We start from the raw sequence: 57,671 nt of genomic DNA, 5'->3' as shown, positions 1-57,671 counted from the left end.
CGCTCTGACGGATGGCTTTGACATGGGGGTGGGCGCGCTTCTGCCCTTCGTGGCCAAAACGGATCTGGAGCGGCGGGTGGTGATCAACACCGTTGGTCCGGTCTGGGAGGGAAACCAAGTCTGGTTTATTCTTGGGGGCGGTGCCATCTTTGCAGCATGGCCGCCGCTCTACGCGGTCAGCTTCTCAGGCTTTTATCTCGCCATGTTTGTGGTGCTGGCGGCCTTTATTGTGCGGCCGGTGGCCTTTAAATATCGATCAAAGCGTGAGGAGACACGCTGGCGCAGCAGCTGGGATTGGGCGCTTTTTGCGGGCGGCGCGGTGCCTGCGCTGCTCTTTGGGGTGGCGGTGGGCAATGTCCTGCTGGGCGTGCCGTTCTACTTCAATGACATGCTCATGCCGTTTTATGAGGGCAGCTTTGTCACCAAATTCATCGGCCTGTTGCGCCCCTTTGCCTTGGTGGCTGGCGTGGTGTCCTTTGGCATGCTCCTGATGCATGGGGCCGCGTGGCTCTGTGTGAAAACCGAAGGGGTGATTGCCGAGCGCGCGCGCCGCATCGGCACCTATGCGGGCCTGACCGCCATGGGCGCCTATGCGCTCGCTGGCCTATGGCTGGCCTATGGCATCGATGGCTATGCCTTTGTGGGTGAGGTGGTCACGGATGGGCCGTCCAATCCGCTGTATTCCGAAGTCAGTCGCAGTGCGTCATGGCTGACGGCTTATGCGGAGCGTCCATGGATTGCCGTGGCCCCCGTGATGGGATTTCTTGGCATGGGGTTGGCCATTCGTGGCCTCAACCGGGGTGGCGAAGTTTCTGCGCTGCTGTTCTCCAAATTGGGCATCACCGGCGTGGTCTCCTCGGTGGGGCTCACCATGTTCCCCTTCATTTTGCCGTCCACCGTGGATCCCAACAGCTCGCTCACCGTCTGGGACAGTTCGTCCTCGCATATGACTCTCTTCATCATGCTCATCTGTACGGTGATCTTCATGCCCCTCATCCTCGCCTATACGGCCTGGGTCTACAAAGTCCTCTGGGGCAAGGTGACCGAGGAAGAGGTGCGCGCCAATTCTCACAGCGTCTACTAAGGAGAAACGGATATGTGGTATTTTGCTTGGATTCTTGGCCTTCCACTGGCCGCCATCTTTGCTGTGATGAACGCCATGTGGCTGGAAATGCAGCGTGACAGGGCTCTCACAGAGGACGGCGATGAGGATATGTCTTCCGCAGGCTGACCCCCCCTGCAGAGGCCTGAGCGGCACGTTTTTTGTGTCGCTCAGGCATCGGCGCATGCTTCCTATCGCTGGAAAAAGACCGGGCCATGGTGGGCGCGTGTCTCCCTATGGGGCAATCTGGCGCATCTGCGGCAAAGCGCTGTAAACGCCCCGGCGTCCCCGGTTATGATTGTAGGCGCGCGGAGCCTTTCCTCCGGACTATTGCAGGACACACCCCATGGAAGAGAAGTGGATCACACAGTTCAAAGGTTTGAGCCGATTGCCAGAAGAGATCCGCATTGCCTTGGAAAAGGGCAGCGAAATTGTCTCTGTTCCGGCGGGAACGCAGATTTTTGCGCCGGGTCAGACCGCTGACAAACTCTGGCTCTTGCTCGACGGCACGGTAAAGGTACAGCAACGCTCCGAGACGGGCCGGGATGTCTTTCTTTACCGGGTGCACGCAGGGGAAAGCTGCGTATTGACCACGGCCAATATGCTGGCCTTTGAGGAGCACACAGCCGAGGGTCTTGCCGAAACCGACGTGCGCGCGGTGGCCATTCCCCGCCAGACGTTTGATGACCTTGTCGCCAAATCGCCCGTGTTCCGCGAGTTTGTGTTCACTGCATATTCCAAGCGGATCACAGATCTTTTTGTGTTGATAGACGACATCCTGTTTCAGCGCATGGATGTGCGTCTGGCCGCCCGCCTTCTGGAACTGGCGGGAGAGGCCAATGTGGTGCAGGCCACCCATGCGGTTCTGGGCACGGAATTGGGCACCGCACGAGAGGTCATCTCACGCACCCTTGCCGAATTTCACCGCCGGGGTTGGATTGATCAGTCCCGTGGTGAGGTCTGCCTCACCAACCGCGACGGGCTGGCGCAATTGGTGAAATCTGCCGGGTTTCACGCTTAGGCTCTGGACCATCTGGGGTGACAAACCTGCGAGTTTGGTGACCATATCACCAAACTCTCCTCAACATGCATGCAATTGTACGCATGTGTTGATTCTTGAGGAGATCAGACATGATCAAGAACATGGGAACGCTGGACCGTGGTGGGCGCATCGTGATTGCGGCCGTTCTGGCATATTTGGCGCTCGGAGCAGGCATCTTGTCGGGCATCGCATTCTGGGTGGCTTTGGCCGTGGCGGCCATTTTTACGCTCACCGCTTTTGTCGGCATGTGCCCACTGTATCGCATCATCGGGCTCAAAACCTGCCGCGACTGCTAGGTCGACGATCACAGGCGACCCTCTCAGCAAAAATTTAAAAGATCAGGTCAGTCAACGGCCTGATCAATGGGGCGCGGAGCCATCCGCGCCTCAAGTCGTATGGGCGTATCCGCCCGGATCATTGGAAGTGAGGCCATTTGAAGGGAGGACACCAAATGGACATCAAGAAGATTTCTGAGAAATTTTCGGTCAGTGCGCAGATCACCGCAGAGGATCTGCCTGCGCTCGCCGAACAGGGCTTTCGCGCGATCATCTGCAACCGTCCAGACGGGGAGGGGGCCGATCAACCTTCCTTTGAAGAGATTGAACAAGCTGCCGGAGAGGCCGGGCTTGAAACCCGCTACGTGCCTGTGAAATCGGGCATGGTGCATGATGCCGATGTTGCGGCTTTTGGGGAGGCGTTAAAAGAGGTGCAGCGCCCGCTTCTGGCTTATTGCCGCACTGGCACAAGGTCGGCGACCCTATGGTCTTTCCATGAAAGCAAAAAACGGCCCATGCCGGAGATTCTCGCCGCCACCAAAGCGGCAGGTTACGATATGACCGGCGTCGCCCGCCGGATTGCCAATGGGGGCAAAACTCCGACAGACACTGGCGATGCTGCCTTTGATGTGGTGATTGTCGGCGCCGGTGCCGGGGGCATCTCTGTGGCGGCCAGCCTGAAGGCGCGTCAGCCAGATCTGGACATCGCAGTGATCGATCCTGCCGACATCCACTATTATCAGCCGGGCTGGACTATGGTGGGCGGCGGCGTGTTTGAGGCGCAGACCACCGCAAAAATCATGGCGGCGCTAATCCCTAAGGGTGTGCATTGGCTTAAATCAGCGGTCGCCGCCTTTGAGCCGGAAAACAATGCGGTCATTCTGGATGGTTGTCGGGTGGTGAAATACGGCCGTCTTGTGGTCTGCCCTGGTCTGAAACTGGATTGGGAGGCCGTCGAGGGGCTGGAGGACACATTGGGGCGCAACGGGGTGACCTCCAATTACCGCTACGATCTTGCGCCCTACACCTGGGAACTGGTGCAGGGGCTCACCGAAGGCCGGGCACTGTTCACACAACCGCCCATGCCCATCAAATGCGCTGGTGCACCACAGAAAGCCATGTATCTTTCCGGGGATGCTTGGCACCGCAACGGGCGTCTCAAAGACATCGATATTCAGTTCATGAATGCGGGAGGCGTGTTGTTTGGGGTGAAAGACTATGTCCCAGCGCTGGAGGCCTATGTCGCTAAATATGACGCCACGCTGAACTTCTTCCACAACCTGATCGCTGTGGACGGACAGGCCAAAACCGCCACATTCCAGATTGCCAGGCCCGATGCCGCGCCCGATAGGGTAACGGTGGATTTTGACATGATGCATGTCTGCCCGCCACAGGTCGCTCCGGATTTTATCCGCGTGTCACCGCTGGCAGATTCGGCGGGGTGGGTGGATGTGGATCAGGTCACCCTGCGCCACAAAACCTATGACAATATCTGGTCTTTGGGGGATGTGATGAACGCGCCCAACGCCAAAACCGCTGCTGCGGCGCGCAAGCAGGCGCCCACGGTGGCGGACAACATCGTTGCCGATATCGCGGGTCGCTCCCCGGTCGCCGCTTATGACGGCTATGGATCCTGCCCGCTGACGGTGGAGCGGGGCAAGATCGTGCTGGCGGAATTTGGCTATGGCGGCGTGCTGAAGCCAAGTTTCCCGGCCTTTCTGCTTGATGGTACGAAGCCGAGTCGCGCCGCTTGGTTCCTGAAAGAAACCATGTTGCCGCCGATTTACTGGAAGGCCATGTTGAAAGGCAAAGAGTGGTTGGCCAAGCCGGAAAAAATCACAATCGCACGCGACTGAGGCCTCTGCTGCCGTGAAAGGCCCGACGCAATATCCGAGCGCTCCTTTGGGGGCGCTCGGATTTTTATGGCGGTCCGCAATATCGGCAGGTCTCATGCGTTTCGCCTGACTATTCTGTCTCAACAATGAGGCGCTACGTTCCAGGAGACGAATCAGCTGCCTACCTCTCTGTTGGTTTGGCGCAGGGCACCGCGTCACGGCCGGGTTTTTGTCGCTCCCTATGCTCCTTGGTGGCGCGATGGCTGCCCGTGGCGCTGGCCTGCGGTGTCATTCAGTGCGCTCCAAAGTTGCGACAAGCGGTCTACAAGGCGTGCAACATGCTGAAACAGCGTCCCTTTGGGGGGCGCGGCCCGCCCCGATAGGGGGGAAATCGACCGGTTCTCGATGAATTTCATGTGGCAAGCGCGACACAGGGACGCGACACTGCAAGACAAGCGAATGTTCGCTGGACGGTTTGCAACACCTTCGTTAAATACCGGGCTGATGACGGCTGCTTTGTGCGGCCTATTTATACATTGGCCGGTTCGCCGGCAGCTTAATGGAGGAACCTCGTGTCACACGCAGAAGATCACGAAGGCACCCGGAGAGATTTTCTCTACTACGCCACAGCCGGCGCAGGTGCTGTCGCCACCGGCGCCGCAGTTTGGCCGCTGGTCAATCAGATGAACCCATCCGCCGATGTGCGGGCGCTCTCTTCGATCCGCGTCGACATCTCTGGCATCGAGCCAGGGACACAGTTGACGGTCAAATGGCTGGGCAAGCCGGTCTTTATCCGCCGCCGTACCCAGGCAGAGATCGACGATGCCCGCGCGGTGTCGCTGGACGATCTGACCATCGACCAAGGCAGCCAAAACGCCAACAAGCCTGGCTCGGACGCTGCGGATGAAAACCGCGCGATGGACGAGGCCGGTGAATGGCTGGTGATGATGGGTGTTTGTACCCACCTGGGTTGTGTGCCTTTGGGCGATGGTGCTGGTGAGTTCGGTGGCTGGTTCTGCCCCTGCCACGGCTCCCACTACGACACCTCTGGCCGTATCCGCAAAGGTCCGGCGCCTGAAAACCTCCACGTTCCGATCGCCCGCTTTGAGGGCACCGAACTGGTACTAGGATAAGGAACGCGCTCATGTCGGGAATCCCGCACGATCATTACGAACCCAATTCTAAAGCCACCAAATGGGTCGAGAGCCGCCTGCCTGTGATTGGCCTGCTCTATGACACCCTGATGATTCCCACCCCCAAGAACCTGAACTGGTGGTGGATCTGGGGCATTGTTCTGGCTTTCTGTCTCGCGCTGCAGATCGTCACCGGTATTGTTCTGGTGATGCACTACACGCCCCATGTGGATCTGGCCTTTGCCTCCATCGAACACATCATGCGTGATGTGAACGGCGGGCACATGCTGCGCTACATGCACATGAACGGCGCCTCGCTGTTCTTCTTTGCCGTCTACATCCACATCTTCCGTGGTCTTTACTATGGCTCCTACAAGGCGCCACGTGAAATCACATGGATCGTGGGCATGATCATCTACCTCCTGATGATGGCCACCGGCTTCATGGGCTACGTTCTGCCTTGGGGTCAGATGTCCTTCTGGGGCGCAACCGTGATCACCGGCCTGTTTGGCGCGATTCCTTTTGTGGGTGACACGCTGCAGACCTTCCTGCTCGGCGGCCCTGCTGTGGACAACGCCACGCTGAACCGCTTCTTCTCGCTGCACTACCTGCTGCCGTTTGTGATTGCCGCTCTGGTGATCGTCCACATCTGGGCGTTCCACACCACAGGCAACAACAACCCAACCGGTGTGGATGTGCGTCGCGGCTCCAAAGAAGAAGCCAAGAAAGACACCCTGCCATTCTGGCCCTACTTCGTGATCAAGGATCTCGTGGGTCTGGCGATTGTTGTCACCATCTTCTTTGCGGTTGTTGGCTTCATGCCAAACTACCTGGGTCACCCAGACAACTACATCGAAGCCAACCCGCTGGCGACACCGGCGCACATCGTTCCTGAATGGTACTTCCTGCCGTTCTACGCGATCCTGCGTGCCTTCACTGCCGACGTTTGGGTTGTGATGCTGGTCAACTGGATCACCGGTGGCATCGTCGATGCGAAGTTCTTCGGTGTTCTGGCCATGTTTGGCGCGATCGTCGTTATGGCGCTGGTGCCATGGCTTGACACTTCCCGCGTGCGCTCCGGTCGTTTCCGTCCGATGTTCCGCGTCTGGTATCTGGTGCTTGTGATCGACTTCCTCGTTCTGATGTGGGTTGGCGCACAAGAAGCGAAGTTCCCCTATGACTGGATCTCGCTGATCGCCTCCGCCTATTGGTTCGCATACTTCCTGGTGATCCTGCCGATCCTTGGTGTGGTTGAAAAACCAACGACGCCACCGGCCACCATCGAAGATGACTTCAATGCCCATTACGGCAAATCTGCCGAACCCGCTGAATAAGAAGGACAACAGCCATGCTTAAGAAGCTTAGCATTATTGCCGCTACGGCACTGTCCCTGTCAGCAGGCGGTGCATTGGCCGCAGGTGGCGCAGGTCACATTGAAGATGTGGACTTCTCCTTTGAGGGTCCCTTCGGCAAGTTTGACCAGAACCAGCTGCAACGCGGTCTTCAGGTTTACACCGAAGTCTGCTCGGCCTGTCACGGGATGCGCTACGTGCCTCTGCGCACGCTGGCGGATGAAGGTGGCCCACACCTGCCCGAAGATCAGGTGCGCGCCTATGCAGCCCAGTTTGAGATCTATGATCCAGAACTGGACGAGGATCGCCCACGCAAAGTGACCGACCACTTCCCTGAAAGCGGTCTGGAAAGCGCGCCGGATCTCAGCCTGATGGCCAAAGCCCGCGCCGGTTTCCACGGCCCTTACGGCACCGGCATCAACCAGCTGGTCAAAGGCATGGGTGGCCCGGAATATATCGCCTCCATCCTAACCGGTTACACCGGTGAGGAAAAAGAAGAAGCGGGCACCACCTTCTATGAGAACACCGCCTTCCCGGGTGGCTGGATCTCCATGGCGCCTCCGCTTTACGGTGAGGATGTGGAATATGCTGACGGCCACTCCAACTCCCTGCACCACGAAGCCGAAGACGTCTCCGCCTTCCTGATGTGGGCTGCGGAACCCAAGATGATGGCCCGCAAGCAGGCCGGTCTGACCGGGGTGCTCTTCCTGGTGGTTCTGAGCACATTGCTCTACCTGACCAACAAGAAGCTTTGGGCGCCGATCAAAGGCAAAAAGCTGGATCTCTGATCCGCCGCTGATTGAGTTAAAAAGAACGCCGTCAACGAAAGTTGGCGGCGTTTTTCTTGGGGGCTTATGGCGCAGCTGATTTCCGCACACGCATCATCCGCACCAACGGCTCAGTCGGGCTATTGCGCGGGGTGCCAGAAACAACAATGATGCACCCATGTCAGTAGAGGCCGCGTTTTCTTTCTCAACCCTTCCTGCGCCGGCGCGGCGGCACATTCGACTGTTTCAGATCCACCAGTTTCTGGACCGCTTTGCGATGGGGCTGACGGTTGCCGTTGTGGCTCTGGCCCTGACGGATCGGGGCATGGACCTCGTGCAAATTTCGCTGCTCTTTGGCGTGTATTCGGTGACAACCCTCGCACTGGAGCTGCCCTTTGGCGGACTCGCAGACAGCATTGGGCGCAAACCCGTCTTCCTGACGGCTGTTGTGGCCAGTTTGATGTCGCTCACGCTCTTTCTCTTCACCAGCGACTTTTATGTTTTAGGGCTCTCATTTGCCTGCATTGGCTTTGGCCGCGCGTTGCGATCCGGCACACTTGATGCGTGGTTTGTCGAAACCTTCAGGGCTATCGTGCCCGATGTGGATGTCCAGCCCGCGCTGGCCAAGGCGCAATGGGCCAATGCCATTGGTCTGGCCATCGGTGCGATACTTGGCGGCGTTCTGCCAGATGTATTGGGCCCGCAGGCGCAGGCGCTGGGCTTCAGCAGCTATGATGTGTCTTATGCGGCCAGCTTTTTGGTGATGCTGGGGGTGTTTGGTTTTACGAGTCTGGCCATTGTCGAAACGCCTCGCCCTTCGCACCCCGGCGCGCTCAGAAAAGGGTTTGCCAATGTCCCAAAGGTGATTAAAGAGGCCAGCCTGCTGGCGCTGAAACATCCGACGCTCTCCCTGCTTCTGGCAGCGCTGGCGTTTTTTCTGATGGCGACCAATCCGGTTGAGGTGATCTGGCCCACCCATGTGAAGCCGATGCTGGACGCGGATTATGCAAACACCGTTGTGGGTGCTTTAACCGCCACCTATTTCTTTTCCATCGCTCTGGGCGCCTCTCTGTCTCCTTACGTTAACCGACTTTTCGGGCGGCAACCCGCCCTGACACTTGCCGCCACCTTCGCTTGTCTTGCGGGTGTGCAGATCGCCCTCTCGCTACAAGGCGATATCTTCGGCTTTGGCACCGTCTTCATCCTGTTTTCTGTGCTCCTAGGGATCAGTGAAACCCCCGCCAGCAGCCTGTTGCATCGCTGCGTCACAGACGATCAACGCTCGACCATGTTGTCTCTGAAATCGCTGATCCAGCAGTTGGGCGCAGCCTTGGGCTTGGTCCTGGTCGGAGCCGTCGCAGAGGCCTATACGACACCTGTCGCATGGGGCCTTGCGGCCGTGTTTCTGTGTGTCGCAGCGATGCTGTCGTTGGGGCTTGCCAAGCGGCTGATCTCTGAGCAGGCCTAACGCGCAGCCTGTGCGTAAACACAAAAAAGCCGCCCAAAAAGGCGGCTTCTTCAACTCTGTGATGCAAGTCTTGCGACTTAGCCCTGACGTGCTTTGAAGCGACGCTGGGTCTTGTTGATCACGTAAACGCGGCCCTTGCGGCGCACAACGCGGCAATCACGGTGCCGGTTCTTGAGCGAGCGGAGCGAGTTCTTGACCTTCATGGGTCTTCTCCTCATTTCGCGGCGCTGCGGTGCGCCTGGGGTTACGGGACCTCTCTATCTGAGAGGCGGTGAATTCATGGTGGGCGATACTGGGATCGAACCAGTGACCCCTTCGATGTCAACGAAGTGCTCTACCGCTGAGCTAATCGCCCTGAACCGACGTATCTGTCTGACCCCCTAATAAAAGGGGGCGCGGAAATCCGCGCCGGTGGCGGTTTCTATAAAAGGAGTCGCGGGGGGGATCAAGGGCTTTTGATACAGTAATTTTTGCGCCAATATTCTGTGCGAACAGGAGACACGATGCAAACACCCGCCTACAGAATAATCGCGCCCGAAATCTGTCGCACATCGGTGGTCTTTGCCTCTCCCCACAGCGGCTGTGATTACCCCGAATGGTTCATCCGGCGCTCGCTTTTGAACGCTCACACGATCCGATCTTCTGAGGATGCCTTTGTAGATCAGCTGTTTTCAGGCGCACCGACTGTGGGAGCCCCTTTCCTGATGGCGCGCGCCCCACGCGCGCTGCTTGATCTGAACCGGTCGGCTGAAGAGCTTGATCCGGCGCTGATTCAGGGAGTGCGTAAAGTTGGGCATAACCCCCGCGTGGCCTCTGGCCTTGGGGTGATTCCCCGTGTCGTTGCCAATGGGCGGGCGATTTATCACGGCAAAATGACCCGTGCGGAAGCGGATCACCGAATCGCCACCTACTGGCGTCCCTATCACACCGCATTGGCAGAGTTGCTCAAGGCGGCGCAGGACAGCTTTGGCGAGGCCATCCTGATTGATTGCCATTCCATGCCCCGTGAAGCGGTCGAAGGGGTCTCACGCCGCGGCGGGCAGCGTCCGGAGATTGTGCTGGGGGATCGCTTTGGCGCCGCCGCCGACGTGGAGATTGTGGATCAGATCGAAGCCGCCTTTCAGCAGGCCGGTTTTGTGGTGTCGCGCAACTCTCCTTTTGCTGGGGCCTATGTGACACAGCACTACGGTCGACCGCAGCGGCGCCAACATGCCATTCAAATTGAGATCGACCGATCTCTTTATATGGATGAGGCGCTGATCACGCCGCATTCGGATTTTGCCGCCTTTCAGGGGCGTCTCCAAACCGTGGTGGCACAAATTGCCGCCATTGGTGCACCGCGCAAAAAGGGACTGGCGGCAGAATAATCCATAGCCGCGCGGTTCACGATTTTGGGCATAGGCCAAGCCTTTCGGCCCCAAAGAGGTCACAAGCATTGACCTGTGCCCCTGTCTTGCTCATCTTGGCGCGGTGCAAAGGGAGAGCACCATGACACAAGCCCTGATCGTGATCGATGTTCAGAATGATTTTTGTCCCGGAGGGGCGCTCGCCGTCCCCGATGGCGATCAGATTGTCGCGGGCATCAACGCCCGGATGGCGGATTTTGACACCGTGGTCCTGACACAGGATTGGCACCCCGCCGGACACAGCTCTTTTGCCAGCAGCCATTCAGGCAAGACCCCTTATGAATTGATCGACATGCCTTATGGGCCTCAGGTGCTCTGGCCGGATCATTGCGTTCAGGGCAGCGAAGGCGCGGCCTTTCATGCGGCACTCAGCACGGATCGGGCAGATCTCATCATCCGCAAAGGTATGACCCCTGAAATCGACAGCTACTCTGCGTTTTTTGAAAATGACCGCAGCACAGCGACCGGCCTTGAGGGCTATCTGCGCAGCCGGCAGGTTTCCAAGCTGACATTGGTCGGGCTTGCCACCGATTTCTGTGTGAACTACTCGGCGCAGGATGCGGCCCGCTTGGGGTTTGAGGTGCAGGTTGAGGAAGCCCTTTGCCGGGGCATAGATCTGGATGGGTCTTTGTCCGCTGCCCGACACGAAATGACAACTTTAGGTGTATCTTTGGTATAGATTTTCGTACCTATGCTTGTCTGTTTTTTGTTTGTTAACCATTTCCCGACATCAAAACGCCATTTGATTTTCTAGGATGGGCCGCGCATGGCAGCCGAAATTCATGAGTTAAATCGCGCGCTGGAGGAATTTGATAAGCGCAACACTCAGTCCGGTCGGCTTGAACGCTATGTTCTGGGCCGCCTTAGTCATGCCCTCAGCCGACAAGTCTTTATGCTCATGGGCATTGCTGTGCTTATGGTTACCGTGTCGCCATGGGTGGGGCTGCAGGCGCTTGTGCCCATTCTGATTGGCGAAACGATTGATGCCTTAGTGCTGCGTGGGCTGGTGGATCGCATGGAGCGTGGCGTTCCTCTCAAACGTTTGATCCTGCAAAGCACCATCAGTGCGTCGATTCAGGCGATAGGTCTCGTCGTCTTCGTTGCCTTCATGTGGTATCACATCCCGCGTGAGGCGGGTCTTATGCTTTGCCTGTCTTATTTGGCCACTGCGGCGATGAATGCGGTCATGTCTCTCAGTTTCCATCGCTACGCTTCAATGGCGCGGTTGATTGTCTTCTGTGGCAGCATCATTCCGCTCTATTTGGCTGATTACTTCATCTTACAATACGACCCTGTGCAGCTGCTCTATAATTTTGGGGTGACCATCATGATCGCCTACACAATGCTGCCGTTTGTAAGTTACGTGACCAATGGCCGCCTGCGCGATCTGCAACAACAGCGCCGTCAGTTAGAACAGGCGCTGGAGCTGGCAACGGTAAATGCGGCTCTCATGGAGCGGCAACGCGAAAGCCGGCGGCTTGCGTCCATCCCTGAGAATGCCGTCGACAGCGTGTTGATGCTGGACAAAGAAGCGCGGATTTTGTGGATCAATCCGGCCTTCACAAAGCGGACCGGATATAAGCTTTCGGAGGTGGTTGGTAAGACACCTGCGGATGTCATCTATGGTGCGCATTCTGATCAGTCCGCTCAGGGCGTCTTGATGAGCGATATTCTACAGGGTCGTCCCTCTCGTAGCGAAAACATCAACTACACCAGAGACGGGCAGCCTTTCTGGGTCGAAACCAACGTGGCCCCGGTCTTTGATGAGCAGGGCAATCTGGAGATGTGTGTGTCTATTGAGCGCGACATCACCAACAAGAAACGGCAGGAGAAAGAGCTGGCCGCAGCGAAACAGGCGGCGGAAATGGGCGAGCAGGCCAAGACGATCTTCCTTGCCAACATGAGCCATGAAATTCGCACGCCAATGAATGGCATCATCGGCATGGCCGAACTGCTTGGGGAGGCGGAGCTGGGCAAAGAGGAAGCTCTCTATGTTCAAACCATCCGTCACTCCTCCGAAGCGCTGCTGACCATCATCAACGACATTCTGGATTATTCCAAACTCAAGGATGGCCACATCACCATCAACAGCAATGGCTTCCTGCTGGACACCTGTTTGAAAGAAGTGGTGAACTTGATGCGCCCTCAGGCGGAGGCCAAGGGGATTGCCCTGACACTTTCCAGGGCCGATGGCTTGCCGGACACGGTGCTGGGCGACGAAGGGCGGTTGCGACAGATATTGGTCAATGTGATTGGCAATGCCGTCAAGTTCACCGAGCAGGGCAGCGTCGATATCGCGGTGGAAACCGCAGCATGCGGCAGCATTGTATTTCGCGTGACGGATACGGGCATTGGCATTCCTGCACACCGGTTGCCGTATATCTTTGAACAGTTTGAACAGGCCGACGCCGCCACGACCCGTCAATTTGGCGGCACTGGACTCGGGCTGGCGATCTCCCGTCAATTGGCACGGCTGATGGGCGGCGATGTGACTGTGACCAGTACCCTTGATGTGGGGTCCTGTTTTACCATCTTTACAAATCTCTGTGCCGTTTGCCCTGAAATTGCGGCACATCCCGTTGAGAGCACAGAAATCCCCGTGGATTTGCTCGAAAACGCCACTGTATTGCTCGCCGAGGACAACCGCACCAACCGCCTGCTTGTGGAAAAACTGCTCAAGGATTTCCCGCTGACCTTGTTGATGGCGGAAGACGGGGCCAAAGCGGTGGAACAGGTCAAAACATCACAGCCTGATGTCATTCTGATGGATATGTCGATGCCTGTCATGGACGGGCTGGACGCCACCCGCGCCATCCGCGCCCTCGATATGCCTCAGCCCCAGATCATCGCCATCACCGCCAACGCTTACCGCAGTGATCGGGAGGCTTGTATTGAGGCCGGGATGGATGATTTTGTCAGCAAGCCACTGCGGCGGGCAGATCTCCTTGTGGCGTTGACCAAAGCGCTTGAACTGCAGAAGGCCAAGCCGCCGGTGGTGGAAAAAACCGGCGCTTGAGTGCGCGATAGGCGGGTTTTCCCCCTTGGAGGCGCTTCGTGAAAATACACCCACAGGCCCAAAGGGCTTGGAGGCGCTTAAAAATCTGGCTATCAACAGCCAAACCAAAGAATTGGGGGCCAGAAAACTATGGTCGACATTGCCACGCGCGTCTGGAACCACAAATGGAAGATTGATCCCATTGTGCGGTCTCTCATCGACAACGATTTCTACAAGTTGCTGATGTGCCAATCCATTTTTCGCAACCGTCCCGACGCCCATGTCACCTTCAGCCTGATCAATCGCTCCTCCCAAGTGCGACTTGCAGATCTGATCGACGAAGGTGAGTTGCGTGAACAGCTGGACCACATTCAGTCCTTGTCCCTGACACGCGGGGAAAGCACCTTCCTGCGTGGCAACACCTTCTATGGCAAGCGTCAGATGTTCCGCCCGGACTTCATGGAGTGGTTCGAAAATATGCGTCTGCCGGATTACCATCTGGAAAAGCGCGATGGGCAGTATGAGCTGACCTTTGAAGGCAAATGGCATGAGGTCATGCTCTGGGAAATCCCGGCGCTTGCAGTCTTGATGGAGTTGCGTGGCCGCGCTGTACTGCATGACATGCGCAAATTCGAGCTTCAGGTGCTCTATGCCCGCGCCATGACCAAACTCTGGGAAAAGATCAATCATCTCAACACGCTGCCAGATCTGCGCATCGCCGATTTTGGCACCCGCCGCCGCCATTCCTATCTCTGGCAAGACTGGTGCGTGCAGGCCATGGTCGAAGGGTTAGGAAATAAATTTGTTGGCACCTCCAACTGCCTCATCGCCATGAAGCGCGATCTGGAGGCCATTGGCACCAACGCCCATGAGCTGCCCATGGTGTTCTCGGCCTTGGCGCAAAGCGACGAAGAGCTGCGCCATGCGCCCTACAAGGTGCTCGAAGACTGGCATGAAGAGCATGAAGGCAACCTGCGCATCATCCTGCCTGACACCTATGGCACCGAGGGCTTCCTCAAACACGCGCCGGATTGGCTCGCAGGCTGGACAGGCATTCGCATCGACAGCGGCGATCCTGCCAAAGGCGCCGAAACGGCGATCCGCTGGTGGAAAGAGCGCGGCGAAGATCCGACAAAGAAGCTGATCATCTTTTCCGATGGTCTGGACACCGATAAAATTGCCGAGCTGCACACCCAATTTGCCGGTCGTGCGCGTGTGTCTTTTGGCTGGGGCACGCTTCTGACCAATGATTTCCGCGGCCTCACCCCAGATGACGGTCTGGCGCCTTTCTCGATGGTCTGCAAAGCGATCAAAGCCAATGGCACCCCCACGGTCAAACTGTCAGATAACCCCAACAAAGCCATGGGCCCCGCCAGCGAAATCGAACGCTACAAACGGGTATTTGGCGTGGGGCAACAGGATGAAATGGATGTGATTGTCTGATCCCCATCGGGATCAGACCGCTGTCTCACACAAAGCGCTTTGCCATTGCAATCGCCCGTTCCGCATAATCGCGCACCGCAGGGTGGTCATCCGCATAGCGTCCGATCACCCAGCCACAAGAGGCCATGGCCCGCATCACGGTGAAAGCGTCCAGCAGTTCGGCGGCATTCTCGGGCAAGGCCCGCACAGAGGCATAGCCACGCAGCAGCGCCGCGCCCAGATCGGCCTCATTGGCCTGATCCCAATTCTGCGACATGGCCACGCCCAGCTCATACATGCGGAAGCCAAACACCCCGTCATCGAAGTCGATCAGCCGCACGTCATCACCCTGCACCAGCACGTTTTCGCGCAGCGCATCCGCGTGGATCAGACCAAAATCGCCATCCGCCGCCGCATGCGCGCCAATCACCGCGCGCAGCTTGTCCCGACAGGTCAGCAGCAAACGCGCTTCCCCTTCTGACAGGCTCGCATTCTCCCAGAACCGGCCCCAGGAGGGATCCTCCCCCAACAGCGCGTCCAAATCGAGCACTTCGCGTTCAAAGGCCTCCGGGCGCTCCATGGCATCGCTCGCCAGATGCAACCGCGCCAGCTCTGCCCCCAGAGCTGCGTGCAGATCGGCCTGCGCCTGCGGTGCCATCGCCAGTTGCACGCCACCTTCGCCCAGCGGTGCGCCCTCCAGCCATGTCACCAGTGAGGCCACACGCGGCCCGCCCGTCGCCAGTACCTCACCGGCCAGCGTGCGGATCGGCTGTGGCACGATCATACCGGCCGCCACCAGCGCCTCTGACCACCAGAGTTCGGAGCGAATGGCATCATCACTCTGATAGCCGGGGCGGTGCAGGCGCAATGCCGCGCGCTGCCCATCGGGGCCTGCCGCTTCCAGAACAATGTTCTCACGGTTCTTGATCAGCCGGGGGGACATCTCCACCCCCCAGGCTTTCAGCGCCTCTTGCGCCGCAATAAGGGCCTGATCGTCGTTCATGCCACGGCTCCAAAGGCTGCATCGAGGGTTTCGGCAAGCAAATCCGCATCCGCGCGGCCAAAGGCACAGGGCGGGCGGATCTTCAGCGTGTTGTCAAACCGCCCCTCGGTGTGCAGCAGCACACCACGGTTGCGCATCTCTTCCACCATCGCATCACAGAGCGCGGTCGCCGGTTTGCCATCGCGCCACAGCTCTGCCCCAAAGAACAGGCCAGATCCGCGCACATCGGCGATCACATCATAGCGTGTCTGCAGCTCTTTGAGCAGGCCCACCGCATAGGCGCCCACATCCTTGGCGTTCTCAACAAGGTTTTCGTCTTCAATCACATTGAGCACCGCCATGGCCGCTGCCGCGCTCACCGGATTGCCGCCAAAGGTGTTGAAATATTTGAACCCTTCCTGAAACGCGGTGAGGATCTCAGGCCGGGTGATCACGGCGGCCACCGGATGGCCATTGGCCATTGGCTTGCCCAGCGTCACAATATCGGGCGCAAAGATCAGCTTCTGATGGCCCCACCAATGGCTGCCAATCCGGCCAAATCCCGGCTGCACCTCATCGGCAATAATGATCCCGCCCGCCGCACGTACCAGCGCGATGGCGTCGTCAAGAAATCCCTCTTCCAACGTCGGGAAGCCTTCGTTGGCAAAATAGGGGCAGACAATCAGGGCGGAGACCCCATGACCATTGGCCTCAAGCTCCGCGATGGCGGTTTTCACACCTTCGGCAAAGGCTTTGGTCTGACCCTCCCGTGTGCCGCCCGGCGGCATCATATTGTCGGGCGCGGGCGCACGTTTCACATGGTCCTGAAAGCCGCCGATGGGCACTTTGGAGGTGTTGAGCTGGCTCACAGCTGCGGTATTTCCGTGATAGGTGTTGTCGGTGGTGATCACCCCGGTCTTGCCGGTCATCGCCTGCGCCATGCGCAGCGCCACATCATTGGCCTCAGAGCCGGAACAGACCATCACCATACTGTCGAGATCATGGTCAAACTTCGCGGTCAGCGCTTCGCCATATTCCAGAATGCCGTCATGCACGTAACGGGTGTGGGTATTGAGGGTTGCCGCCTGTGTGGCAATCGCTTCCACCACACGCGGGTGGCAATGGCCCACATGCGGCACGTTGTTGTAGCAATCCAGATATTTGCGGCCGTCGGTGTCCCAAAGATAGGTCCCTTCGCCGCGGGCCAGATGCACAGGCTCTCTGTAAAATGTGGTCATATGCGGCCCCAAAAGCCGCGCGCGGCGCGTCAACACATCTGCCATGGGTTGCTCCCTATTTCTTCCCGGCAAAACTCTTGCGTCTTTCTGCGCCCGATGCCTGCCAATCGCAACCCCGGATCAATCTTCGCGTGTAATCCGCCCGCGCATGGCTTTGACTTCACCGCGCTCTTTCTTGGCCTTCAGCCGTCGCTGCTGGCTGCCGTAGGTGGGTTTGGTTTTGATCCGACGTTTTGGCGCCACCAGCGCCTTTCGGATCAGCTCGGCAAGACGGTCGCGTGCGATCTCCCGGTTGCGGGCCTGACTGCGGGTTTCGTCACATTGCAGCACCACCGCGCCATCTTTGGTCCAGCGCCGTCCTGCCAGCCGCTTCAGCCGTGCTTTGATCGGGGCACTCAGCGCCGGAGAGCGCGCGGCCTCAAACCGTAGCTCCACCGCTGAGGAGACCTTGTTCACATTCTGCCCACCGGGTCCGCTGGCGCGCATGAACTGCTCGGTCAGTTCCCAGTCTTCAATTGTGATCTCATCGCTGATTCTCAGCATGGCGCTCCCCGCGTTGCGCGGTCGGTGGGTTAAGATATGTGCTTTTCTATGTGCTCAAAAAATCCACCGACGCAATACAGTCGGGATACCGACGCGATACCGACGTGAAATTTTGCGCAAAAAAGTGGTTAACGCGCATCAAAAAGGGCTGCTTCCCGCGTTGGAAACAGCCCTTCGAGATGATTGGAGGTGCGTCGGTTAGGATCACACCAATTCGGACCTTATATCAGCCAAGGGCTGCCTCAGCTGCACTCCTTCCAAACTGTTCCGACCTCGTTCTCCATAGCTTCTCTAGACAATGGGCACCTCCTTTCAAATGATTTCGCGTATCTTCAGCCTGCCACAGGCCAAAGATATGTCAAACAAAATCATGTGGTGCGCGCGGTCAAAGACCCCACGATGATGCGGAATGGCACAAGAGCAAGCAAAGCCAGCGAGAGTTTGACCATCCAATCGGCAAAGGCGAGGCTGACCCAGAGCGGCACAACCGGCCCTGCGCCCAGCAATGGCAGCATCTCCGCAGCCCAGCTCACGTCGTTGCTCGGTTCGATGAAAGACAGTGCGCCGCTGAAGGCAACGCTGAAGAAAATGATGGTATCCACAGAGGATCCAATCAGCGTCGAAGCCAGCGGCGCGCGCCACCATGCTCCGTCACGCATTTCATCAAACACGGCCACATCAAGCAGCTGCGCGGTCAGGAAAGCAAGGCCCGAGCCAATGGCAATGCGCAGGGTTACGGCCGGATAGGTGAAACCATCGCCCTCCAGCATGATCTGCGTGCCGATGAAGGAGCAGATGACGCCCACAACAAAGCCTGCAAGCACCACACGGCGTGCCGCAGCAACGCCATACACGCGGTTCATGACGTCGGTCACAAGGAAAGCGAGAGGATAGGTAAAGGCACCCCAGGTCAGCCAGTTGCCAAACAGGAACTGCACAAGGATGTTGGAGGCAACCACAATGGCCGCCATGGCAAGAATGCCAGGAAGATATTTCGTGTTCATTTGTCTGAGCCCGTTTTGACAAGGTAGCGGCGACTTGACCCCGCGCGACTCGCGGGACGGTGGCGCGTGTACCGCTCTGGCGCAGATAAATCAAGTTTTATGGGGCTATGACGTATTCCACGATCTCGGTGCGCTGAAGCAGGCGAAAATTGTCATCGCTGATCATCGTCAGGCGGATGCGGGCCTGATCATCGCGCCAGACGGACAGGCCTTCAAGATTGTCGTGCCGACCTATGCCTTTTTGAAACAAAAGTTTTTCATCGCTCGCCTGTGTGCCAGAGATGTCAAAACTGCGCGCACGGGTGCGAAATCCAAAGCCGTTGAAACCGCGCTCCAATATGTAAAGCCGCCCGTCCGGCCCGATATCTGCCCCAACAGGTTGAAACTGTTTATCGCGGTTGAGCGTAAATGCCTTGCGCCATGTGCCGCCCTTTAAGGCAAAGACCTGAACCACATTCTCTGCCCCGATAGGCGCTTCGGGCATCGCATAAACGGTCCCGTCTGCCGCAGTTGCAATCGCCTCAAACCCCGCGTTTTTGGGCATCTGGTCAAAATCTGCATGCCATGCAACCGCTCTGGGAATGGCGCCGGGCCGTGCGAAACGTTCGACGCGATGCTGGCCTTCAAAAGACACCATGATAGTCCCATTGGGCATCAGGGCCAGACCTTCGGTGTCCCGCCCTATGGGGCGCGGCGCAAATTGACCATTCTTCCGCAACACCTGTGCGCGGCGAACATTGGTGACGTCCGCGATCTGGCCGTCGTTGCGCAGAAGCGCAGCCTGCACAAACTGCCCGCGATCTGACACCGCCAACAGGTTTGTGCCGTCCTCAGATATAATGAGCCCTGAAAACCCGCCAAACCAGCCTTCCGGGATCTGCCAGCGGAAGCTTGCCAGATGCGTCGCGGCTTGACGGGACGATGGTGTGGCATTGGCCCAAAGCGCATGTAGGGCCAATGCGGCAAGACCGATGCCTACGGAGATTGCAAAACGTCGACGCATTGTTTTGGCAGATCCGTCATCTGGAGTTCGCGGCGGGGTTTGGGCGGTGGTGCATTCGGATCTGGCGGCGGCGGGAAGAGGATATCCTGCACCCATTTGCGGGCATCGTCACATCCATCCCCGGCTGGGGGCGGATCTTGGTTCACACATCCCTCTGCGCCCTCCGGGCAATTCAGGCGCACATGAAAATGATAGTGATGTCCCCACCAAGGGCGGATCTTGCGCAGCCAGCTGCGATCACCTTTTGCATCTTCACACATCTGCACCTTTGCACCGGGGAAGACAAAGATCCGTGCGACACGGGGATCGCTTGCCGCCGCTTTGAGGATGGTGTGGTGTTGTTTGGTCCAATTGCTGTTCACATAAGCACCGTTGTTGCGGCGCATGGAAATGGAGGAGATGTTTTCGCGCTGAGTGGCACTGAGCGTGAGCGTGTCCGCGGGGCGCATCCAGATATCAATGTCCAAGCCAAGCTGATGGCTGCGATGTCCCGTCAGCATCGGCCCGCCCCGTGGCTGGCTGATATCGCCGATATAAAGCCCGTTCCAGCCGGGTTGTTGCGCCGCTTTGGCCGAGAGATCCTTGATATAGTCGATGGTAACGGGATGGCCCCAGTTGCGATTGCGCGACAGCCGCATGGCCTGCCATGTCGGGCCGGTTTCTGCCAGTTCGGTGCCACCTGCAAGACAGCCTTTAGCATAGCTGCCAAACGGGCTGCTGCTTTGGCTGGAGGCTTTGGGTTCCGCACCAAAAAGCTGTTTTGCCTGAACGCCCTGCATGGTGGCAGGAAGCTCCTGATGGGTGGAAAGCGTCACAGTTTTTTGCGGCGGATCCGGTTGGCATGCCGCGAGGCCAAACAAGGCTAGTACAGTTAAGAGACGGTGCCCCATGTTGAATGATCTCCCTTTGGGTCAACCCAGCGTAGCAGGATCAGACCCAGCAGGAAAAGCGCGATAAGCGGTGTCACGCCAATCTGTTGACTGCCGGAGACTGCCGTCATGATGCCAATCAGAAAAGGCGCAATAAACGAGGTGGCTTTGCCCGCCAGCGCATAAAGCCCAAAGGACTCTGCGGTGCGGTCGGGAATGGCCTGCCGCACCATCATCGAGCGGCTGGCCGATTGGATGACGCCGCCTGCGGCCCCAATCGCAGCCCCAAGCACGTAAAAGATGATGTCAGGCAGTTTGGATGTGTCCTCAATGACCATGCCAAACAAGCTTTCTCGCGACACAAACACAATTGAAATCGCCACGGCGCAGAGGATCAGGATGCAGGTCTTGATCACGGGTTTGGGGCCAAACTTCATATCTGCCCGCCCACCGAGCCATGCAAATATTGCGCCGGAAATTATGGCGAGAATGCCAAAGATGCCCACATCCACCACGGACCAGTTCAACACACCCGCGGCGTAGATGCCGCCGAATGTATACATGCCGTTCAGGGCGTCGCGATAAAACATCGAGCTGCCCAGATAGGCAAAAAGCGATGGGGTCTGCGGCAGGTTCTGAATGGTGCCCCAGACGTCTTTGAGGGCTTTGGCCGTGGCGCCTTTCACAGGTTTGGATGGCTTTGGATCCCGCACCCACAGCACAAAAGGAATCATGAAAACCGCGAACCAAATTGCCGTCAAAGGCCCGACAAAACGTGTGCCTTCTCGCGCATTCGCGTCCAATCCAAACAGGGGATCAATGCCGATGAGTGTTTTCCCACTGCTGGCGTCTTCGGCAAAAAGGGTCAGCATGATCACCAGAGCCAAAAGCCCCCCTACATATCCAAAGGCCCAACCATTACCCGAAATTCGACCGACCTCTTCGGCGCTGCCCAGTTCCGGCAGCATGGAATTGGTGAAAATCGTGGCAAATTCCATGCCGATCATGCCAATGGCAAAGAGCAGAAGCGTGGTTGTGAGATTAAAGCTGTCCGGCGCGGCCCACCACAAGCCGAAGGATCCGACGAAATACATCGCGGAAAAAAGCCATATCCAACGCAGGCGATTGCCGGAATTGTCCGCCAAGGCACCAAGGATTGGCGCGAGAATGGCAATAACCAGGCCTGCCGCTCCAATGCCAAATCCCCAAACGGTTTGCGCCTGCGCACCGTCTCCGATCAGATCCTTGATGTAAGGAGCAAAAATGAATGTGATCAGAAGAGTGTTATAAGGTTGGCTGGCCCAGTCAAAAAAGAACCATCCCCAAATCCGCTTGCGCGCTGTTGTCTGTTGCATCCGTATCCCCTCGGACTTTGTCCACAATTAGACGCGAAGACACAACCTAAGCAAGTTATTCCTGCATAGGGGGCCAAGGGCGGTCTGCGTCTGCTGCGATCCACCCTTTGATCCAGTCTGGCGCGTCAGGAGAAGGGGTATCCTGCCCCATGGCTTCCATCACGCGCGCAGGTGAGACAATGCCACTCGCATCGGTCACGGCGGCACGGTAGAGCGCATGGTTGGCGCATTCACCGTTTTGTTTCCACATGGACTGCTCCAGATAAACAAAGCGATCATCCCAACAGGCGGCCCGGCTGCGCATTTCGATTTTCTCAAAGGTGCGAATGCGACGGCGATAGCGCACCGAAGCACCGGCCATGGTCATGCTCCATTTCTGTTCTCGTAGCACTTTGACAAGGCCAATACGGCTGGCCAGCGGAATGCGGCCCAGATCAAACAATGTGAGCGTGCGACCGTTGTTCAGTTCCATCCAAAGGTCGATATCAGAGGGCCAGCACCGGTGCTGTGACACATGCGTGCCCGTGACGGGCAGAGGGCTGGCGTTGCGAAACTTGATCATCTCTTTGACCATACGCATGACTGGGTACATTGGCGTCTCCTTTGGGCGCCCTTCAATGCTGCCTGCAAGGCTTCGTCAACCGTGATTCCTGCGTCAGTCTTGTGCTTTTTTCTTTGGGTGCTTAACTGTGGGCCAGTCGCACAAAAGGAGCCTCTCATGATGGCAATTTACGGTCCGCTTCAGTTGATCCTGAACATCGCCTTCTTCTTCATGCTGGCGCATATCATCATGAGCTGGTTGATCAACTTTCAGGTGTTGAACCTGCATCAGCCGATCGTGGCGCAGATTTGGACCGGGCTGAACCGCTTGTTGGAGCCAATCTATGAGCCGGTCCGCCGGGTCTTGCCAGATACGCGGCCACTGGATCTTGCGCCTCTGGTGGTGTTCATCATCATCATCTCGCTGCGTGACTATATTCTGCCCTCTATTCTGCTTGGCTAAGAGCGGTCTTCTGGCTTGAGCCTTCCTGCGCGCTATGGGACATTGCGCCAAAGCAGACGGCCCCGATTTGAGGGGCTCAACAGGCAGGGGTAGGCATGCGGGCCGCGAGCACCGTTCTCAGTGAGGTTTTTGGTTTTGATGCCTTCCGCCCCGGGCAGGAAGATATTGTGACCTCTGTGGCCAGCGGTGAAAACGTGCTGGCCATCATGCCCACCGGTGGTGGTAAATCGCTTTGCTATCAATTGCCTGCGCTTCTGCGTGAGGGGGTGACAGTGGTGATTTCACCACTGATCGCCCTGATGCGCGATCAGGTGCGCGCCTTGCGCGAAGCCGGTGTAGAAGCTGGCGCTTTGACTTCTGGCAATACTGACGAAGAAACCGCACAGGTCTGGGAGGCTATTGAGGCCGGGCGGCTCAAACTGCTGTATATTGCGCCCGAACGTTTGGCCTCTGGCGCTGCGCTGGGCATGTTGCGGCAGATCGGCGTTGGCCTGATCGCTGTGGATGAGGCACATTGCGTCAGCCAGTGGGGCCATGATTTCCGTCCAGACTATCTGCGCATTGGTGAGTTGCAACGCGCGCTGGATGTGCCGATTGCAGCCTTCACGGCAACAGCAGACGCAGAAACGCGCGAGGAAATTATCGGGCGTTTGTTTGGGGCGCAGCCACCGAAAGTTTTCCTGCACGGTTTTGATCGCCCCAACCTGCATTTGGCGTTCGCCGCCAAAGATAATCCACGCAAACAGATCCTGCAATTTGCCGCCGCGCGCAAAGGGCAATCTGGCATTGTCTATTGTGGCACACGCGCCAAGACGGAATCCCTTGCCAAAGCCTTGCGTGATGAAGGGCATCAGGCCTTGCACTACCATGGCGGAATGGATCCGCAGGAACGTCGTGAGACCGAGGCGAGTTTTCAGCGGGAAGATGGTTTGATTGTCGTGGCCACCGTGGCATTTGGCATGGGGGTGGATAAACCGGATATTCGTTGGGTCGCGCATGCGGATTTGCCCAAATCCATTGAAGCCTATTATCAGGAAATTGGCCGCGCGGGCCGTGATGGTGCCCCAGCGGAGACATTTACGCTGTTTGGGCCCGATGATATTCGCCTGCGTCGGTCTCAGATTGATGAGGGCCTAGCCCCACCAGAGCGCCGTGCCGCAGATCACGCGCGCCTCAATGCGCTTTTGGGGCTTGCCGAGGCGCTCAAATGCCGCCGTACACAGCTTTTGGCCTATTTTGGCGAGGAGGACGTAGCGTGTGGCAAATGCGATCTTTGTGACACGCCTCCGGAGGTGTTTGATGGCACCGAAGCCGTGCGCAAAGCCCTTTCGGCCATTTTGCGTACGGGAGAGTGGTTTGGGACAGGTCATCTGATCGACATACTGTTGGGCAATGAAACCGATAAGGTACGCGAACGGGGCCATGATGCGCTGCCGACCTTTGGGGTTGGGCGAGAATATGACAAACGTCAGTGGCAGGCGGTGTTTCGTCAGATGATGGGGCATGATCTTGTGCGGCCCAATCCCGAACGCCACGGCGCGCTCACAATGACGGAACGCGCCCGCCCCGTTTTGCGTGACGAAGAGCGTGTGGAGCTGCGTCGCGACACCATTCGCATAACCTCCCGCCGTCCGGCGGCCAAAACCTTAGTGAGCGAAGAAAATGCGCCCCTGATGTCGGCTTTGAAGGCCAAGCGCCGGGCTTTAGCCGAATCTGCAAAAGTGCCCGCCTACGTCATCTTTCCGGATCGGACATTGGCCGAGATGGCGGAAGTGCGCCCTTCCAATCTGGATGATATGGCCCGTGTCAGCGGCGTGGGTGCCAAGAAACTGGCGAATTATGGTGATGCTTTCTTGGAAGTGATCAATGGGGAAGCTGCACAGATGCATCCCAGTCGCCGCAAGATTGCCGGTCGTGAAGATGCGGGTCTTTATGATCAACTGCTGGAGGCGCAATCTGAATTGATGCGGGGTCCAGACGGCATCGACAAACCGATGAGCTGCCCGGCTGGGCTTCTGGCCAAGGTGGCCAGTCATAAGCCGCGCACAGAACAGGATATGGCAAGGTTGCTTGGGGACCGCAGGGCGGATCGATTTGGCGCCGCTTTTCTGGACGTCCTGCGCCAATCCGAATAGACCAATTGAGATCAAAGGGAGAACCTGAATGCTTGTTGTGATTTCACCAGCCAAACGTTTGAATTGGGATCCCGTCTCCATTGAGATGACGCAGCCTGACTTTCAGGAAGATGCCATCCGTCTGGCAAAGACGGCCAAAAATCTTACGCTTGGTGATCTGCGCAAGCTTATGGATCTGAGCGAAGACTTGGCGCGTCTCAATCGTGACCGGTTCCGTGCTTTTGAGGCCGCCCCCGAAATCGAGGCCGCGCGGCCTGCGGTGTATGCTTTCGCCGGGGACACATATGTTGGTCTGGATGCGGCGAGCCTTGAGCCTGATGAGATGCGCTGGGCACAGGAGCATCTGCGCATTCTTTCCGGCTTATATGGGGTGCTGCGGCCTTTGGATGCGATGCAGCCTTATCGGCTTGAAATGGGCAGTCGCCTGAAGACCCGCAGAGGCACCAACCTCTATGATTACTGGCGCACGGCACCTGCCAAAGCGCTGAAGGCGCAGGCGGAGAGTTTGAACACGGATGTTTTGGTGAACTGCGCCAGCCAGGAGTATTTTGGCGCGGTGGATCTGAAAGCGTTGAAACTGCGCGTGATCACACCGGTCTTCATGGAAGAACGCAACGGCACCGCCAAGATTGTGTCGTTCTTTGCAAAAAAAGCACGCGGCTCCATGGCGCGTTACATGATTCACAACCGCCTAACTGACGCTGAGAGCCTTAAAGAATTCGACTATGGTGGCTATCGGTTTGATCCGGAACAATCGGAAGGGGACCGCTGGGTTTTCCTGCGTGATTATGCCGAAAGCAACGCCTAAACCGCAACTGCCGTTGCCTCAAAGGGATCGGTGGTCCCTTTGGGCTTATGTTCGGAAATGGCCTTGAAAATCTCTGCTTTGCGCAGGGGTTTTGTCAGATATCGATCCAGACCACAGCTCAGCACATGCTCTTCATCACCCTCATTGGCCAATGCGGTCAGGGCGATGATGGGCGTATGCTGATTGCTGTTTTCTTCCAGTTCCCGGATTTTCTGAGTGGCCTCTGTGCCATCCATGCGCGGCATGGAGATATCCATGAAGATCAGATCTGGCGCGTAAGATTTGTACATCTCCACGGCTTCCACGCCATCTTTGGCAAACTCAAGATCAATATCCAGAGACTTCAGCAGTTTTTCCAAAACCAGTCGGTTGGTCTTGTTATCTTCCGCTGACAGCACACGCATGCGACGGCGCATATTTTGCGCGGGGCTTACCGCACTGATGGCCTGAGCGGACTGACTGATGGCCAAACTAAGTTCTGCGCGGGAGCCGGGTTTTTGCAAAATGGCTTTGATCAAACTGTCGCCTTCAAGACCGGCAAAGGCTTCCGCATTGCTGGTCAAAGCCAGAATAGGCGGACAGACATTGGCAGCGCGCAGTTCGCGATCAAGCTGTCGGGCATCCACGCCCGTTGGAGTGTGGTCTGCAAGGATCAGATCCACATGAGGTGCCAAAAGCATAACCTGCGACTGTTCAGTACACAGCGTGACTGTCGCCCCCATTTGTTCAAGCTGCTTTTTCAAAAAATCACTGCTGACTTCAGATTCCGAGGCCACAAGGACATGCTGCACAGTATCTGCCAGCGGGATTGGCAAATGATCGCAGTTTTCATCAATCGGCAGCGTGAGGCGGAAGCCAAAAGAGGTTCCTTCAGCTTCCACGGAATCCACCCAGATTTCTCCAGACATCAGATTGACCAGCTGTTTGGTTAGGGCGAGTCCGATACCGGTGCCCTCAAACTCTCGGTTCTGGCTGGTGTCGACCTGATGGAATTCGCCGAAGATATGGTCAATCTGTTCCGCAGGAATACCGATGCCGGTGTCTTGAACCGTGACATGCAAAACGGCTTTTGAGCCGTCATTAGTGATCACCCCGACCACCTGCACGCAGACATGACCGCTGTGGGTGAACTTGACCCCATTACCCACAAGATGCGTGAGAATCTGACGCAAACGCCCGACGTCACCCACGAATTGTGTTGGTAGGAACAGATCGTAATCCACAAGAAGTTCGACGCCTTTTTCACGGGCGGAGACTTGATGCAGGGTCATGACCTCATGAATGCAACGTTCCAGATCAAAGGTTTCATTGCGCAGCCCGACATTTTCGGCACCGAGTTTGGAGTAGTCCAATACATCGTTGATGATGGACAGCAGCGCTTCGCCAGAGCTTTTGATTGTCGAGGCAAAGAGCCGTTGTTCTTCGCTCAAAGTGGTGTCCATGAGCAGGCCTGCCATGCCGACCACACCATTCATTGGCGTGCGGAGTTCGTGGCTCATATTGGCCAGAAAGGCGGATTTTGCCTGGCTGGCGGCTTCCGCTTCCTGGCGGGCACGGTGCAGCTCCGCTTCCTGGCGCACGCTTTCCGTAATATTCAATGCAAGGCTGGTGCGGTCCTCACCTTCATTTTTCTGATCCAGAAGTTTCAGAAACTCTTCATTCCAGAGTTGAACAATCACGGGTTCCGGCTCGTCATCATGCCAACGCTGGGCCATCATCTCGCACCAGTCATCCGGCGTTGTATCTTCCAGAACGAACAGGCCCTCGTGAGCAGCAAACTCCATGATCTCCTGATAGCTCACGCCGGGCTTAATGTGATCTGCGCCTTCAAATATCGCCAGATAGGAAGGGTTGGCCGCGATCATCTTGCCGCCTTGATCAAAGAAGGCAAAGCCATCCTTTATGGTGGCAATGGAATGCCAGAGGCGGCGCTCTGCCTGATCAGCGCGTTCCTGTGCCGTTTCCAGATCTGTACGAAAACGTTTGTTTTCCTTGACGACGGTTTCAAACTCGGCGCGTGTCTCTACGATCTCGTTTGAGAGCTGCGCAGCATGTTTGCCCAGCTTCCGATTGGCCGCATAAAGCTCGCGCTTTTTCAGTTCCAGCAAACGTTCGGCTGCCAAACGTGCCCGTCGTTCGTCAGCAAGTTTTTGCGCCAGCGACATTCGCCGATCCTCAAGTCGTCCACTACAGTTCAGTGAGTTATCTCAGACGACGATGAATATCTGCTTAACTCTCGTCTAGGCTTATCGCCGTTGCCAAGCTTGGCGTCTGCGTGCCACCATCGCTTCATTGAACTGAGGAGAGCGAAATGTTCCGCGTATTGACCGCTGTTTTGTGCATTTTGACCGCGACGACCACCATTGCCGAAAACTATATTCCAGAGCGTCGCGTGGTGGTGAGCCCGGATGTGGATTTTTATGGATCGGATCTGCAGAACATTTTCGACACCACTTACGAAGCCTGCATTCAGACGTGCTTGAATGATTCAGACTGCACGGCTTTCACGTTCAATCGTAAATCCAATGCCTGTTTCCCAAAATCGGCCATTTCACAGAAAGAGCCCTATGAGGGGGCGCTGTCTGCTGAGGTGTTCTCCGTTTCGGAGCAAGTTTTGCAGCTGGGCCGTGCGCGCAGCGCGGAGCTGATGTTTCTACGGGAAAGTGATTTGAAGACGGCGCAGGAACTGGCGGAAAAAATTGGTCGCTACCACGCGGGCGGTGCTTGGGATGTCGAAGACATGCTTGCGTCAGCGCGGGATAGGCGCGCAGAAGGCAATATGCTGTCGGCCATGCGCTGGACTGGCGCCGCACTCAGTAAACAGGACCGCAGTGATCTATGGGCCGAATATGGCCGGATGAATGCGGCACTTGCCACATCGCAATCGGGCAACACCACAACCTACCAAACGCGTGCAGCTGGCGCGGCCATCAACGCCTATCTGCGTGCAGCCAGCAAAAGTGAGCAGGTGAATGCGCTTCTGCTTTTGGCGGAGCAACTTGAGGAACAGGGGCGTGGCAAAGCTGTCCTGCGCAGCCTGCGTCTGGCCGGTGGGGTGCAGAACCGAATTGATATTGCCGAAAAGCTTGAAACGGCAATCGCCAAATATGGCTTTCGCGTTTCGGATCATCAGGTGGAAAGTGATCTGGAAAGCCCGCGATTCTGCGCAGAATTCAATGAGCCTCTGATCAAGGTTGGTCAGGATTACACGCCTTTTGTGAAACTACCCGATTCCCGCCTTGCCGTGCGCGTAGAAGAGCAGCGCATCTGCGTGGAAGGCCTTACACATGGTCAGGATATTGCGGTGATCTTCCGCAAGGGGCTTCCGGCGCAGAGTGGAGAGACACTGTCCAAGGATACAGAATTGCGTGCTTATGTGCGGGATCGCAGCCCCAAGGTGGCTTTTGCCGGTCGCGCTTATGTGTTGCCACGTTCCGCAGATGCGGGACTTCCGATTGAGACGGTCAATACCGATGAGGTGACGCTGACCTTGCAGCGCGTGAACGACCGCAATCTTTTGCGGGCCATTCAGGACAGCTATTTTGGACAGCCGCTCAGCTATTGGCAGTTGGAAGATTTCAATCGTGATGTGGCTGAGACAATCTGGACAGGATCCGGTCAGGTAGAAAATCGCCTCAACCAGACCATGACAACGCGTCTGCCTCTGGGAGATCTGGTGAAAGGCCAGCCCGCAGGCGTCTATGCGTTGACGGCAGATCTCATTGGCGCGGATAAATATGATGAGACGTCCGCTACGCAGTGGTTTCTGCTGTCTGATATCGGGATGACATCTCTCAGTGGCACGGACGGACTACATGTGTTTGTGCGCCATCTTTCGGATGCCTCCGCCTTTGCGCAAGCCAAGGTGACGCTTCTGTCGCGCGCCAATCGGGTGCTTGGGGAAGTGACAACTGATGCGCAGGGCTATGGCGTATTTGACGCTGGGCTGACGCGGGGTACAGGGGCTGCGGCGCCAGCGTTGCTTATGGTGCAGTCGGAGGATGATTTCTCTTTCCTCTCACTGACCGAGCCGGCATTTGATTTGTCTGACCGGGGCGTAGAGGGCCGCCCGGCGGCACCGCCGATGGATGTCTTTGTCTCAACGGATCGTGGGGCCTATCGCGCGGGAGAGACTATTCACGCGACGGCATTGGTGCGCGGTACTTTGGCCGAGGCGCTTCCGGGCGTCCCCCTTACGGCGATTCTGACGCGCCCTGACGGTGTGGAATACAGCCGGATGGTCTCGCCTGATGGTGTGGCGGGTGGCCATGTTTTTGCAATGCCCTTGGGCGCAACAGTGCCACGCGGGCGTTGGACAGTTGATTTCAAATCCGATCTGGATGCGCCCGCCTTGGCACAGGCCAAGGTGCTGGTCGAAGACTTTTTGCCAGAACGGATCGATTTCTCACTGAATGCGCCAAACGCCCCATTGGACGCGGTGGCCCCAACGCCGATTGCGCTGAAGGCGCGCTATCTGTTTGGAGCGCCAGCCGCTGATCTGGCAATTGAAGGGCAGGTGAAGCTACAGGCAAAATCCGAGATTGCCGCCCATCCGGGGTTTGTCTTTGGGCGGTATGACACGCCTTTCTTTGGTCAGACTGCGTATTTCGATGGCGCGGTGACGGATGCTGCCGGTGAAGCTGAGGTATCGGTGACCCTGCCGCAGCAGGAGGCCCAAGGCAAGCCGCTGGTGGCAGAGATCGCTGTGCGCGTTTTGGAAGGTGCGGGGCGTCCGGTAGAGCGCCGCTTAGAACATCCGGTGGCCGCACAAACGCCATTGATCGGTATCAAGGCGCTCTTTGAAGAAGACGTCATCGCGGAAAACAGCACAGCCCAGTTTGAGATTTTGCCGCTCAACGCAGATTTGACACCGGCCAATATGGCTCTGCGCTGGGCCGTCAATCGGGTTGAAACACGCTATCAGTGGTATCAGCTGAATGGCGGCTGGGAGTGGGAACCCACGACAACACGCCATACCGTTGCACAGGGGCGCATGACGGCAGAAGGGGTGCCGATTGCGGTGTCTGCCGATGTCACCTGGGGGCAGTATGAAATTGTGGTGGAGCAGGAAGGCGGCAGCTATGTCAGCAGTGCTCTCTCGTTCTCAGCAGGCTGGTATGCGCCTGCGGATACAACTGAAACGCCTGATACGCTTGAACTGTCCCTTGATGCACAGTCCTATCGGATTGGTGATACCGCGCAGCTGCGTCTGGTGCCGCGGTTTGCTGGCAAAGCTCTGATTTCGGTGATGTCCAACCGCTTGATTGCGATGAAAGCAGTGGACGTTCAGGAGGGCGAAAACCTGATAGATCTTCCTGTCACGGAAGAATGGGGCGCAGGGGCCTATGTGACCGCATCGGTGATCCGGCCTTCTGATGCGCAGCTGAGCCAAAACCCAGCGCGCGCATTGGGCCTGCGCTACGCAGCTGTGGATCCAGGGCACAAACAGCTTGCGGTCGAGATTGGCACGCCTCTCACGGCAGAACCGCGTGGTCCTCTTGATGTCACAGTCAATGTGGCAGGTATTTCAGAGGGGGAAACAGCGTTCGTCACATTGGCAGCGGTCGATGTGGGCATTTTGAATCTGACTCGTTTTGAAAGCCCTGATCCTTCCGCGCACTATTTTGGACAGCGGCGTCTGGGTATGGAAATTCGCGATATTTACGGGCGTCTGATCAATGGGTTGCAAGGCAGCATGGGGCAGCTGCGCAGCGGCGGCGATGCCAATGCGGGGAGCGGTTTTGAGGCACCACCGCCAACCGAAGAACTGGTGGCCTATTTCACAGGCCCGGTTGAGGTTGGCGCAGACGGCAAAGCGCAGGCGCAGTTTGATCTGCCCGAGTTCAATGGCACGGTGCGCTTAATGGCTGTGGCGTGGTCTGACACCGCAGTGGGACAGGCCGAAGCCGATGTTTTGGTGCGCGACCCTGTGGTTGTTACCGCCAGCCTGCCGCGCTTTCTCGCGCCAGGTGATGAAAGCCGCCTTCTGCTAGAATTTGTGCATGCTGAGGGTCCGGCCGGACGTATGGGGCTTGACGTGGTTGCACAGGGCCTGTCGCTTGACACCTCCGCTGTCCCGTCAGGTTTGGACTTGGCAGCACTGGGAACTGCGCGGCTCTCCGTGCCTGTGGTGGCTGAAAGTGTTGGCAATCATACCGTTCGCATTGCACTGACGACACCTGACGGCAAACAGTTGGTAAAATCGCTCACTGTGCCGGTGCGGGCCAATGACCCTGCGATCAGCATCACACGCCAATTGAGCCTCGCGCCGGGAGAAAGCCTGACTGTGGGATCTGATGTGCTTGCTGATTTGCGGGCGGGGACTGGGGAACTGATGGTGTCTTCCGGCGCTTTGGCCAGATTTGATGCGCCAGGACTTTTGCAGGCGTTGGATCGCTACCCCTATGGATGCACTGAGCAGGTCACATCACAGGCCCTGCCGTTGTTGTATTTTGAAGAGGTGGCAGATGCGGTTGGGATCGTGCCTCAGGACGGTTTGGATCAGCGCGTTTCAGAGGCGATCGCTTTGATTTTGACCCGGCAGTCGAGCAACGGAGCCTTTGGCCTCTGGCGTCCGGATTCCGGGGATTTTTGGCTGGATGCCTATGTTGGTGATTTTCTGTCACGTGCGAAATCACGGGGGCATGTGGTGCCGCCAAAGGCCTTTCAGCAGGCGATGAACAATCTGCGCAACCGGATCAACTATGCGCCAGATTTTGAGCGCGGCGGCGAAGACATTGCCTATGCTTTGCTGGTCCTCGCGCGAGAGGGGGCGGCGGCCATGGGCGATCTGCGTTACTATGCGGATGTCAAAGCGGAGGCCTTTGCCACGCCTCTGGCGGCGGCGCAGTTGGGCGCGGCGCTGGCCATGTATGGGGACCAGACGCGCGCCGACCATATGTTCCGTATTGCGGCTGACAAGATTGCGGCGCAGTCCACAGAGGCTGACGCGCGACCTCTCTGGCGTGCTGACTATGGCACAGCGCTGCGTGATGTGGCGGGCACCATGGCATTGGCGCTGGAAGCCAAAAGCGACGCCCTTGATCTGGAAGGGTTGGCAGAGCAGGTGACCTCACCTGCGCGAGAGCTCTCTACACAAGAGGCGGTTTGGTCTTTGCTGGCCGCGCAGGGGCTGCTTTCAGAGACTGGTGAAACCGCGCTGAGCTTGAACGGCACGGCCCTTGAGAGTGCCCTTGTGGCGCGCTGGTCTGAAGGAGATCTTGCAGTTGATAAAGTGCTGCGAAATGAGGGGGATACGCCCAAGAGGGTCACACTCACAACCTTTGGTGTGCCGACTTACTCTGTGGAGCAGGGGGGATATGGATATGCCCTGACGCGGCAGTATTTCACCATGGAAGGTGAGGAAGTCACCGCGGGCTCGGTGGCAACGGGCACGCGCCTTGTTGCGGTGCTCACCGTTCGGCCTTCCACACAGGTGGGGGCGCGTCTCATGATCAACGATCCTTTGCCTGCAGGCTTTGAGATCGACAATCCCAATCTCTTGTCCGGTGGAGACATTCGGGGGCTTGAATGGCTTGCGCCCGCCGCCGCAGAGCACAGCGAGTTCCGCGCGGATCGGTTTCTGGCAGCGGTGGACTGGCGTTCTGATAGACCCTTCCAACTGGCCTATGTTGTGCGAGCTGTCAGCCCGGGAGTGTATCATCATCCAGCGGCCTCTGTCGAAGACATGTATCGCCCGCAATATAGGGCCAACACGGCGGCAGCGCGCCTTGTCGTGAGCGAGTGACATGCGGCTTTGGCTGGCGGTCCTGCTAGTTGGGGGGCTTTTGTTCTTTGCGGGTGCGCGCGACACGCTGGACCGTTGGATCAACGAGACAGAGCTGCCGCCTCTGTTGGCAGAGACCTCCGTTGAAGTGCTGGACCGCAAAGGTGCGCTTTTGCGAGCCTATACTGTGGAGGATGGTCTCTGGCGTATGAGCGCTGCGGTGGACGACGTCGATCCGACCTATTTGGCGATGTTGGTTGCCTATGAAGATGCCCGGTTTTGGCAACACCAGGGTGTTGATTTCAAAGCCTTTATGCGTGCCGCCTGGCAGGCGCTGACGCAGCAGCGTGTGGTGTCTGGGGGCTCTACCCTGACGATGCAGGTGGCGCGGCTTATTGAAGATTCCGGCACAGGGGCTTGGGCCGGAAAGCTGCGCCAAATTCGGGTGGCACTCGCGCTGGAGAAACGCCTCAGCAAAACAGAAATTCTACAGCTTTATCTGACCCATGCACCCTTTGGTGGCAATCTTGAGGGCATCCGTGCCGCGACGCTGTCGTGGTTTGGCAAAGAACCACACCGGCTGACCCCAGCCGAAAGCGCACTTCTGGTGGCTCTTCCGCAGAGCCCCAATGCCCGCCGCCCTGATCGTCATCCAGAGGCAGCACAGGCTGCGCGCGATCGGGTGCTCTATGTTGCTGAAAAGAAGGGTGTTTTGACAGAGGATGATGTGCAGGCCGCACATATCACGCCGATTGCACAGACCCGCAGGCCTTTCCCTGTGCTGGCACCACATATGGCAGATCGGGCGCGGCAACAGGATCCTTTGGCCCAGCGGCATCATGTGACATTGGATCTGACCCTGCAAAAATCGCTTGAGACGCTTGCCGCGCAGGCGGTGCAGAGGTTGGGGCGGCGTTTATCGGTGGCCATGATTGTTGCGGATCATGAAAGCGGTGAAATCCTGGCATCTGTGGGCTCCGCCGGGTTTGGTGATGGCGACGGGCGGCAAGGCTTCATTGACATGACGCAGGCCAAACGTTCGCCGGGGTCTACGCTTAAGCCTTTGGTATATGGACTTTCTTTTGACCAGGGGCTTGTGCATCCAGAGAGCCTGATTTCCGATCGGCCCGTGCATTTTGGTCGCTACGCGCCGCAGAATTTTGATGGTCAATTTCGGGGTGATGTACGTGTCAGGGAGGCATTGGCGCTGTCTTTGAACATCCCGGTTGTGTTGCTGACCGATGAGATTGGGCCAGCTAATTTGATGGTGGCGATGCGGCGCGCGGGATTGCGGCCAGAAGTGCCGGGAGGCGCGGCCGGACTGGCGGTGGCTTTGGGGGGCGTTGGGGTGTCTCTGGAAGAGCTTGTGTCGCTTTATGCGATGTTTCCACAAGGGGGCGAGGCATCTGATTTGACTTGGAAATATCCCAAAAAAACATATGAAAAGCAACGCATTATAAGCCGTTCGGCGGCGTGGCATTTGGGGGATATTCTGTCTGAGATTGCCCCGCCGGTGGGGGCGGCGCGCAGCGGGTTGGCCTATAAAACCGGCACCTCTTATGGCCATCGGGACACATGGGCGCTGGGCTTTGATGGCAGGCATGTGGCGGGCGTGTGGATTGGCCGACCTGATGGAACACCTGTCCCCGGTGCCTTTGGGGCTGAGGTGGCGGCACCGGTGCTGTTTGAGCTGTTTCAGCGCCTTAAGCCAGAGCTAGATCCACTGTCCCCTCCGCCGCCGGAAACGCTGATTGTCAGCCACGGACAACTGCCTGAACCGCTTAAGAAATTTAAGGGTCGACAGGCAGTGTTTGAGCCTGCCTCTGAGAGCCTTGAACTGGCCTTTCCGCCACAGGGTGCGCGGCTTTCACAGGGGGAAGAAGGCGTGGTGGTCAAGGTGCGCAATGCGGCCTTTCCGTTGACATTTCTGGCCAATGGGCAGCCGGTACTTACCAATATGCGCCGTTCTGAAGTGCGCTTGCCGATGGATGGAAAGGGCCAGGCAACGGTGACGGTGATTGACGCGACGGGGCGGTCGGATCAGGTCACGTTCTGGGTGGATTAACCATTTTTTGGCACGTCGGTATTGCGTCTGTATCGCGTCCGTAATGCGGAGGTGCCAAACACACGCCGGCCAAAGGCGTTAACCTTTGGCCGATGCAGGTTTGCTTTGAAAGGTTTAGATACGTTCAATGGCGAGTGCGATGCCCTGACCGCCGCCGATGCACATGGTCGCCAGACCTTTGGAACCGCCAGTGCGCTCCAGTTCATACATCAGTTTCACGGTGATGATCGCACCGGTTGCGCCAACCGGGTGGCCCAGAGAGATCGCACCGCCGTTCGGGTTCACTTTGGAGGTGTCCAGACCAAGGCCTTTGTTCACGGCGATGGCTTGGGAGGCGAAGGCTTCGTTGCTTTCGATCACGTCAAAGTCGGCCACGGAGAGACCGGTTTTCGCCAGCAGGTTTTCCACAGCCGGGATCGGGCCAATACCCATCACCTCTGGGCGCACACCGGCGTGGGCATAGCCAAGCACGCGGAACTTCGGGGTCAGGCCAGCGGCCTCTGCGGCCTCTGCGCGGGCCAGCACGATGGCGGCGGCACCGTCGTTCAGGCCAGAAGCGTTGCCTGCGGTCACACGGCCATCTTTCTTGAAGACCGGACGCAGCCTGCCCAGAGACTCCATGGTGGAGGCGGTTGGGTGTTCATCACGGACAAATGGCACCATGTCGCGCTTTACTTTGACGTCGACCGGGGTGATCTGTTCGTCAAAATAACCGGCTTCGATCGCCGCTGCGGCGCGCTCCTGGCTGGCGAGGGCGAAAGCGTCCATGTCTTCGCGGGTCACGTCGTGCTCATCAGCGACGTTTTCCGCGGTCACACCCATGTGGCCGGTGCCAAACGGGCAGTTCAGCGCACCCAGCATCATGTCCAGCGTTTTCACGTCGCCCATCTTCTGGCCCCAGCGCTGCTGTTGCAGGATGTAGGGAGAGCGGGACATGTTTTCGGCCCCACCGGCGAGGGCAAAATCTGCATCGCCCAGCATCAGGGATTGGGTGGCGGACACGATGGCCTGAAGGCCGGAGCCGCAGAGGCGGTTCACGTTCATCGCTGGGGTGGTATTGGGCACGCCTGCGTCCACAGAGGCAACGCGGGAGAGATACATGTCGCGTGGCTCGGTGTTGATGACGTGACCGAAAGCCACATGGCCGATCTGGTCGCCCTGAACACCTGCGCGTTCGATGGCGGCTTTGGACACAGCGGTCGCCAGCTCAATTGGGGGGGTGTTGGCGAGCGATCCGCCAAAAGTACCAACGGCGGTGCGGGCACCGCCCAGAATTACGATGTCGGACATGGGTCCTCTCCTCTCAGTCGCATTTGTCGCGCACTATGCAGAGGGGCCCGGATGAAGTCAGCAGGAACGGCGCGTCACGGTCTGTTGACCCGTAGTCCTACGGAAGGTCGGCGCAGGGTGTTGATTGACAAGAGGACGGGCTTGGCGGCATCAGAGGGTATGGACACTGACTTGCCGATTTTGGATCTCCTGCCCGCGCGTCTGCGCGAAGCCCGCCGCGCACAGGGGCTGTCGCTAGATGCGGTGGCGAAACTTTCGGGCGTGAGCCGGTCGATGGTGAGCCAGATTGAACGGGGCGAAAGCAGCCCGACCATAGCGACGCTGTGGAACCTGACGCGGGCGTTGCAGGTGGATTTTGCCGGGCTGTTGGATGCGGATGCCGCAGACAAGGTTGAGGTGCTGCGCGCCAGTGATGTGCCGCGTTTTGACAATATGGGTCACCTGTGCCTGATCCATATTCTGTCCCCACCCGAAGATGTGGGTGGGCATGAAGTCTATGACATCCGTTTTGAGACGGGCGGGCACCTGAAAAGCGCGCCGCACAAACGCGGCGCAACTGAGCAGCTCACGGTGCTGGAAGGGGCTGTGCGGGTGAGCAGTGGTGCGGCGGCGCAGGAATTGTCCGAGGGGGACACAGCGCGCTACGGCGCGGATGTGGCGCACAGTATTGAAGCCACCCAGCCTGCGCGGGTGTTTTTGATTGTTAAGAATGGGTGAGGCTCTTTGCGAAGGGCTGCGGCTATTTGGGTAGACGCTTTTGCGACAGTTCAGTTTGCGATGTGAAGGATGCTGTCGAGACCTTGCTGCTCGGGGGGGAGTCCCCAAGGGCGCCCCCGAGAGACAGCCCTTCCTGACGGTTGGGTTGGGGTGATTTCTGAAATCACGGATTTTTGTCCGCTATAGTGAAATTCCCCCTTCACGGAGATAAATCCGTTATGGTAGAGGTGCGTCCATCATTATGGAGGACCTCATGTCAGATGCTTTTCTGAACGACATCCGTACCACGCTGAAAACCATTGAGGCGGAGGGGCTGATGAAACAGGAGCGCATGATCACCTCGCCTCAGGGCGGTGAGATTGCAGTGGGGGCGCGGGAGGTGATCAACCTTTGTGCCAACAACTATCTTGGGCTGGCGGACAATCCGGCGCTGATCGAGGCGGCCAAGGGGGCGATGGAGCCGCGCGGGTTTGGCATGGCTTCGGTGCGGTTTATTTGCGGTACGCAGGACATTCACCGGGAACTGGAACAGAAGCTGGCGACGTTTCTGAAGAAAGACGACGCGATCCTCTTTGCAGCCTGTTTCGATGCCAATGGCGGGCTGTTTGAGCCCTTGTTGGGGCCAGAGGATGCGATTGTTTCTGACAGTCTCAACCATGCGTCGATCATTGACGGTATCCGTTTGTGTAAGGCGAAGCGCTATCGCTATGCCAATAATGACATGGCGGATCTGGAGGCGATGCTGCAGCACGCCAAGAACGAAGGTGCGCGCCACATCATGATTGCCACGGATGGGGTGTTTTCCATGGATGGTTATCTGGCGAACCTGCCGGAGATCACGCGGCTGGCGAAAGAGTATGACGCGGTGGTGATGGTGGATGATTGCCATGCGACCGGGTTCATGGGGCCAAACGGGGCGGGCACGCCGGATCATTTTGGTGTGGATGTGGATATTCTCACCGGGACTTTGGGCAAGGCACTTGGGGGGGCTATTGGCGGTTATATCGCCGGGCCGCAGCCAGTGATCGACCTGCTGCGGCAGCGGGCGCGGCCCTATCTGTTCTCCAATTCGCTGCCGCCCAGCATTGTTGCCGCCGGGATCGAAGCGCTCCGGCTGGTTGAGGAGGGGGCTGCGGATCGTAAACGCCTGTTTGAGAATGCGGCCTATTGGCGGGCCGGGCTTGAGGCGCTGGGCTTTGATATACTGCCCGGGGAACATCCGATCATTCCGGTGATGCTGGGCGAGGCGACTCTGGCGCAGGAGATGGCAGCGGGGCTGTTTGAGGAAGGCGTGTATGTGTCGGGCTTTTTCTTCCCGGTGGTGCCGCGCGGACAGGCGCGCATCCGCACGCAGATGAATGCGGCGCTGACCAAAGATGAGCTGGACCGGGCGCTGGCGGCCTTTGGCAAAGTGGGCAAGGAACTGGGAGTGCTGAAATGATTTTACCCTCCGTTGTTGAGGCGATTGAGAATACGCCATTGGTGTCCCTGACCCGGCTCTGCGACCATCTGAAACTTGAGGGGCGTATTCTGGCAAAGCTGGATTACCTCCTTCCGGGGTTTTCCAAGAAAGACCGTGCGGCCCGGGCGATCATCGAGATGGCGCGCAGGGATGGCACGCTTGCACCGGGGCAGACGGTGGTGGAGCTGACCTCTGGCAATATGGGGACCGGGCTGGCGATTGTCTGCGGCATTCTGGGGCATCCGTTTGTCGCGGTGATGAGCGCGGGTAATTCGGTCGAGCGCGCGCGCATGATGCGGGCTTTGGGCGCGGAAGTGGTGATTGTGCCGCAAGCCGCGGGCAGCAAGCCGGGCGAAGTGTCTGGCGCAGATCTCGCCATGGTGGACGCGGCGGCGCAGCAGATCACCGAAGAGCGCGGGGCGTTTCGGGCGGATCAGTTTGGTCATGCGGGCAATCCGAAGGCGCATGAAACTGGCACTGGGCCTGAAATCTGGACGCAGTCTGACGGGGCGGTGACGGCCTTTTGTGATTTTGCGGGCTCTGGCGGGACATTGGCTGGGGCGGCGGCCTATCTCGGGCCCAAAGGCGTGCGCTGCTATGCGGTGGAGCCGGAAGGCGCGCGGGCGATTGCGGGCGAAACGGTGACACAGCCAGAGCATCCCATTCAGGGGGGCGGCTATGCCATGGGGGATCTCGTGTATCTGAAGGGCGCCGCTTTGGCGGGGCATCTTTCAGTGACAGGAGAGGACGCGCGGCAGGGCGCGCGGCTGTTGGCGCAGAAAGAGGGCATCTTTGCAGGCTTTTCCGCCGGGGCCAATCTGGCCGGTGCGATAGAATTGCTGCGGGGGCCGGAAAAGGGCGGCTGTGTGGCGATTGTCATGTGCGACAGTGGTTTGAAATACCTGTCCACCGACCTGTGGGAGTGATCTGATGCGTGCAAACACCATGACCGCGTTGGAGAAATCCCACCCTGAAAAAGGGCTGTGGATGGTGCAGGCCCCGGTGCCTGAGATCGGGCCAGATGAGGTGCTGATCAAGGTCAATAAAACTGGGATCTGCGGCACGGATATTCATATCTGGAACTGGGATGACTGGGCCAGCGCCACGGTGCCGGTGCCGATGATCACCGGCCATGAATTCGCCGGGGAGATCGTGGAGATCGGACGCCGGGTGGACGGGCTCACGATTGGTCAGCGTTGTTCGGGTGAGGGCCATATCATTGGCCATGAAAGCCGTCAGGCGCGGGCGGGGAAGTTTCACCTTGATCCCGGCACGCGCGGCATTGGGGTGAATGTGCAGGGGGCCTTTGCGCAATATCTGCGGCTGCCGGCGTTTAATGTGGTGCCTTTGCCCGATGATATCCCCGATGAGATCGGCGCGATTCTGGATCCATTGGGCAATGCGGTGCACACGGCGCTGAGCTTTGATCTGCTGGGCGAAGATGTGCTGATCACGGGCGCGGGGCCGATCGGGATCATGGCGGCAGCGGTGGCCAAACATGCGGGCGCGCGCCATGTGGTGATCACCGATATCAACCCGGATCGACTTGCGCTGGCGGAGCATGTGGTGCCCAACGCGCGCGCGGTGAATGTGGCGCAGGAAGATCTCAATGATGTGATGCACGGGCTGAGCCTGAAAGAAGGCTTTGATGTGGGGCTTGAAATGAGCGGGTCACAGGCGGCGCTGGATCAGATGGTGGAGGCGCTGGTCATGGGGGGCAAGATAGCCTTGCTTGGTATTCCGCCGGGGCAGTCTCCGGTGGATTGGTCTCGCATTGTGTTTAAGGCGATCACCATTAAGGGTGTCTATGGCCGGGAGATGTTTGAGACCTGGTACAAGATGATCGCCATGCTGCAGAATGGTCTGGATGTCTCCCGTGTGATCACGCATCGCTTACCCGTGAGAGAGTTTGCGGCCGGATTTGATGCTATGCTGTCGGGTGCCTCTGGCAAAGTTGTGCTGGATTGGAGCGCTGTGTGATATCCGGATCTGGCATCATGTGTTTGCAAATGCTGCGCAGCGCCTCGGATTTGCTTCATTCGCTCAAGTGACGCTAGGGGTTTTGGGGCGTCTGCTTGCGTGTGCCGCTTTCTACCCTTAGTGTCATTTGACAACTTGAGCGGTTGTTCAATGTCGGATGTGACAGGCGGCAGGACAAGAAAACGATGCGCGATAAAATTCTCGAAGCCACGGCGGCTATGTTGGTGGCACATGGCACGCAGGCCCCGATGTCAAAGATTGCCCAGCGGGCGGGGGTGGCCACGGGGTCGCTCTATAATCACTTCGAAAACAAGGATGTTCTGATCCGGGCGGTTTATGAACAGCTTGGTCAGGCGCTGGAAAGGGCGCTGGTGGGCGGAGATGATCCAAGCCTGAGCGCGCAGGATCGGCTGGTGCTTTACATCGAAAATCACATTGACTTCATCTGGGCGGATGCGGATCGCGCGGTGTTGTTTGAGTATCTGTCCAATGTACCTCTGTTGCCCGGATCTGAAGTGCAGGAGAGCTTTCAGGGGCCGATCGACTTTATTGCGCAGCTGTTGCAGGATTTGCAGGCAGAAGGCTGGGCCGTGGCAGGTGAGGCCTGTGTGATCAGCAGTTTCATAGGGGGCGCAATCCGCAATACGCTCAAATGGGAGCGCACCTTTGGCCGTCCGCTGAGTGCAGAAACACGCGATCAGCTGCGCGAGATGTGCCTGCGTGGCGCGCGGGCACCAAAACCGGCTTAATAGTCACGCTGAAAGAACAGTCCGATGCCGTTGTCGTCATCCGATCCCACTTTGCCTTTGATCGTGAGATTGTCAGTCACATCCAGATTAAGGCTGATCGACGAGCGCCCGGTGCTGTCCACGCCGATCTCTGTGTAAACGTTTTCATTGATGTATTTGCCAGCGCGCAGACCCGGCGTGCCGGATTCATCAAAGGTCAGCCCCAAATCATCCAGCCCGGAGTTTTCCCCAAGCCGGGGGCCGCTGGGTCCCTGGCCGGAGAGTGTTGCCAGCGCGCCCGCCAGTTGGGCGGCCTGAAGGGCTGAGATGCTGGAGAGATCACGGCCAAAGAGCAGCTGCGAGAGCACCTCGTCTTCGGGCAGTTCTGGATCGCTTTCCAGCAGGATTTGGGGATCATCCAGAGGCCCATCAAGGATCACATAGATGGTGGCATCTGGCTGTTCGGAGATGGCCACGACCCGCATGGTGGGCACAAAATCTCCGAGCATAGAAATCCGCCCCTCGTCGATCTCGAAGGTTTTGGCCAGAAAATCGAGACGGCCCCGGATGAGATCTAACTCTCCATTTGGCGAGACGGCATTGGTGGTGCCGGTGATACGCATCCCGCCATTGAAATCCGCATTCAGACCGAGGCCGCGCAGGGCGATGCGCTCCTGAATGTCGATGGTGACATCCAGATTGAAAGGCGGTGCGGAGCTGTTTGAGGATTTTTCGCGGGCAATCAGACCGGCGCGATCACGGGTGGTGCGGATCGCGGCGGTTTCGTTGATGTGGTTGATGTCTGGGACAGGCCCGGCGCCAGAGAGGGCCACCGGAGTGACGCTCACATCGGTGCGCCCGACGCGGATATCGCCCGCGATGGTGCCGCCACCGGTGAGAGGGCCTGTGAGGGTGATGTCGCCATCCAGCTCAGTTTTGAAGAGCTGGCCTTGTTGGTATTGGATGTCGCGCAATGTGATGGGCAGATTTGCCGAGAAAGGCGCGGCGAGATTGATACTGCCGTTGACGCCAATATCGCCGCCGCCGGAGAACCGGCTTGTGACAGCAATCTGCGCGGCGTTATTGGCCAAATTCACCGTGCCGCCGATATCCTCAAGTGCGATTCGCAGATCGGGCATGGCAAACCGGGTGTCGTTGAAAGAAACCGTGCCCGTGACATTTTCCGGGGCCAGCGCGCCCTGCACGCGCAGATCATACCGGGCCAGACCCTGCACCGAATTGGGTGACAAGATCAGGTTGGCCGCCGCCAATGGCAGGCTGCCGGACAGGGTCAGATCATTGCCGGTCCCGGTGGGGTCAATCACGCCGCGCCCGGTGCTTGAGGTGTCAAACGGGCCAGTGGCGTCAAAGCGCAGATTGATGCCCGCGGGGGTCTGAGTGACGCTGGCTTCCACATGGGCTGCGCCGGGGAGGCTTGGCAAAAGGGCCTGTACCCGGCCGATGTCCAAGGTCAGGTCGGCGGAAGGATCGCCGGTGGCAGGGAGGCTGGCCTGAATTTTGGCGCTGCTCTCTGCTGGTGCGGTGGCGGCGACATCAAAGGCCCAGTCGCTGCCGGTTTGCGTGGCGCTGCCCGAGACGGTCACCGGCCCGCGGATGCCATCAATATCCAGCACCCGCGCAATATCATCCAATGTTGTCTCAAAGGTCAGATCGCTGTCTTGACTGGCCAATGTGCCTGCACCTGAAAGACGCAAAGCGGCGCTTGTCACCTCCCCCTTGCGCAGGGTTAGGCCGTTTTCGTCCCGTTTGGCAGAAATATCGAGGCTGCTTGGCCCGGCGAGCAGGGGATCGGCGCGTGGATCGTCAATGGCCAGATCCTGTCCGGTGGCCCGCAGGGTCAGGTCAAATCCACCCTTCAGAGGCGCGATGTCCCCGGTCAGGCTGGCACTGAGCGCGCCCGCGATGGCGCGGTTGGCGAGCCCGGCAAAGGCCGCAAGATCTGGCACGTCAAGATCAGCCTGCGTGGCGATGACCATATCCGCGCCGGTGCCTGTGATATGGGCGTCACCGGTGGCGGTCATCTGTGCGGCCTGAAGTGTCAGGCCGGAAATTTTGATGCCTGCGTCCTCTTCCCAGAGGATGTCAGCAACAAAAGAGCCGGTGTCGCCCAGCGTATTGGCCAGCGTGGCATCGCTCATCACCAGCCCATCCATATCTAGCGCAAGCGCGGCGGTGATCCGCTCTTTGGGGGCGGTTGTGATGGTGCCGGAGCCTTTGAGCGCGAGCTGATCAAGTTTGAGCGCGTTGCTGTCGATGCCCGTGATGTCGCCTGTCAGCGACCAGGCGTCACCGGCTGCGGCGTCAAACTCTGCATTGAGCGCAGCGCTGGTGATGTATTTCTTTGGCCCGCCCACGGGCAGCAACACCGCATCGCCATCGGCGGCGCGCAGGTCGATGTCCAGATCAAAACTTGCGGGCAGGTTCTCTGGTGTGAGGGCGAGCGCGCCGCGCAGGTTCAGCGCGCTGGAGGTCAGCGCGAGATTTTCAAGCGTGGTGCGGCCATCATCAAAGCGGCGCAGCAGGGTGTTGAGCGCAATGCTCTCGCCAAAGAAGTCTTTGTAGTCAGGCGCAAACAGCGGGGCCATATTGCCGCTGATATCGGCGCGGATCACCTGTGTCTGCGCGGCGTCTGCAGTGGCACCGGGTTCTGTGGACAGAACAATTTCGCCGCCCAGACGCTCCTCGCCCTCTGTGGTCAGGCGCAGATCGGCGGTGAAGTCTTCCAAAGGGCCCGCGCCCAGTACGGTTAGCCCAACCTCTGGCGCGCCGGGCAATTTGGCCAATGTGGCCACCAGACCGCCGGGGTCTTCATGTACCTGAAGGTCAATGCGCAGTTCCTCGGTCTCGTTGGCATAGGCTCCATCCAGCGCAAAGCGCCCGGCGGGGCCATTCAGGCGCGCTGCGCTGAGCAGCGCCTCACCGGTGCCGCCTTCCAGTATCAGCCGCGCGGTCAGCGACAAATCCACAGGTTCCCCAAGCAGGGATTCTCCAAGGGAAATACGCTCTGCTTTCAGAGATTGAATATTGATGCTGACCGGCAATTCCGGCAGCGCAAAGGGCTTGGCTTCGGCAGTTGTGGGGGCAGGCTCTGATTTGGGCGCGCGGGCCAGAATGATTTCTTCTGCGCTCAGTTCATTGACGTTGATATTGCCACGCAGCACGGCCAGCCGGTTCCAGTTCAATGTCACGCCATTGAGGGTCAGCCAGAGCCCTTCTGAGTCAGAGATGCGCAGGCTTTCTAAGGTTGCATTGGAACTGATGGCACCGCGCAGCCCCACCACCTCGACCTCACGTCCCGCGCCGGAAAGCGAGTCTTCCAGAAAACGGGTGAGCATGCCCTTATCTTCGTCGCTGGCCTCCTCTGCCTCTTGGGCAAAGGCATGGAGCGGTAAAAATGACAGCAGGAGAATAAAGAGCCAGCGCATCAATATGTATGTCCTATGCCGATGTAGAGCTGAACGCCATCGCCGGTGCCGCCAGAAACCGGCAGGCCAAGATCAAGACGCAGAGGGCCAAAGCCGGTGTTATAGCGCACGCCAAGTCCCGCACCGGCGTGCCAGTTGCCTCCGGAGGTCAGCGCAGCGGATTCGCCGACAAACCCGGCGTCATAAAAGGCCACTGTGGAGATGGTGTCGGTGATTTTTACACGCAATTCGCCGGACAGCCCAAGAAAGGACAGACCACCGCTTTCGATGCCGTCCACGGTGACGAAGTTGGATTGATAGGGCTGGCCCCGCACGGTGCCGCCACCGCCGGAATAAAACAGCAGGTCCGGTGGAGTTTCAGACAGGGATGGCCCGATGATGCTGCCGAGTTGTAAGCGGCCTGCCGCGATCACGCCATTGTCCGATCCAAATCCGCGATAGGCCCGCAAGTCGCCTTCGAGGTAAAGCGTGCTTTCCGCATCCCCGCCACCGGCATAGGGGAAGATTGTGCCCTCCGCATAAAACCCACGTGTGGGATTTGAGATATTGTCACGCCGGTCCAGTTTGGTAGTGGACGAAATGCCGATGGCTTTGAAGTGGCGTTCGCCGAAATTGTCATCCACGTCAGAAAAGAAACCGGTGAGCGCAAGGCTGGTTTCAAAGCGGTCAGAATGAATGCGCTTGAGACCAACCGAGGCCCCAAACTGGCGCAGGAAATAGAGGTCTTCGTCCTCTTGCTTCAGCTCTGCGCCAAGTGTCAGGGAGACATTGGATCGTAAGGTGGCTGGGCGCGTGTATAAGGTGCCGACACGGTAGTTCACGCCGCTGTTTTGCGCACCGAGGTTTTCTATGGCCGCATCAAACCGCAGGCTGTCGGCCTGATTGCGCAGATTGCGGTGCAGCCAGAAGGCCGTCAGGCTGAGCCCATCCCTGCTTTCCAATTCGGCACCAAAGCCAAACCGCCGGGGCGCGTTATCCACCACCGTCAGTTCCATATCCAATGTGTCATCGGCATTTGGTGTGTCCGCTTCGCGCAGATCGATGCTGCGAAAGGTCTCGGTACGGCGCAGACGTGCAGAAACCTGACTGACCGTTTCGGGGGAAAAAGGCGCGCCTTCGGGCAGGTCCGCAATTTCCAGAACCCGTGCCTCTGGCACTTTGGAGTCCCCTTGATAGGTCAGCTTGCCAAACCGCAATTTGGGGCCTGGCTCCAGAGTTATGTCCACATCCAGCTCGCTGTTGCGGTGATCGGCGGTGATGGATTGATCAGACACACGGGCTTTGGCATGGCCCTCGGTGCGCCAGCCATCAATCCCTTCCCGTGCCGCGCGTTCAATGGCGTTCAGATTGGCCGGGGCTTTGGGAGCAAAGTCTTCGGTCAGCTCCGTCTCTGGCGTCAAAGGCGCCATCTCAGTGCGGCCAAAGAGGAAACGCGGTCCCGGTGTCACATCGACCACAACGTCTGAGACGGTCGCAATATTGGCAAAAGGGGAGATGTCGGCGGCTTCCTGCCCGTTGACGCGGATAGAGATCTTCGGGCTGAAATAGCCTTGTCCATAGAGCACGCTGATCATGCGTTTGTAGTCAGACTGCGCGGCAGCAACGACATCCTGGCCGCCGGTTGTGCCGTCTTCTTTGGCAGTTGTGAGCAGGGACGCGCCACTGAGGCGGTCCGGCAGGGTCTCATCGCCGCCATGGGTACGGAAATCTATTTCAAAGGCGTGCAGGGGGTCTAGGGTGATCCCAAGACCTGCCGTTGCAACCATTGTTCCGAAAAGGGTGCGGAGCCACCATGCGCTTGTTCGCAACCTAATCCCCCATGCGCCAAAACCACACTTCAAAAAAATCGCCCTGTCGCGCCAACGAGGACGGCCTTTGGCGCTAGAGTATCGCAAGCGGGACTCTCTGACCATACGGCAATAGTGCACCGCCCAATTCTATTCGGTAAGAGCCTGTAGAGATTTGTTTTTGAATGGAATACGGCGGTTGCGCCGATGAGACGTGGAATGAAACTCTTGGGGACAACCTATCCTATTTTGGCGCTGCGAAGCCTGCTGTTTTATGGCAGTGCTGTTGTGGCGGCTGTGCCGTTTTTACTGTTGTGGCCTGCGCTGCTTTTGTCGCGTGATATCGTCTATGCCATCACGGATCGATATTTGTGGGTGCAGCTCTGGCTCCTGAGGGTGATCTGTGGTGTGCGCTATGAGATCGGGGGGCTGGCGCATGTACCCGAGGAGCCCGTCATTATTGCAGCCCAGCATGAGAGTACTTGGGAAACGCTCTATTTCGAGCTGCTTTTCAGGCGTCCGGTGATGTATGCCAAGAAGCCGATTTTCTCTTATCCGGTGTTTGGGCCGGTGATGCGCAAGATGGGACATATTCCAGTTGATATTGGGGGCAGTGCAGATGACATGCGCGCGGGGTTTCGTGCCGGTGTTGCCGCGCTTGAGGCCGGGCGCAGCTTGTTGATTTTTCCCAGTGGCACGCGCCGCCCTTCCCAAGACGTGCCGCTTCAGGCGGGGGTTGGCGTGCTCTATCAACTGGCGGGGTGCCCGGTGTTGCCAGTGCGACTGAACTCTGGAGACTGCTGGCCGCATGACAGTTTTGTTAAGCGCCCGGGAACCATTCATGTGGAGATTGGACCAGCCATTCCGACGGGGCGCGTGCGCCGTCAGTTCATGGCAGATCTGACCGCCGCCCTCGCGCCCTGACACGGCACTCTCCCAAAGTGCTCTGTGGATAATTCCTAAAATCCCATATGTTAAGGCCGGGGTAAGGCCTGCTCGCTACCACTTGGGGCAGGGTGAGAAAAAGGTGAGTGCGATGGCTGATAATTCCAACGCGCCGGTGATCATTAAACGTAAGAAAGTGGTCGGCGGCGATGGGCATCATGGTGGGGCGTGGAAAATCGCCTATGCGGACTTTGTGACCGCGATGATGGCCTTCTTTCTTCTGATGTGGCTGATCAATGCGACAACAGAGCAACAACGACTTGGCATTGCGGAGTTCTTCAACCCGTCTGTGCCGCTGAACAAGATTTCCGGTGGGGGAAGTGCGATGTTTGGCGGGGACAACGTGTTGGAAGAGCAGATTCTGGCCTATTCGGGGACGGGCGGTCTGCCCACCTCTCTGAAAGGGCAGCCAGAACCGGTTGAGTTCCAGCAACCCGGTGCCGGAAAGGGGTCTGGAGAGGACGCCGGGGAGGAAGATGGGCTCAAAGAGGTGCAGGATCTGTTGATCGGCGGGGGCGGTGAAAGCCTTCTGGCGGATAATATGCTCAAACATGTGGTGACGCGTGTGACCGATGAAGGCCTCGTGATTGAGATCTTTGATGCGGATAACGCCCGTTTGTTTGTTGAGGGCACGTCGGAACCGATGCCGCTGCTCCTGGATATCGCGGAGGTCTTGTCTGAAGTGTCAGCTCTGGTGTCCAACAATGTAGCGGTGGAAGGCCATGTGCGCTCTGAACTGATCACAGTGCGCGAGACACAGGCCTGGCCATTGTCATCGAATCGGGCGAACGCCATGCGGGAGTTGCTGACAATCTTTGGTTTGGAAGAAAACCGGATTGCACGTGTCACGGGACATGCGGATCGTGAAATGGTCTCCAATATCCCCAGAGACCTTAGAAACAACCGGATTGAGATCATTCTGCTGCGCTCGGATCAGTGATCTGGGCACAGTCCGGGGCGCGCTCCGGCTGGATGGTGAGGAGGAAACTTCAGCTGCGTTAGTTGGCTGTTAAGGCACGCCTCGTAACAGTTTGTGCGAACAGATTGTTACAGCAGAAAGGCGTATCATGTCGATTTCCTCCTCGCTTAATGCCGGTGTGGCCGGGCTCTCGGCCAATGCGACCCGCTTGGCGACCATCTCTGACAACATCGCGAACTCGGCCACCTATGGCTATCGCCGTGTGGAGACGGATTTTCAGTCAATGGTCACCGGAGCCAAAGGCGGGAAGTACTCCGCGGGTGGTGTGCAGGCCAGCAGCCGTCGCCTGATTGACACGGGCGGCTCGCTGATTCCGACCACCAATCCGACCGATCTTGCTGTGCGTGGGCGCGGCTTTTTGCCGGTGGCCTCTGCCAATGCGATCAAGGCAGGCAATCAAAATCCACAGCTGATGATGGCCACAACCGGATCTTTCCGTCCGGATAAAGACGGCTATCTTGTGTCTGAAGCGGGTCTGGCCCTGATGGGCTGGCCGGCCAATACCGATGGCACCTTCCCCAATGTGCCGCGGGACTCCAACAATGCGCTGGAGCCCATCCGCCTGCTGACCACAGAGCTGGCTGGCTCCCCAACCACAGCCGTGGCGCTGGGCGTGAACCTGCCCTCGACCTCCACCGTGGCCGGTGCCGCCGGTGACGTGGAAGTGCTGAGCATTGAATATTACGGCAACCTTGGTCAGCCTGAGACGCTGAACATTACCTTCACGCCAACGGTTCCGGCAACGGGTTCTTCCAATGAATGGCGCATGGAAATCCGCGATTCGGCCTCTGGCAACGCGGTGATTGGCGACTACACCATGACCTTTGAAGATGCGCGTACCGATGCGGGCACGCTGCAGGCTGTGGTGACCAACTCGGGTGGGGCCTATGACCCGGTCACAGGTAAGGCCATGCTGAATGTGGGGGGTGGCCCCATGGAAATCGATCTGGGGATTCTGGGTGAGACCGGTGGCATGAGCCAGCTTGGCGATGCTTATGCCCCGCTGAAAGTTGGCAAAGATGGCGCGCCGGTTGGCACGATGACGGACATCAATGTGGACGGCAATGGCATCGTGACCGCGAATTATAACACCGGCATCACCCGCACGATCTTCCGGATCCCGCTGGTGGATGTGCCAAACCCCAATGAGTTGGGCATCTCGCTCGACTTCCAGACCTATGTGCCATCAAGCGCCAGTGGCCCCTACTTCATGTGGGATGCCGGCACCGGCCCCTCTGGTGAGATCCTGGCCTTCATGCGCGAAGAATCGGCGACCGATGTGGCGTCGGAACTGACCGACATGATCAAGACACAACGTGCCTACAGCACCAATGCCAAGGTCATTCAGACCGTGGATGAGATGCTGCAGGAAACCACCAACATCAAGCGTTGATGAATTTGCCGAGGCCGTTGGCCCGAAAGGATAAGTCATGAGTATCTCAAGCGCTCTTACCAATGCGATGAGCGGTCTGACGGCTTCGGCGCGCAGCGCGGAGGTTTTGTCATCCAACATCGCCAATGCCTCCACCGAAGGCTACGGGCGGCGCACGCTGAGTGTGTCGGCCGGGCAATATGGGTATTCCGGCGGCGTGTCCCTGAATGGGGTGACCCGCCATGTGAACCCGGTGACCATCGCCGAACGGCGGCTGGCGGATGCCGGTCAGCAGATGACCAGCAACACCAGCGCGTTTTACACACGTCTGGAACGTCTTGTCGGCACGCCGGATCAGGCCGACAGCCTGTCTGGTCTGCTTGCAGATTTCGAAAGCACTCTGGCCACTGCCACGGGGGCTCCGGACAGCGATGTGCGTCTGGCCAATGCTTCCCTCTCGGCTGAGCGGGTGGTTGAAGGTTTCAATGAGGCCTCCGCAGGCATTCAGAAAATGCGCTCAGAAGCGGATGATCAGATTGGCGGCATGATCAAGGATCTGAACCAGTTGCTGGAACAGACCGAAGATCTCAATCGCAAGATCTCTCTGGCGATCAACCAGGGCTATGAAACCGCCGCTTTGGAAGACGCTCGCCATGTGGTGTTAGACAAGATTGGCGAACTGGTGCCGATCCGCACGGCTGAGCGCGATCGCGGTGCAGTGGCGCTTTACACAACCAATGGGGCCGTATTGCTGGATGGCAAAGCGGCGGAAATCGAATTTAGTGCCGCTGGCACGGTGATGCCGCATATGACAGCAGGCAATGGCATGCTGTCGGGCATCACCATCAATGGTTATACCATGCGGATCGACTCCCAGAAGGGCGCTTTGGCCGGCGGCGCGATTGGCGCGCAGTTTGCCATTCGCGATGAATATGCGGTGCAGGCGCAGACCGATCTGGATGCGGCGGCGCGCAACCTTGTGGAGCGGTTTCAGGATCCAACGATGGACCCAACGCTGGGTGCTGGCGATGCCGGGCTGTTCACCGATGCGGGGCTGGCTTTCAACGTGGCTGATGAGACCGGTCTGGCCGGACGTCTGGAACTGAACAATCTGGTGGATCTGGATGGCGCCGGAGAAACATGGCGTCTGCGCGATGGTCTGGGTGCGGCAACACCGGGAGATTCTGGCGACGCCAGCCAGCTCAACCGCATGCTGGATGCGATGCGGGAGCAGGTGGTGCCGGTCTCCGGCGGATATGGCGGCAAAGCTGTGGCGATGACCGAACTGGGCGGCAAGTTCCTGTCCAGCGTGTCTGGCGCACGGGTGCAGGCCGAGCTGGATGAGACGTTTGCCTCCGCGCAACTGGTCACGCTTGAAGAACTGGAACTGCTGGACGGTGTGGACACCGATCAGGAGCTGCAGCGGCTGATGCTTGTGGAGCAGGCCTATGCCGCAAACGCCCGCCTGATTCAGGCGGCTGATGAAATGATGGAATCCTTGTTGAGGTTGTAAGAACATGCCGGTTATTTCAGTAGGAGACATGGCGCAGCAGATGATGATGGCGCGCCGCACGTCCTCGGTCAAAAGCGATCTTGACCGTCTGGCCTATGAACTTGGTTCTGGCCGCAAATCCGATGTGGCTGCCTCTCTCAAAGGGGACTTTAACGTGCTGGCCGGGGTGGAGCGACAGATCTCCGTTCTCAAAGGCTATGAGGTGGCGACCACCGACGCCGAAGTGTTTACGCAGACGGCGCAGAACACTCTGGAAATGGTGCAAAACGTAGCAGGTGACTTGGCGCGGGATCTGCTGTCGGCGACGCAGTCAAACCTACCGTCCTCGACAGATACGGTGGCGCGCAGTGCGCTCAACGATTTTGAGGCTATGGTGACGGCGCTGAATGGGCGCGCGGCAGACCGGCAGCTGTTTGGCGGCACCGCCACAGATGGCGCGTCTCTGATGAGCGCTGAAGATATGATGACAGACCTCAAAGCTGCGGTGACTGCGGCGGGGGTGGTGACGCCGAGTGATCTGTTCGCGGCAGTGGATGACTATTTCATGACGGCAGGCGGCGGTTTTGAAACCAATGCCTACACCGGATCTACCACGGATCTGGCGCCGTTCCGGCTCAATGACAGTGATACGGCGCAATATAACATCCGTGCAGACAATACCGCGCTCCGGCAGGCGATGCGTGACAGTGCGCTGGCCTCTCTGGCTGTTGATCCGACGCTGAACTTTTCCCTGAGCGAGAAACAGACGATTCTGGGCGAAGCGGGGACCCGTCTGCTGGGGGGGCAGGATGACATTGTCGCCGTGCGCGCGGAGCTGGGCTTCAATCAGGAGCGTATTGAAAATGCGATTGCCAGCAATTCCGCACAGCGCAGCTCGATGCTGATGACACAGAGCGATCTTCTGGGGGCAGATCAGACCGAAGTCGCAGGTCAGCTGCAGGCGGTGCAGGTGCAACTGGAGATGGTCTACACGATCACAGCGCGGCTCTCACAACTTACATTGGCGAACTATATCAGATGACACAGTTTATGAGCTTAGCAAGAATGCTTTGCCTCCTGCTGCTGCTGCCAACGCTGGCATCAGCAAGTCAAATCCGGATCAAAGATCTTGTGGAATTTGACGGTGTACGAGGAAATGATCTGGTCGGCTACGGTTTGGTGGTTGGCCTCAACGGCACCGGTGACGGGCTGCGCAATGCGCCCTTCACCGAAGAAATAATGAGCAACATTCTGGAGCGCCTTGGTGTGAACATCACCGGCGAACAGATGAGGCCCAAGAATGTGGCAGCGGTTTTTGTAACAGCAACCCTGCCACCCTTTGCCCGTGCTGGCGGCACGGTGGATGTGACCATTTCGGCTATTGGCGATGCCTCTAGCCTGTTGGGCGGGACGCTGGTGATGACACCGCTGAACGCCGCAGATGGTGAGATCTACGCAGTCGCCCAGGGCACGGTGATCGCAGGGGGCGTGGCCGCCGAAGGGGACGCGGGTAGCGTCGTCAAGGGTGTGCCAACGTCGGGTGTGATCCCCTCCGGCGCCCGCGTAGAACGAGAGATCGACTTCGATTTCTCATCGCTGACCAATATGCGTCTGGCGTTGCGGGAGCCGGATTTCACAACAGCTGGCCGGATTGAACAGGCGATCAACAGCAACTATGGCCGTCGTGTCGCTCTGATGCTGGATGCGGGCACCGTGCAGGTGGACATTGAACGCACCAATCAGATTTCGCCCGCGCATGCGCTCAGCCAGATTGAGAACATCTCGGTGCAACCAGAACGCAAGGCGCGGGTGGTCGTGGATCAACGCTCTGGCACCATTGTGATGGGCGAAGATGTGCGTATTTCCCGTGTGGCGGTGTCTCAGGGTGGGCTCACGCTGCGGGTGACCGAAGAGCCGCTGGTGGTGCAGCCAAACCCGTTTGCCGATGGCGAAACCGTGGTTGTGCCGCGCACCGAAGCTGAGATTGATGAGGATCCGGGCGTCGGTCTGGCGGAGGTGCCGTCGGGTACATCCCTCAGTGAGGTGATTGCCGGGCTGAACGCCTTGGGCGTGGCACCGCGTGATATGATTGACATCCTCAAGAGCATCAAGGCCGCCGGTGCCCTTCACGCAGAGTTCGTGGTTAGGTAGAATTTACGCACCTTTTCTCAGAAAAAATAAGGCGACCTGCCAAAATGGTGGGTCGTTTTTATTGTTATTACGGAAAACCTTACCTGGGGGTTGTTCCTTTTTTGTCACGGAATTACGGCATTTCAAAAGTTGGTTTTACATTCCTTTTCATATGATGGAATTGGGTCGCATGCACGCGTTGGGTGCATTTTGACTATTTTGGAGACTAAAATGAAAACAGCTCTCTCTCTTATTCTTGGTTTGAGCACCATTGCAGGCGCAGCACAGGCATTTGAATTCAAAGGTGCGGAACTGGGGCTGGAATATTCTCGCTTCCAAGACAAAATTGACGGTGAGTCCCTCGCAAAAACCACGCTGGACGGCTCTGTGGAATTTGGCTTCCTGTCCAACTTCGCGGTGCAGCTTGACGCCGCGCGTCACGATTTCAGCTTTGTTAGCGACAGCGGTACGACCTTCACGCTACACGGCATCTATGACGTGAACGATCAACTGGCTTTGGGTGCTTACTGGAACCGCATTGACGCCGCAAATGACGCGCAGTTTTTTGGTCTAGAGACCAAATACGATTTTGGTGCGGGCTACACTGAAGCCTATTTCGAGAAGGACAACGAAAGTGGCGTTGACACCACGTTGTTTGGCATCAAGGGCGCTTGGGGGGTGAGTGACCAGCTCGACCTGACCGCCGCGTTTGACTATGCTGATGCCGATGACTCTGACGATCTTAAAATCTATACCTTTGGCGTAGAGTATGCTCTCATCGAAAACACAACGCTGACGGCTGACCTTGGTCTTGCAAACGCTGCTGGCGACAACGAAGCGTTCTTCGGCCTTGGCATTCGCTACAACTTCGGCGGAAATGGCGGCACAACCTTCAGCCGCCGTGGTGTTTTCAACCTCACACCGGGTCTGTAAGAGTTTTACAGTTTGAAAACCGCAGTGGCGTCGCATTCTTTGCGGCGCCTTTTTTGTGGTCCTAGGCGTTCAACGCGCTTTGGGTGTCATGGTCTGTTGCGCTTTGTGGTCCCAGATGGGTCAACAGACAGGCAATCAGATCCTCTTTGCGAATGGGCTTGGTCAGGAAGTCATCCATTCCGGCAGACAGGCAGGCCTGTCGTTCACTGTCAAAGACATTGGCGGTCAGGGCCACGATCACAGGCTGTTCGATCGAGCTGCCCCGGATGGCCTCTGTGGCGTCAAGCCCGCTCATGTTTGGCATGGACATATCCATGAAGATGAGATCCGGGGCGTGTTGTAGCGCGGCTTCGACGGCTTCATAGCCGTCATGGGCGAAGTGCAGGTGGATTGGCAGCGTCTCCAGAAACTTTTTCAACAACAGTCGGTTGGTCTGATTGTCTTCCGCCACAAGCACCCGCAGCCCCTCCAGATCCTGAAGGTTGAAATCCTCGACCTCCTCAGCGGAGGCAAAAGGCACAAGCGCGTCTGAGCCGGCTTCAGGCAACCTGATGGGCAGCGAGATCTGAAAACTGGAGCCGGCGCCATATGTGGAGGTCACACCGATTGTGCCCCCCATCAGAGAGACCAGCACCTGACAAATGGTAAGGCCAAGCCCGGTCCCGCCAAACCGGCGGGTGGTGGAGTTTTCCGCCTGCGAGAATTCATCAAAGATGGTGGCCAGCTTGTCTTCGGGGATGCCAATGCCCGTGTCTTCGACCACGAAATGCAAGGAGCATTCTGTGCCACCTTCATCGGTGTCTTCCTGTTCACTCCAGACATGGATGTCGATCTGACCATGTTCGGTGAACTTGGCGGCATTGCCGATGATGTTTGTGGCGAGCTGACGAATGCGCACGTCATCAGACAGGATTACATCCGGCAGATCCTCGTCAAAATGCAAGGTCATGTCCAAGCCTTTGTCACGGACGGTCGGCGACAACAGGCGCACGGTTTCCTCAAAACACTCCCGCACCCGGAATTCGGTTTCGCTGATTTCCATCTTTCCGGCGTCCATCTTGGACAGGTCCAGAATGTCATTGATGATCGTCAGCAAACTGCGGGACGAGCCGATGATGGTCTGCGTATACTCGCGCTGTTCTGGTGTTTGATGGGTCTGTGACAAAAGATCCGCCATCCCCATGATCCCGGTCATAGGGGTGCGAATCTCATGGCTCATATTGGCGAGAAAATCTGCTTTGGCCTTGGCGGCGTCTTCGGCGGCGACGCGGGCCGCCCTAAGGCTCTCGCTGTGTTCCTTGATATGGGTGATATCCCGCGCAATGGCGACAATGAACTCCAGCACATTGTCGCCATTGGTGACGGGGAGGATATGAAGGTCGGTCCAAATGACATTGCCCTCGGGCATATGCGCGGCCAACTCGGCCCGATGTGGCACCGCATTGCGGGCGGCTGTGGCGATTCCATCGAGCACTTCAGGTGGCGCCTTGGACATGGCCAGAAGGTCTTCGAAGGGCTTGCCGACGGAGTGCTCTTTTGGCAGGCGACTGAGTCTACAGAAGGCTTCGTTCACCCATTCCACGGAACGTTCCGGTGTCATCAGCAGCACTGCATCATTGGTCTGGCGAGCGACCATGGAGAGTTTCTGCAGCTCGTGCTGGTGGCGGCCAAGTTCTTCGTTGGCGTCCGAGAGATTGAGCTGACTCCGGCGCAGTGCCTCATTCTGTCGGTAGCTGTGGAACCCTGATGTGGCGAAAGAATAGCACATATACCCCATACTCAGCAGCACGAGGAACATTGGGAAGTCGATATGATCCAGGCTGAGAGCGGACGGAGACAGGAACGTTTTGTAGGTCAGCATCAGAACCGGCGTAATCATGAAGACCGCCATTTTCAGGATCGCGACCCGCGGGTTGGTCGGAAGAATCAGGGCGGCGTTGACAGTGCCCATGCCAAAGGCCGCTGCGACCCCGAGAATCGAACTGTCATTGCCTTCGGCAAAAACATAAATGGCCGCCCCAATCGAAAGGCTCAGCGCCTGCATGATTCCGGCAAAGGCCGCCAATCGCTGAACACTGACAAGGGGCGCTCCGGCGGCGATGCGCGGGGCAACTTGGCGCAGGGTATAGCAGTCCACCCATTCGCCAATCAGCAAAATCAGCGTGGCGGCAAGCCCATAGCGAAGGTCGGTTGCTCCAGTCATGGCGATCAGCGCGAGAGCATAGACGACAAGACGCCGTCGCAATGTGCTCAAACGATCTTCCGCATACTGCACCAACAGCTCCTTCAGCCGCGCGAGCTGGCGGCTGTCATGCAGGAGTTTCTGTTTCGAGTCGGCGGTCATAGGGCATTCAAACCGTTTTGATAACGGTCACCAGTGGTAGCGGGAGGCGGTTAACCAATCATTTGATCAAACGGAACATAGGGCCGACTCAGGCCAGTGCCGACCGTCTTTGTTTCTAAAATTCAGTTCAAATTTTTAATCGCCCTAAGGTTTATATCGAGGGGGCGAAAGATCACTCAATGGGGTGTCGGGGAGCGTTTTAGGCAAAAAATAAGGGTTTTGAGGCAAGAAATCTGTTGCGAGATTTGAATTGTTCGATAAATGGATGTTTCACTCAATGAAGTAATTGGGGAGTCGCACGTGGCCCAAGACCTGTTTGCCAACACCGATCTGCCGCCTGAGTTCAAGGCGATCATTGGGGTCTTTGCCCTCTACAATCAGATTGAGTGTGAGCTGGACAACGTGAACATTTCACCTCCGCTGACCAAAATGGAAAAGCGGGTGCTTGTGTTTCTGGACAAGCCCAAACGCATGGGTGTGCTGGCCGAGGATACGCTTTGTGTGCCCTCTGCGGTGACGCCTGTGGCCGACGCACTCG

At 58.0% G+C, this 57,671-nt stretch carries 45 protein-coding genes and 1 tRNA gene (2 of these 46 cut by a window edge); 31 read left to right on the top strand and 15 right to left on the bottom strand.

Annotated features, from left to right (window positions below; all coding sequences use genetic code 11):
* The 9 genes from cydB to J7382_RS00435 form a co-directional block, all read left to right on the top strand.
* A protein-coding gene (cydB, locus tag J7382_RS00475; protein ID WP_209066393.1) for a cytochrome d ubiquinol oxidase subunit II crosses the window boundary here: on the top strand, window positions 1–1,084 show its 3' portion. Its footprint begins 80 nt before the window's first position; 1,084 of the gene's 1,164 nt are visible here — the last part of the coding sequence; its start codon lies off the left edge, out of view; its stop codon occupies window positions 1,082–1,084.
* Window positions 1,085–1,096: 12 nt separating this feature from the next.
* On the top strand, window positions 1,097–1,231 hold the full coding sequence (gene cydX, locus J7382_RS00470; protein WP_058238899.1) for a cytochrome bd-I oxidase subunit CydX: 135 nt from the start codon (window positions 1,097–1,099) through the stop codon (window positions 1,229–1,231).
* 217 nt (window positions 1,232–1,448) lie between these two features.
* A complete protein-coding gene (locus tag J7382_RS00465; RefSeq protein WP_209066392.1) occupies window positions 1,449–2,123 on the top strand; it encodes a Crp/Fnr family transcriptional regulator in 675 nt (224 codons plus the stop codon).
* 110 nt (window positions 2,124–2,233) lie between these two features.
* A complete protein-coding gene (locus tag J7382_RS00460) occupies window positions 2,234–2,440 on the top strand; it encodes a DUF2892 domain-containing protein (RefSeq protein ID WP_209066391.1) in 207 nt (68 codons plus the stop codon).
* 155 nt (window positions 2,441–2,595) lie between these two features.
* Window positions 2,596–4,275 (top strand): bifunctional protein tyrosine phosphatase family protein/NAD(P)/FAD-dependent oxidoreductase, encoded by a 1,680-nt coding sequence (locus J7382_RS00455; protein ID WP_209066390.1) that lies wholly within the window; start codon window positions 2,596–2,598, stop codon window positions 4,273–4,275.
* 551 nt (window positions 4,276–4,826) lie between these two features.
* Entirely contained in the window at window positions 4,827–5,387 is a 561-nt protein-coding gene (gene petA / locus J7382_RS00450) for a ubiquinol-cytochrome c reductase iron-sulfur subunit (protein WP_209066389.1), read from the top strand.
* A gap of 11 nt (window positions 5,388–5,398) precedes the next feature.
* On the top strand, window positions 5,399–6,721 hold the full coding sequence (gene petB, locus J7382_RS00445; protein WP_209066388.1) for a cytochrome b: 1,323 nt from the start codon (window positions 5,399–5,401) through the stop codon (window positions 6,719–6,721).
* A 14-nt stretch (window positions 6,722–6,735) separates the two neighbouring features.
* Window positions 6,736–7,527: a cytochrome c1 gene (locus J7382_RS00440; RefSeq protein ID WP_209066387.1), complete on the top strand. Its 792-nt coding sequence runs from the start codon at window positions 6,736–6,738 to the stop codon at window positions 7,525–7,527.
* A gap of 157 nt (window positions 7,528–7,684) precedes the next feature.
* Window positions 7,685–8,974 (top strand): MFS transporter, encoded by a 1,290-nt coding sequence (locus J7382_RS00435; RefSeq protein ID WP_209066386.1) that lies wholly within the window; start codon window positions 7,685–7,687, stop codon window positions 8,972–8,974.
* A 77-nt stretch (window positions 8,975–9,051) separates the two neighbouring features.
* On the opposite strand, the gene ykgO is transcribed toward J7382_RS00435, so the two are convergent.
* Together ykgO and J7382_RS00425 are read right to left on the bottom strand one after the other, a co-directional pair.
* Entirely contained in the window at window positions 9,052–9,177 is a 126-nt protein-coding gene (gene ykgO / locus J7382_RS00430; RefSeq protein ID WP_008562923.1) for a type B 50S ribosomal protein L36, read from the bottom strand.
* Between the two features lie 77 nt (window positions 9,178–9,254).
* Window positions 9,255–9,329 (bottom strand) — tRNA-Val (locus J7382_RS00425).
* 148 nt (window positions 9,330–9,477) lie between these two features.
* Between J7382_RS00425 and J7382_RS00420 the strand changes: the two genes are divergently transcribed.
* The 4 genes from J7382_RS00420 to pncB all read left to right on the top strand — a co-directional run bounded on the left by J7382_RS00420 (window position 9,478) and on the right by pncB (window position 14,818).
* Window positions 9,478–10,341 carry an N-formylglutamate amidohydrolase gene (locus tag J7382_RS00420; protein ID WP_209066385.1) on the top strand — a complete coding sequence of 288 codons (864 nt, stop codon included), beginning with the start codon at window positions 9,478–9,480 and terminating at the stop codon, window positions 10,339–10,341.
* Between the two features lie 121 nt (window positions 10,342–10,462).
* Complete coding sequence (pncA, locus tag J7382_RS00415) at window positions 10,463–11,059, top strand: bifunctional nicotinamidase/pyrazinamidase (protein WP_209066384.1); 597 nt, start codon at window positions 10,463–10,465, stop codon at window positions 11,057–11,059.
* Window positions 11,060–11,146: 87 nt separating this feature from the next.
* The gene (locus J7382_RS00410; RefSeq protein ID WP_209066383.1) at window positions 11,147–13,396 is read left to right on the top strand and encodes an ATP-binding protein; all 2,250 of its coding nucleotides are present in this window, start codon (window positions 11,147–11,149) and stop codon (window positions 13,394–13,396) included.
* A gap of 129 nt (window positions 13,397–13,525) precedes the next feature.
* The gene (gene pncB / locus J7382_RS00405; RefSeq protein ID WP_209066382.1) at window positions 13,526–14,818 is read left to right on the top strand and encodes a nicotinate phosphoribosyltransferase; all 1,293 of its coding nucleotides are present in this window, start codon (window positions 13,526–13,528) and stop codon (window positions 14,816–14,818) included.
* Between the two features lie 25 nt (window positions 14,819–14,843).
* Here the strand turns inward: pncB and J7382_RS00400 are convergent, their stop codons facing one another.
* The 8 genes from J7382_RS00400 to J7382_RS00365 form a co-directional block, all read right to left on the bottom strand.
* Window positions 14,844–15,800: a phosphotransferase gene (locus J7382_RS00400; RefSeq protein WP_209066381.1), complete on the bottom strand. Its 957-nt coding sequence runs from the start codon at window positions 15,798–15,800 to the stop codon at window positions 14,844–14,846.
* Window positions 15,797–17,062, bottom strand: coding sequence for an aminotransferase class III-fold pyridoxal phosphate-dependent enzyme (locus tag J7382_RS00395; protein ID WP_209066380.1), 1,266 nt, complete (start codon window positions 17,060–17,062; stop codon window positions 15,797–15,799). Before J7382_RS00395 ends, J7382_RS00400 begins: the two co-directional genes overlap by 4 nt.
* 75 nt (window positions 17,063–17,137) lie before the next feature.
* Window positions 17,138–17,560, bottom strand: coding sequence for an alternative ribosome rescue aminoacyl-tRNA hydrolase ArfB (arfB, locus tag J7382_RS00390; protein ID WP_209066379.1), 423 nt, complete (start codon window positions 17,558–17,560; stop codon window positions 17,138–17,140).
* Window positions 17,561–17,928: 368 nt separating this feature from the next.
* The gene (locus J7382_RS00385; RefSeq protein WP_209066378.1) at window positions 17,929–18,564 is read right to left on the bottom strand and encodes a queuosine precursor transporter; all 636 of its coding nucleotides are present in this window, start codon (window positions 18,562–18,564) and stop codon (window positions 17,929–17,931) included.
* Window positions 18,565–18,661: 97 nt separating this feature from the next.
* Window positions 18,662–19,567, bottom strand: a complete 906-nt coding sequence (locus J7382_RS00380) for an esterase-like activity of phytase family protein (protein ID WP_209066377.1) — start codon at window positions 19,565–19,567, stop codon at window positions 18,662–18,664.
* Window positions 19,540–20,457: a penicillin-insensitive murein endopeptidase gene (gene mepA, locus J7382_RS00375; RefSeq protein WP_209066376.1), complete on the bottom strand. Its 918-nt coding sequence runs from the start codon at window positions 20,455–20,457 to the stop codon at window positions 19,540–19,542. Before mepA ends, J7382_RS00380 begins: the two co-directional genes overlap by 28 nt.
* Complete coding sequence (locus tag J7382_RS00370; RefSeq protein WP_209066375.1) at window positions 20,439–21,791, bottom strand: MFS transporter; 1,353 nt, start codon at window positions 21,789–21,791, stop codon at window positions 20,439–20,441. Before J7382_RS00370 ends, mepA begins: the two co-directional genes overlap by 19 nt.
* Window positions 21,792–21,846: 55 nt before the next feature.
* Entirely contained in the window at window positions 21,847–22,383 is a 537-nt protein-coding gene (locus J7382_RS00365; RefSeq protein WP_058238918.1) for an acyl-CoA thioesterase, read from the bottom strand.
* Between the two features lie 126 nt (window positions 22,384–22,509).
* On the opposite strand from J7382_RS00365, the gene J7382_RS00360 reads away from it, so the two are divergent.
* The 3 genes from J7382_RS00360 (at window position 22,510) to yaaA (ending at window position 25,737) form a co-directional block, all read left to right on the top strand.
* Entirely contained in the window at window positions 22,510–22,794 is a 285-nt protein-coding gene (locus J7382_RS00360) for a YggT family protein (RefSeq protein ID WP_058238919.1), read from the top strand.
* A 95-nt stretch (window positions 22,795–22,889) separates the two neighbouring features.
* A complete protein-coding gene (gene recQ / locus J7382_RS00355) occupies window positions 22,890–24,929 on the top strand; it encodes a DNA helicase RecQ (protein ID WP_209066374.1) in 2,040 nt (679 codons plus the stop codon).
* 28 nt (window positions 24,930–24,957) lie between these two features.
* Window positions 24,958–25,737 (top strand): peroxide stress protein YaaA, encoded by a 780-nt coding sequence (gene yaaA, locus J7382_RS00350; RefSeq protein ID WP_209066373.1) that lies wholly within the window; start codon window positions 24,958–24,960, stop codon window positions 25,735–25,737.
* Here yaaA and J7382_RS00345 read toward each other — a convergent pair.
* On the bottom strand, window positions 25,734–27,902 hold the full coding sequence (locus J7382_RS00345; protein WP_209066372.1) for a response regulator: 2,169 nt from the start codon (window positions 27,900–27,902) through the stop codon (window positions 25,734–25,736). The two genes, yaaA and J7382_RS00345, sit on opposite strands and share 4 nt — an antisense overlap.
* A gap of 146 nt (window positions 27,903–28,048) precedes the next feature.
* Between J7382_RS00345 and J7382_RS00340 the strand changes: the two genes are divergently transcribed.
* Window positions 28,049–33,484, top strand: coding sequence for an alpha-2-macroglobulin family protein (locus J7382_RS00340; protein WP_209066371.1), 5,436 nt, complete (start codon window positions 28,049–28,051; stop codon window positions 33,482–33,484).
* Window position 33,485: 1 nt separating this feature from the next.
* A complete protein-coding gene (pbpC, locus tag J7382_RS00335) occupies window positions 33,486–35,528 on the top strand; it encodes a penicillin-binding protein 1C (protein ID WP_209066370.1) in 2,043 nt (680 codons plus the stop codon).
* A 114-nt stretch (window positions 35,529–35,642) separates the two neighbouring features.
* Here the strand turns inward: pbpC and J7382_RS00330 are convergent, their stop codons facing one another.
* On the bottom strand, window positions 35,643–36,818 hold the full coding sequence (locus tag J7382_RS00330) for an acetyl-CoA C-acyltransferase family protein (RefSeq protein WP_209066369.1): 1,176 nt from the start codon (window positions 36,816–36,818) through the stop codon (window positions 35,643–35,645).
* 159 nt (window positions 36,819–36,977) lie between these two features.
* Between J7382_RS00330 and J7382_RS00325 the strand changes: the two genes are divergently transcribed.
* From J7382_RS00325 to J7382_RS00305, 5 genes are all read left to right on the top strand, one after another.
* Window positions 36,978–37,535, top strand: coding sequence for an XRE family transcriptional regulator (locus tag J7382_RS00325; protein ID WP_209067523.1), 558 nt, complete (start codon window positions 36,978–36,980; stop codon window positions 37,533–37,535).
* 253 nt (window positions 37,536–37,788) lie between these two features.
* On the top strand, window positions 37,789–38,976 hold the full coding sequence (locus J7382_RS00320; RefSeq protein ID WP_209066368.1) for a glycine C-acetyltransferase: 1,188 nt from the start codon (window positions 37,789–37,791) through the stop codon (window positions 38,974–38,976).
* Entirely contained in the window at window positions 38,973–39,923 is a 951-nt protein-coding gene (locus tag J7382_RS00315) for a cysteine synthase family protein (protein ID WP_209066367.1), read from the top strand. Before J7382_RS00320 ends, J7382_RS00315 begins: the two co-directional genes overlap by 4 nt.
* A gap of 19 nt (window positions 39,924–39,942) precedes the next feature.
* Entirely contained in the window at window positions 39,943–40,977 is a 1,035-nt protein-coding gene (tdh, locus tag J7382_RS00310) for an L-threonine 3-dehydrogenase (protein WP_209067521.1), read from the top strand.
* A 185-nt stretch (window positions 40,978–41,162) separates the two neighbouring features.
* A complete protein-coding gene (locus J7382_RS00305; protein ID WP_209066366.1) occupies window positions 41,163–41,726 on the top strand; it encodes a TetR/AcrR family transcriptional regulator in 564 nt (187 codons plus the stop codon).
* Here J7382_RS00305 and J7382_RS00300 read toward each other — a convergent pair.
* Window positions 41,723–45,151, bottom strand: a complete 3,429-nt coding sequence (locus J7382_RS00300) for a translocation/assembly module TamB domain-containing protein (RefSeq protein WP_209066365.1) — start codon at window positions 45,149–45,151, stop codon at window positions 41,723–41,725. The two genes, J7382_RS00305 and J7382_RS00300, sit on opposite strands and share 4 nt — an antisense overlap.
* Complete coding sequence (locus tag J7382_RS00295; protein WP_209066364.1) at window positions 45,151–46,917, bottom strand: BamA/TamA family outer membrane protein; 1,767 nt, start codon at window positions 46,915–46,917, stop codon at window positions 45,151–45,153. Before J7382_RS00295 ends, J7382_RS00300 begins: the two co-directional genes overlap by 1 nt.
* Before the next feature lie 240 nt (window positions 46,918–47,157).
* On the opposite strand from J7382_RS00295, the gene J7382_RS00290 reads away from it, so the two are divergent.
* The 7 genes from J7382_RS00290 (at window position 47,158) to J7382_RS00260 (ending at window position 54,789) form a co-directional block, all read left to right on the top strand.
* Window positions 47,158–47,862, top strand: a complete 705-nt coding sequence (locus tag J7382_RS00290; protein WP_209066363.1) for a lysophospholipid acyltransferase family protein — start codon at window positions 47,158–47,160, stop codon at window positions 47,860–47,862.
* A gap of 112 nt (window positions 47,863–47,974) precedes the next feature.
* A complete protein-coding gene (locus tag J7382_RS00285; RefSeq protein ID WP_209066362.1) occupies window positions 47,975–48,823 on the top strand; it encodes a flagellar motor protein MotB in 849 nt (282 codons plus the stop codon).
* Between the two features lie 127 nt (window positions 48,824–48,950).
* Window positions 48,951–50,255 carry a flagellar hook-basal body complex protein gene (locus J7382_RS00280; RefSeq protein ID WP_209066361.1) on the top strand — a complete coding sequence of 435 codons (1,305 nt, stop codon included), beginning with the start codon at window positions 48,951–48,953 and terminating at the stop codon, window positions 50,253–50,255.
* 37 nt (window positions 50,256–50,292) lie between these two features.
* Window positions 50,293–51,747 (top strand): flagellar hook-associated protein FlgK, encoded by a 1,455-nt coding sequence (flgK, locus tag J7382_RS00275; RefSeq protein ID WP_209066360.1) that lies wholly within the window; start codon window positions 50,293–50,295, stop codon window positions 51,745–51,747.
* A gap of 28 nt (window positions 51,748–51,775) precedes the next feature.
* Window positions 51,776–52,768: a flagellin gene (locus tag J7382_RS00270; RefSeq protein WP_058238935.1), complete on the top strand. Its 993-nt coding sequence runs from the start codon at window positions 51,776–51,778 to the stop codon at window positions 52,766–52,768.
* An 8-nt stretch (window positions 52,769–52,776) separates the two neighbouring features.
* Window positions 52,777–53,877 (top strand): flagellar basal body P-ring protein FlgI, encoded by a 1,101-nt coding sequence (locus J7382_RS00265; protein ID WP_209066359.1) that lies wholly within the window; start codon window positions 52,777–52,779, stop codon window positions 53,875–53,877.
* Window positions 53,878–54,087: 210 nt separating this feature from the next.
* Window positions 54,088–54,789 carry a porin gene (locus J7382_RS00260; RefSeq protein ID WP_209066358.1) on the top strand — a complete coding sequence of 234 codons (702 nt, stop codon included), beginning with the start codon at window positions 54,088–54,090 and terminating at the stop codon, window positions 54,787–54,789.
* Window positions 54,790–54,850: 61 nt separating this feature from the next.
* Here J7382_RS00260 and J7382_RS00255 read toward each other — a convergent pair whose 3' ends face one another.
* Window positions 54,851–57,133 carry an ATP-binding protein gene (locus J7382_RS00255; RefSeq protein ID WP_209066357.1) on the bottom strand — a complete coding sequence of 761 codons (2,283 nt, stop codon included), beginning with the start codon at window positions 57,131–57,133 and terminating at the stop codon, window positions 54,851–54,853.
* Between the two features lie 300 nt (window positions 57,134–57,433).
* Between J7382_RS00255 and J7382_RS00250 the strand changes: the two genes are divergently transcribed.
* A protein-coding gene (locus J7382_RS00250; protein WP_223229148.1) for a MarR family transcriptional regulator crosses the window boundary here: on the top strand, window positions 57,434–57,671 show its 5' portion. Its footprint extends 224 nt past the window's final position; the window shows 238 of its 462 coding nt (coding positions 1–238); the start codon lies at window positions 57,434–57,436; its stop codon lies beyond the right edge, outside the window.

It is taken from the genome of Shimia sp. R11_0, assembly GCF_017744035.1.
Taxonomy (GTDB): Bacteria; Pseudomonadota; Alphaproteobacteria; order Rhodobacterales; family Rhodobacteraceae; genus Shimia; species Shimia marina.
This window is presented reverse-complemented; position numbering and strand designations above follow the sequence as displayed.

Coding starts and splice junctions, on each gene's coding strand:
- cydX (WP_058238899.1), top strand. CDS start 1,097: ATGTGGTATTTTGCTTGGATTCTTGGCCTTCCACTGGCCGCCATCTTT.
- J7382_RS00465 (WP_209066392.1), top strand. CDS start 1,449: ATGGAAGAGAAGTGGATCACACAGTTCAAAGGTTTGAGCCGATTGCCA.
- J7382_RS00460 (WP_209066391.1), top strand. CDS start 2,234: ATGATCAAGAACATGGGAACGCTGGACCGTGGTGGGCGCATCGTGATT.
- J7382_RS00455 (WP_209066390.1), top strand. CDS start 2,596: ATGGACATCAAGAAGATTTCTGAGAAATTTTCGGTCAGTGCGCAGATC.
- petB (WP_209066388.1), top strand. CDS start 5,399: ATGTCGGGAATCCCGCACGATCATTACGAACCCAATTCTAAAGCCACC.
- J7382_RS00440 (WP_209066387.1), top strand. CDS start 6,736: ATGCTTAAGAAGCTTAGCATTATTGCCGCTACGGCACTGTCCCTGTCA.
- J7382_RS00435 (WP_209066386.1), top strand. CDS start 7,685: ATGTCAGTAGAGGCCGCGTTTTCTTTCTCAACCCTTCCTGCGCCGGCG.
- ykgO (WP_008562923.1), bottom strand. CDS start 9,177: ATGAAGGTCAAGAACTCGCTCCGCTCGCTCAAGAACCGGCACCGTGAT.
- J7382_RS00420 (WP_209066385.1), top strand. CDS start 9,478: ATGCAAACACCCGCCTACAGAATAATCGCGCCCGAAATCTGTCGCACA.
- pncA (WP_209066384.1), top strand. CDS start 10,463: ATGACACAAGCCCTGATCGTGATCGATGTTCAGAATGATTTTTGTCCC.
- J7382_RS00410 (WP_209066383.1), top strand. CDS start 11,147: ATGGCAGCCGAAATTCATGAGTTAAATCGCGCGCTGGAGGAATTTGAT.
- pncB (WP_209066382.1), top strand. CDS start 13,526: ATGGTCGACATTGCCACGCGCGTCTGGAACCACAAATGGAAGATTGAT.
- J7382_RS00400 (WP_209066381.1), bottom strand. CDS start 15,800: ATGAACGACGATCAGGCCCTTATTGCGGCGCAAGAGGCGCTGAAAGCC.
- J7382_RS00395 (WP_209066380.1), bottom strand. CDS start 17,062: ATGGCAGATGTGTTGACGCGCCGCGCGCGGCTTTTGGGGCCGCATATG.
- arfB (WP_209066379.1), bottom strand. CDS start 17,560: ATGCTGAGAATCAGCGATGAGATCACAATTGAAGACTGGGAACTGACC.
- J7382_RS00385 (WP_209066378.1), bottom strand. CDS start 18,564: ATGAACACGAAATATCTTCCTGGCATTCTTGCCATGGCGGCCATTGTG.
- J7382_RS00380 (WP_209066377.1), bottom strand. CDS start 19,567: ATGCGTCGACGTTTTGCAATCTCCGTAGGCATCGGTCTTGCCGCATTG.
- mepA (WP_209066376.1), bottom strand. CDS start 20,457: ATGGGGCACCGTCTCTTAACTGTACTAGCCTTGTTTGGCCTCGCGGCA.
- J7382_RS00370 (WP_209066375.1), bottom strand. CDS start 21,791: ATGCAACAGACAACAGCGCGCAAGCGGATTTGGGGATGGTTCTTTTTT.
- J7382_RS00365 (WP_058238918.1), bottom strand. CDS start 22,383: ATGTACCCAGTCATGCGTATGGTCAAAGAGATGATCAAGTTTCGCAAC.
- J7382_RS00360 (WP_058238919.1), top strand. CDS start 22,510: ATGATGGCAATTTACGGTCCGCTTCAGTTGATCCTGAACATCGCCTTC.
- recQ (WP_209066374.1), top strand. CDS start 22,890: ATGCGGGCCGCGAGCACCGTTCTCAGTGAGGTTTTTGGTTTTGATGCC.
- yaaA (WP_209066373.1), top strand. CDS start 24,958: ATGCTTGTTGTGATTTCACCAGCCAAACGTTTGAATTGGGATCCCGTC.
- J7382_RS00345 (WP_209066372.1), bottom strand. CDS start 27,902: ATGTCGCTGGCGCAAAAACTTGCTGACGAACGACGGGCACGTTTGGCA.
- J7382_RS00340 (WP_209066371.1), top strand. CDS start 28,049: ATGTTCCGCGTATTGACCGCTGTTTTGTGCATTTTGACCGCGACGACC.
- pbpC (WP_209066370.1), top strand. CDS start 33,486: ATGCGGCTTTGGCTGGCGGTCCTGCTAGTTGGGGGGCTTTTGTTCTTT.
- J7382_RS00330 (WP_209066369.1), bottom strand. CDS start 36,818: ATGTCCGACATCGTAATTCTGGGCGGTGCCCGCACCGCCGTTGGTACT.
- J7382_RS00325 (WP_209067523.1), top strand. CDS start 36,978: ATGGACACTGACTTGCCGATTTTGGATCTCCTGCCCGCGCGTCTGCGC.
- J7382_RS00320 (WP_209066368.1), top strand. CDS start 37,789: ATGTCAGATGCTTTTCTGAACGACATCCGTACCACGCTGAAAACCATT.
- J7382_RS00315 (WP_209066367.1), top strand. CDS start 38,973: ATGATTTTACCCTCCGTTGTTGAGGCGATTGAGAATACGCCATTGGTG.
- tdh (WP_209067521.1), top strand. CDS start 39,943: ATGACCGCGTTGGAGAAATCCCACCCTGAAAAAGGGCTGTGGATGGTG.
- J7382_RS00305 (WP_209066366.1), top strand. CDS start 41,163: ATGCGCGATAAAATTCTCGAAGCCACGGCGGCTATGTTGGTGGCACAT.
- J7382_RS00300 (WP_209066365.1), bottom strand. CDS start 45,151: ATGCGCTGGCTCTTTATTCTCCTGCTGTCATTTTTACCGCTCCATGCC.
- J7382_RS00295 (WP_209066364.1), bottom strand. CDS start 46,917: ATGGTTGCAACGGCAGGTCTTGGGATCACCCTAGACCCCCTGCACGCC.
- J7382_RS00290 (WP_209066363.1), top strand. CDS start 47,158: ATGAAACTCTTGGGGACAACCTATCCTATTTTGGCGCTGCGAAGCCTG.
- J7382_RS00285 (WP_209066362.1), top strand. CDS start 47,975: ATGGCTGATAATTCCAACGCGCCGGTGATCATTAAACGTAAGAAAGTG.
- J7382_RS00280 (WP_209066361.1), top strand. CDS start 48,951: ATGTCGATTTCCTCCTCGCTTAATGCCGGTGTGGCCGGGCTCTCGGCC.
- flgK (WP_209066360.1), top strand. CDS start 50,293: ATGAGTATCTCAAGCGCTCTTACCAATGCGATGAGCGGTCTGACGGCT.
- J7382_RS00270 (WP_058238935.1), top strand. CDS start 51,776: ATGGCGCAGCAGATGATGATGGCGCGCCGCACGTCCTCGGTCAAAAGC.
- J7382_RS00265 (WP_209066359.1), top strand. CDS start 52,777: ATGAGCTTAGCAAGAATGCTTTGCCTCCTGCTGCTGCTGCCAACGCTG.
- J7382_RS00260 (WP_209066358.1), top strand. CDS start 54,088: ATGAAAACAGCTCTCTCTCTTATTCTTGGTTTGAGCACCATTGCAGGC.
- J7382_RS00255 (WP_209066357.1), bottom strand. CDS start 57,133: ATGACCGCCGACTCGAAACAGAAACTCCTGCATGACAGCCGCCAGCTC.